This is a genomic window from Geodermatophilus sp. SYSU D00696, assembly GCF_054050235.1.
The window spans coordinates 1-49751 of record NZ_JBJGYY010000035.1; the positions used below are offsets into that span (position 1 = coordinate 1).

Here is a 49751-nt window from a genome sequence, read left to right on the forward strand (position 1 = left end):
CGTCCTCCCTCGTGGTGGGCCGTGAGGGAGGACGCGCCACGATCAGGTCACCTGATCCCGGACCGGGCCCACGCGATCAGGCGGCCAGCTTCGCGGTCACCTCCGCCAGGCGGCGCCCCTGGTAGCGGGCCGCCGCCCGCTCGGCGTCGGTCACCGTGGCCGACTTGCCGCCGGAGGCGTTGGAGACGCCGTAGGGGTTACCGCCGGCCTCGAACAGCAGCGGGTCGGTGTAGCCCGGCGGCACGATGACGGCGCCGAAGTGCGAGAAGACGTTGAACAGCGTGAGGATCGTCGTCTCGTTGCCGCCGTGGACGTTCTGCGCGCTGGTGAACGCCGTGGCGCCCTTGTTCGCCAGCTTGCCGGTGAACCACAGGCCGCCGAGGGTGTCGATGAACTGCTTCATCTGGCTGGCCGGCGTGCCGAAGCGCGTGGGGGTGCCCAGCGCGTACCCGTCGGCCCACTCGAGGTCGGCGGGCGTGGCCTCCTGCACCTCGCCGGCGGTGGCGTCGACGTGCGCGCGCCACAGCGGGTTGGAGTCGATGGCCTCCTCGGGGGCCAGCTCGGGCACCCGGCGCAGCCGGACCTCGGCCCCGGCCTCCTCGGCGCCCTCCGCGAGCGCGGACGCGAGCTGGTGCACGTTGCCGGTCGAGGAGTAGTAGACGACGGCGATCCTGGTCATGGGGTCCCTCTGTTCTGGTGTCCCGGACGGTCCGGTTCTGGTTGCGAGTTCAACCATCGATGCGGACCGTGCCCCCGCTTCTCGGCGTGTCAAACCTGCCGACTGATTCAGACCGAACGGGGGCGGAACACCCAGCGCAGGGCGATGAAGCGCAGCGTGCCGATGGTGGCCGTCACCGCGCCGATGACCAGGATCTCGGTGAGGATCGCCGGGTCCCGGACGACCGCGTTGAACCAGCTCAGCGCCAGGCTGGTGGCGACCACACCGAGGGCGGCGAGCGCGCCGCCCTCCCACTGGGCGGTCCAGAAGCGGACGTACTCGCCGGCGTGGAAGCTGATCCGCCGGTGCATCTCGTTGGCCAGCATCGACGAGAGGACCGAGCCGACCACGTTGGCGGGGACGTCGCCGAACCCGTTGAGCAGCCAGTACAGCAGCGCGTAGACGGCGCTGGAGACCCCGCCGACGAACACGAACCGCGAGAACTGGCCGACCACGCTGTCGGAGCGCACCAGGGCCGCGAGGTCACTGCTGGCCGCCGGGCGGTGCAGCAGTGACGGGCAGGTCACGGGCTCTCCTCCTCCGGGCGGCTGGTGCGGTCAGCATGCAGGGTGCCCCTGACAGTTGCCTGGGAGCCAGCGGTATACGCGCCGACACCCCCGCCGGACCGTGTCGATCACGTCACTCCGGGCGCGTCCAGCCTGCTCACAGGGTCTTCGGTCACCGTCGGCAGTCATGGACACCCGACCCGTGCTGACGACCGGGGCCGCCGTCGCGCTCGTGGCGGTGGCCGCCCTCACGCTGCTGCCCGCGGGCGCCGGCGGCTCCGAGTGGGGCTCGCCCGCCGTCGAGGTGCGCTGGTACCTCACCGGGCTGGACTCTCAGGCGACGGTGCTGCAGCTGCTGGGCAACCTGCTGCTGCTCGTGCCGCTGGCCGCCGTCGCCGTGCTGCGCTGGCCGGTGCTGCGCCGGCCCGCGGTGCTCGCGCTCGCCGCCGTCGCGGCCGGCGCCGCGATCGAGACGCTGCAGTGGGCGCTGCCGCTGGGCCGCGTGGTCTCCCCGCTGGACGCGCTGCTCAACGCCACCGGCGCCGTCGTCGCCGGACTGCTGGTCGCAGGCCTGCCCGGCGCCTGCACCCGGCATCACGGCCGGTCGGCGGGGGTAGGGAGCCGCGCATGAGCCTGATGGGTTTCCTCGACCGCCTCGCCGACGTGAGCACCTTCGACAAGGTCATCGAGTCGGCCCGCTCGGCCGTGCAGGCGGCGCTGAAGCCCGGAGCGCTCAAGGACGCCCTCCACGGCACCTGGCTGGGCCACCCGCTGCACCCGGTGCTCGTGCAGGTCCCCGTGGGCAGCTGGGCCTCCGCCGGGCTGCTCGACGCCATCCCGCCGCTGCGGCCCGCCGCCACCGTCCTCATCGGCACCGGCGTCGCCGTCTCGGTGCCCGCCGCGCTGTCGGGCGCGGCCGACTGGTCGGAGCAGGAGATCGGCGTCCGCCGGCTGGGGGCGCTGCACGCGGCGGCCAACACCGTCGCCCTCGGGCTCTACGTGGGCTCGCTGGTCGCCCGGTCCAGGGGCCGGGGGACGCTGGGCCGGGTGCTGTCCTACGCCGGGCTGGGCATCGCCACCGGCTCGGCGGCGGTCGGCGGGCACATGTCCTACGCGCAGTCCTCGGGCGCCTCGCACGCGGCCACCGCGGCCCGCGCGCTGACCTCCGACTGGATCGACCTCGGCCCGCTCGACGACCTGCCGGAGGGCCGGCCGGCGCTGCGGACCGGCACCGGCAGCGGCGTGGCCGTGCCGCTGGCCGCCGTCCGCCGGGGCGGGCGGGTCGACGTCTTCGTCGGGTCATGCTCCCACCTGGCCGGGCCGCTGTACGAGGGCAGCGTCGAGGAGGTGCGCGGGCACGCGTGCCTGGTCTGCCCGTGGCACGACTCCGCCTTCGACCTGGACGACGGCGAGCCCCGGCGCGGCCCGGCGGCCAACCCGCAGGAGAAGCTCGAGGTGCGGATGGACGCCGGGCACGTGTTGGCGCGGCTGCCCGCGCGGCACCAGTAGGGCCGCCGGCGCGCCTACCCTGCCCGGCATGAGGCGGACGGCGGCCGGGCTGGCGCTCCTGCTCTGCGCGGGGTGCGGTGCCGCCCCGGCGGTGTCGTCGGCCCCCTCCTCGACGGCGGCGTCGTCGTCCTCCACCGCGCTGTCCTCCGGCCCGCCGGTGCCGCCGGTCGCCGGCATCGAGGCGGTCGCCGTGCAGCTCCGCACCGACGAGGCCGTCGGCGGCCAGGTGCAGGTCCGGGTGACCGACACCGGCAGCGAGCCGTTCACGGTCACCTCCGTCGCGATCGACTCGCCCGGGTTCGCGCCGCTGCCCGACCGCGCGGTGACCGCGGCGTTCGTGCCGGGGCGCACCATCGACCTGCCGACGCCCTTCGGTGAGCCGGTGTGCGACCGCGCCGCCGAGCCCGCGGCCGCGCGACTGACCGTCGTCCGTCCCGACGGGCGCAGCGAGGTGCTGCGCGTGCCGCTCGCGGCCGAGGACCTCACCCGGATCCACGCCGAGACCTGCGCGGCGCGAGCGGTGCTCGCCGTCGCCGGGGTCACCGTGACCGGCCTGGCCCTCGAGGGCGAGACCGTCACCGGGTCGCTCCAACTGACCCGTGGGGGCGACGACGACCGCGCGGTCACCCTGACCCGCCTCGAGGGCAACGTGCTCTACGACGTCGACGCCGACCTGCCGGTGACGCTGACCGAGGGGGAGCCGGGCCGCGAGGTCGGGCTGACGTTCACGACGGCGCGCTGCGACGCTCACGCGCTGGCGGAGACCAAGCAGCCGCACCTGTTCCTGCTCGGCGTGCAGGTGGACGGCGAGGACGAGGTCACCGTGGACCTGCCGCTGGACCAGGCGCAGCGCGACGTGTTGTTCGCGCTGACGGAGAGCGCCTGCTGACCGACCCCTGACGTGGGACCGGTCCGGCCGGCCCGGGGGGAACGGGACGGCCGGACCGGGGTCTGGCGTGCCGGCGCCGTCCGGCGCCGCACTGGTGGTGACCGTAGGTAGTGGGCGACGGCGGCCACGATCCCCCGGACGGGTGCACCTCCCCGTCCGGGTGGTGACGGCGGGCACGGAGGGTTCCGACCGGGCTCCCAGGGGCACCCCCGCCGGGTGTTCCTCTTCTTCTCGAACCGGTTGGGCTGTCTCGGGTCCCTGCTCGTCTCGGCGGTGCTGACGATCGTCGTCCTGCTCGTCCTCGACGTGCTGTGACCGGCCGGTGACCGTCGTGCCCGTCTGGGAGACTCGACGGCAGCGGGCCTCGGGGGATTGTTGTTTCTATCCTGACCTGCCGCTTTGTTCTCCGTCTGCGCATTGACTCCCTGACCTGCTAAGACGCCCCGGCGCCGATCTTGGAACGTCGTTCGGCTGATCCTGGAATGTGCAAGAGCACGGCCGAGCCGACGTGATGCCTCACCAGACTTTCGATCGGGAGGTCGGTCCGGGATGTCGGGATTGGCCATCCCTGGAGCCGCCGGCCCGCGGCTCCATCTGGGGCACCGTCCGTACGGACGGTGCCCCAGGAGATGCTCGGACGCACCGGCGTCGGCTCTCAGGCGATAGGCCACGGGTCACCGCACCCCCCATGCTGGCCGCCTCGTCGACGTTCCGGCTGGCTGCCAAGCGGCACCTGCTGCTTCGCGCAAGAGGGGGCGTTGCCGCGCCGGCACGGCGTCGCCGGCGCGTGTCCGAGATGAGGAGGCGCTGATCGCTGTTTCCGACTCCACGGGTGGCCCTACGCTGCCGACCGTGACGCGCTGATTGGTCTCCTGCCCCGGTTTGGTCGGGTGCGGTCACGGCTGCCGGCTGGTCGCCGATGGCGCGGAGGGGGAACCGGCGATGACCGAGGACTTCGACGGCTCGGGTGGGGTCTTCCTGTCCTGGACGCGGGCCGACACGGAGCGGCGCGGCCCCCTGGGCGAACTCGTGGTTGCTCTGCGGGCGGCGGGGGTGCCGGTGTGGATCGACGACGTCGGGATCGAGCCGTTCGACTCCATCCCCGAGCGGGTGCGGTCCGGGCTGGCGCAGGCGAAGGTGCTGCTGGCCTGGTACTCGCAGGCGTATCCGACCCGGCGGGCGTGCCGGGAGGAGCTGACCCTGGCGCTGCTGGCCGCCGAGCGGTCCGGGCAGGGGGCCGGGCGGGTGCTGGTGGTCAACCCCGAGCCGGGGATGGGGCACGTGCTGGAGGCGCGGCTGCTGGACCGCCGCTTCGCCGGCCCGGACGACCTGGCCGACCTGCCGGGTCTGGCCGCCCGGATCGCCGAGCGCGTCGCCCAACACAGCACCCCGTTCGGTGACCTGCCCGCGCCGGGGCGGCCACGGTGGTACGGGGGTGCGGGTTGGGAGGGCGGCTCCACGCGGTTCGTCGGCCGGCTGGGGCAGCTGTGGGCGGTGCACGACCGGCTGCACCGCACGAGCGGGCTGGTCGGCCCCGGTGCCGCGGGCCGGTCGGTGGCGGTGGTCTCCGGCCTCGGCGGAATGGGCAAGTCGCTACTGGCCGTCGAGTACGCCCACCTGTTCAGCAGCCTCTACCCAGGTGGGGTGGTGTGGCTGTCGGCGGCCGGTAACGACCCCACCGGGACCCCACCCAGCCGCGATCAGACAACTGCGGCCGCGGACACCGCCTTCACCCAGCTGGCCACCGACCTGGGGCTGGACGTTGCGCACCTGGAGCCCGACCGGGTGCGGGAACGGGTCAAGACCGAACTGGACCGGCGAGGCGATGCGGTGCTGTGGATCGCCGACGACCTGCCCACCGGCCTCGATCCGGCCGGGCTGGACGCCTGGCGCTGCCCCGCCACCGTGGTGCACGAGATCCTCACCACCCGCGACCGCGCCCACACCCGCCTGGACGCCGTCGACCTCGACGTGCTCTCCCCCGCCGACGCCCTTGCCCTGCTCACCCAGAACCGCCCACTGCCGGCCGACGAACGCGAGCAGGCCCGGCTGCTCGCCGAGGATCTCGGCCATCACCCGCTGGCGTGCGACGTCGCCGGCCTCTACGTCGCCGGCGCCACGACCTTCACCGACTACCGGGAACTGATCAACGGCAGCCTGGCCGAGTTCGACGAGCTCGCCGACCTGGCCGACCAGCTGCCCGGTGGGCACGCCCGCCAGATCACCGCCACCCTCGCCACCAGCCTGCACCGGCTGGGCGAGGACGCCTGGACCCTGCTCCGCCTGGCCGGCCGGCTCGCCCCCACCGCCATCCCTCGCCACCTCGTCACCGACGTCCTCACCCGACTAACCGGCTCGAATCGGGAGGCTGAACGCGCAGTGGGTCGCGCCCTACGCGACCGGCATCGGGACGGGCTCTACAGCGCCGACCCGGACACCCAGACCGTCCTCGTGCACGTCCTGGTCCGCGCCGCCACAACCCTGCTCGACCCCCACCCCGACCATCAGGCAGCCATCCGCGCCGTCGCCGTCACCGCGCTACTCAACCGGTTCGCGGCCGCCGCGGACGACGTCCGCCGCCATCCGGCTCTGACCGACCTGGGCCCCCACGCCCGCCACCTCACGGCCGGACCTGACGCGCTGGTCGACGTCGATGCCGTGGAACTCCTCGGCTGGCTGGCCCGCTACGACTACGAAGCCGGCCGCCCCGCCGTCGCCGCCGAGGAATACGAACGCATGCTCACCGCCAACGAACGTCTCCTGGGCCCCGACCACCCCGACACCCTCACCAGCCGCGGCAACCTGGCCAGCGCCTACCAGGGCGCCGGACGGCTGGCTGAGGCCCTATCGCTGCACGAGCGCACACTGGCCGACAGCGAGCGGCTGCTGGGCCCCGACCACCCCGACACCCTGGGCAGCCGCAACAACCTCGCGGGCGCCTACCAGGACGCCGGACGGCTGACCGATGCCTTGACGCTGCTTGAGCGCACACTGGCCGACCGCGAACGCCTGCTCGGCCCCGACCACCCCGACACCTTGCGCAGCCGCGGCAATCTCGCTGGCGCCTACTGGGCCGCCGGCCGGACGGACCAGGCACTGCCACTGTTCGAGCGCACGCTGGCCGACCACGAGCGCCTACTCGGCCCCGACCACCCCGCCACCCTCACCGCCCGCAACAACCTTGCCCAGGGCTATCACGACGCCGGCCGGTTGGCCGAGGCCCTGCCGCTGTTTGAGCGCACCATGAACGACAGCGAGCGGCTGCTCGGCCCTCATCACCCCGACACCTTGCGCAGCCGCAACAACCTCGCTGTCGCCTACTCCGATGCCGGCCGCCTGGCCGAGGCGCTGCCGCTGTACGAGCGCACGCTGGCCGACCGCGAACGGCTGCTCGGCCCCGACCACCCCGCCACCCTGACCAGCCGCAACAATCTCGCCGAGGGCTACCGGGCCGCCGGACGACTCACCGAGGCGCTGCCGCTCCACAAGCGCACGCTGGCCGACCACGAGCGCCTCCTCGGCCCCGACCACCCCGCCACCCTCACCGCCCGCAACAACCTCGCCGTCGCCTACTCCGACGCCGGCCGCCTGGCCGAGGCGCTGCGACTGCACGAGCGCACGCTGGCCGACCGCGAGCGGCTGCTGGGCCCCGACCACCCCGCCACCCTCGCCAGCCGCAACAACCTCGCCGCCGCCCGCCACGCCGCCGGACGTCCAGTCAATGACCACTGACCCGCTGCAGGCGGCCTCGGATAGTGGCGTCGAGCAACGGTTCCGGGACCATCGTGACCGTCGATACCCGCGGTCCCGTGGAGAGGCCTATTCCAAGACCGCTAACATCCTCATCTCCGGGGTTTAGATGGCGCTGTCACGCCGACATCGCCACGGTGCCACAAGTCGTTGACCTGGGCAGTCACCTCAACGACTGAGATCTCCGCATACGGGCTGCCACACCGTCGAACCCGCCCCATCCGTAAGCTCATCCGTACGGACGCAGCGTTCGGATCCGCTCGGACACAGCCGATCTTGAGCACCGACGCGACAGACGTCAGGCCGACTTCCCCGCTGCACTGCGCCCTCGTCGGTGTCCCCATCCGTTGCCCTAACGGGGCCCGGTGTGGGTCGCAGCCTGGGCCCGGCTGGCGACCGCGGCCTGTCGTCGCCGCGGTGTCCGGCCGTGCGCTGGTCGCTGTTCCGGCTCAACTGGTGGCCCTACGCTGCCGGTCGTGACGCGGTGAGAGGCGATCCGTAGCCCACCAGGCTGGTGCGGTCACGTTCCTCGGCCTGCGTTCCTGGTCGCGCGGAGGGGGAACCGGCGATGACCGAGGCCACCGACGGGTCGGGCGGGGTGTTCGTGTCCTGGACCCGCCGGGACGAGCAGGAGGGCACCGACCGGCTGGCGGAGATGCGCCAGCTCGTGGAGCTGCTTGAGGAGTCCGGGGTGCCGGTGTGGATCGACGACGCCGGCATCGAGCCGTTTGACTCCATTCCCGACCGAGTGCGGTCCGGGCTGGCCGGCGCGAAGGTGTTGCTGGCTTGGTACTCGCAGGCGTATCCGACGCGCCGCCCGTGCCGGGAGGAGCTCACCCTGGCGCTGCTGGCCGCCGAGCGGGCCGGGCAGGGGCCGGGGCGGGTGCTGGTGGTCAACCCCGAACCCGGCCTCGACCACATCATCGAGCCGCGGCTGCTGGAGAGCCGGTTCGCCACCGCCGACGACCTGGCCGACCTGCCCGCGCTGGCGACACGCATCGCCCAGAAGGTCGCCGCCCAGCCCAGCCCGTTCGGCGCCCTGCCTGTACGTGGCCAGCCGCGCTGGCTGTACGGGGCGGCCGGCTGGAAGGACGGCTCCCGCCGGTTCGTCGGCCGCCTCGGCCAGCTGTGGACCATCCACGACCGCCTGCACCGCGACACCGACCTGGTCGGTGACGAGCCCGGCCGCGGCGTCGCGCTGGTCTCCGGGTTCGGCGGCATGGGCAAGTCCCTGCTGGCCGCCGAGTACGCCCACCTGTTCGCCGACCTCTACCCCGGCGGCGTCGTCTGGCTGTCCGCCGCCGGCAACGACGCCACCGGCGGCAGCCCCAGCCCCGAACAGGCTCGCGCCGACGCCGAGGCCCAGTACATCGAGCTGGCCACCACCCTCGGCCTCTCAGTGGCCAACCTCGAGCCCACGCTCGTGCGCCACCTGGTCGCCGCCGAACTCGACCGCCGCGGCGATCCCGTGCTGTGGATCGCCGACGACGTGCCCACGGGCCTCGACTCCGCCGGGCTGGGCGCCTGGCGCTGCTCGGCCACCGTCGTCCACGAGATTCTCACCACCCGGGACACAGCCCAGGGCTATCTACCCAGGGCGGTCGACCTCGACGTGCTGTCTCCCGCCGACGCCCTCGCCCTGCTCACCCAGGGCCGCGCCGTGCCCGAGGACGAGCGCGAACAGGCGGGGTTGCTGGCCGAGGACCTGGGCCATCACCCGCTGGCCTGCGACGTGGCCGGCCTCTACATCGCCGGCACCGGGTCTACCGTCACCGCCTACCGGGCGCGCCTGCGGGCCGACCTGGGCCGCTTCGACCAGCTCGCCGCCCGGCTGGCCGACCAGCTGCCCGGCGGACACGCCCGCCAGATCACCACCACCCTCGCCACCAGCCTCGACCGGCTCGGCGACGACGCCTGGACCCTGCTGCGCCTGGCCGGCCAACTCGCCCCCACCGCCATCCCACGCCAGCTCATCGCCGACGTGTTCGCCCGACGGGCGCCCTCCGACGACGAGCCTGACAGCACGGACATCGACGTCGAGGACGCCGTCGACGGGGCACTGCTTGACCCGCACCGCGACGGGCTTTACAGCGTCGACCCGGCCACCCAGACCGTCCTGGTGCACGTCCTCGTCCGCGCCGCCGCCACCCTCCTCGACCCCCACCCGGACCACCAGGCACCCATCCGCGCCGCCGCCGTCGCCGCCCTACTCGACCAGTTCGACGACGCCGCCACCGACGTCCGCCGCCATCCGGCCCTGACCGATTTGGCCGCCCACGTCCGCCACCTCACGGCCGGACCTGACGCGCTGGGCGACGAGGGCTCCGTGGATCTGCTCGGCTGGCTGGCCGGCTACGACCACGAAGCCGGCCGCCCGGCCCTCGCCGCCCAGGAGTGGGAGCGCACGCTGGCCGACTACGAGCGGATGCTCGGCCCCGACCACCCCACCACCCTGACCAACCGCGGGAACCTGGCCAACAGCTACCGGGCCGCAGGGCGACTGGCCGAGGCGCTGCCGCTGCTCGAGCGCACCCTGGCCGACTGCGAACGGATGCTGGGCACCAACCACCCCAACACCCTGACCAGCCGCAACAACCTCGCCGAGGGCTACCGGGACACCGGCCGGCTGGACCAGGCCCTGCCGCTGCTCGAGCGCACCCTCGCCGACAGCGAGCGGATCCTGGGCCCCAACCACCCCGACACCCTGACCAGCCGCAACAACCTCGCCCTCGCCTACCGGGCCGCCGGACGGCTGGACCAGGCGCTGCCGCTGCTCGAAGGCACGCTGGCCGACTGCGAGCGGATCCTCGGCCCCGACCACCCCACCACCCTGACCAGCCGCGGGAACCTCGCCGAGGGCTACCGGGATGCCGGGCGACTGGACCAGGCGCTGCCGCTGCTCGAACGCACACTGGCCGACAGCGAGCGGATCCTGGGCTCCGACCACCCCGACACTCTCACCAGCCGCAACAACCTCGCCACCGCCTGCCACGGCGCTGGGCGACTGAACGAGGCGCTGCCGCTGTACGAGCGGACGCTGGCCGATCAAGAAGGGCTGCTGGGCCCCGACCACCCGAACACCCTGGCCAGCCGCAACAACCTCGCCGAGGGCTACCGGGCCGCCGGCCGGCTGGATCAGGCGCTGCCGCTGCACGAGCGCACGGTGGCTGACTGCGAGCGGCTGCTCGGCCCCGACCACCCGAACACCCTGACCAGCCGTAACAACCTCGCCGCCGCCCACCACGCCGCCGGCCGGCCTGCCGAGGCACTCCCGCTGCTTGAGCGCACGTTGGCCGACCACGAGCGGGTGCTGGGCCCCGAGCATCGGCAACTGGCCGTGGTGCTCCACGGACTGGGCCAGGTCCGCGCCGCGCTCGGCGACCTCCCGGGGGCCGCAGCCACACTGGCCCGGGCTGTCCGCATCGACACTGCCGCCTACGGGCCGGACCATCCCGAGGTCGCCACCGATCTCGACGCCCTCGCCGCCGTCCAGGAGCGGCAAGGGGACGTCGCCGCGGCGGAAGCCACCCGGCGGGAGGCCGCGCGCATCCGTCATGCTCATCCGGAGCAGTGACCTGGGCAGGAGAACGACGCCCGCGGCCGGCTGCCAACCCCAAGAGAGCACCTCCGCGAACCTCCACCCGAGGGCCGTCTGGGAGCCTCCGTCCGGGCCACCCGGTCAGCAAGGGTCGGGAAAGCGGCACCCTCACTGTCGCCGCTGTCTGGGATGGTCCGGGAGTCCTACGCTGCCTCGCATGGCGCGGTGGGGGGCAGACAGCGTGCAGGTCGGCCTGCAGTTGGGCGTGGTCACGGTGGCCGGTACCTGGAAGCCGAAGGACGAGGAGCGCCGGGCGGCCTGGGAGCTCTACGTCGAGCTGGCCACGAGGATCGCGGTGGTGCCCCTGGCGCCGGGTGAGGGGCTGCTGCGCGAGGCACTGTCCAGCCTGTACTCGCTGTTCGGCATCACCCGCGACGTGCTGCGCCGCTACGGCCCCGGCGTGGCCCGGCCGCGGCCGGAGGGTGAGTACAGCTTGGGGGAACTGGCGGTGCTGGTGCTCAACTACGAGCTGCGGCCGCTGCTGGCCCGCTGGCATCCGCTGCTGGAGACCTGGGAGGCCGACCGCCCGGCCGAGCGGTCGCAGACCGCCCACGAGGACGCCTGGGAACACGCCGACCGGCTGCGCGGTGAGCTGGAGCAGACCCGGCAGCGGCTGGTCGGCTACGCCGACCTGCTCGCCGACGCCGCCCGCGTCCCGCCGCTGAGCGCCTACCCCACGCCCTGACCCGGCCGGTCGATCGCTTGACGGGAGACCCAGCGGTGAGGACGGACTTGGGCGACGCCGGTGGGGTGTTCGTGTCGTGGACCCGCCGGGACGAGCAGGAGGGCACCGACCGGCTGGCGGAGATGCGCGAGCTGGTGGAGCTGCTCTGGGAATGCAAAGTGCCGGTGTGGCTCGACGACGCCGAGATCGGCCCCTTCGACCCCATCCCCGAGCGGGTGCGGGCCGGGCTCAGTGACTCGCGGGTGATCCTGGCGTGGTACTCGGCGGCGTACCCCACGCGTCGAGCGTGCCGGGAGGAGCTGACCCTGGCACTGCTGGCCGCCGAGCGGGCCGGGCAGGGTTCGGGGCGGGTGCTGGTGGTCAACCCCGAACCGGGCATGGATCACGTGCTGGAGGCGCGGCTGCTGGACCGCCGCTTCGCCGGCCCCGACGACCTGGGCGACCTGCCGGCGCTGGCCGCCCGGATCGCCGAGCGCGTCGCCCAACACAGCACCCCGTTCGGTGACCTGCCCGCGCCGGGGCGGCCGCGCTGGTACGGCGGCGCCGGCTGGGAAGGCGGATCGCACCGGTTCGTCGGCCGGCTCGGGCAGCTGTGGGCCGTGCACGACCGGCTGCACCGCACCACCGGGCTGGTCGGCCCCGGCACCGCGGGGCGGGCCGTCGCCGTCGTCTCCGGGTTCGGCGGGATGGGCAAGTCGCTGCTGGCCGTCGAGTACGCCCATCTGTTCGCCGACTGCTACCCCGGCGGGGTGGTGTGGCTGTCCGCTGCCGGTAACGACCCCACCGGCACCCCACCCACGCCCGAGCAGACCCAGGCCGCCGCCGACAGCGCCTTCACCCAGCTGGCCACCGACCTAGACCTGGACGTCGCGCACCTGGAACCCGACCGTGTCCGCGAAAGGGTCAAGACCGCCCTCGACGAGCGCGGGCAGCCGGTGCTGTGGATCGCCGATGATCTGCCCACCGGCCTGGATGCGGCCGGGCTGGACGCCTGGCGCTGCCCGGCCGCGGTGGTGCACGAGATCGTCACCACCCGCGACCGCGCCCACACCCGCCGCGATGCCGTCGACCTCGACGTGCTTTCCGAGCCTGACGCCCTTGCCCTGCTCACCCAGGGCCGCCCGCTGCCCGACGACGAACGCGAGCAGGCCCGATTGCTGGCCGAAGACCTCGGCTGGCATCCGCTGGCCTGTGACGTCGCCGGCCTCTACATCGCCGGCGCCACCACCTTCACCGCCTACCGGGAGCTCATCAACGGCAGCCTCGCCGAGTTCGACGAGCTCGCCGCCGACCTGGCCGACCAGCTCCCCGGCGACCACGCCCGCCAGATCACCGCCACCCTGGCCACCAGCCTGCGCCGGCTCGGTGACGACGCATGGACCCTGCTACGCCTCGCTGGACAACTCGCCCCCACCGCCATTCCTCGCCAACTCGTTGTTGACGTCTTCCGCCAACGCACAGTCTCGAACGGCAAGGCCAACCGTTTGGTCAACCGCGCGCTGCATGACCCGCATCGAGACGGGCTCTACAGCGCCGTTCAGACCACGCAGACCGTCCTCGTGCACGTCCTCGTCCGAGCCGCCGCCACCTTCCTCGACCCACACTCCGATGACCAGGCGCGAATCCGCGCCGCCGCCGTCACCGCGCTGAACGACCGCTTCGGCGATGCCGCGGCCGACGTCCGCCGCCACTCGGCTCTGACGGACCTCGCCCCTCATGCTCGCCACCTCACGAGTGCCCCCAGACTTGACACCGGTCAGGATCTGGCACTCCTCGATTGCCTCGCCCGTTACGACGGCGCGGCCGGGCGCCCCGCCGTCGCGGCCGAGGAGTTGAAGCGTGCCCTCACCGACCGCGAACGGCTGCTGGGCTCCGGCCACCCGGACACCGTGAGTAGTCGCGGCAATCTCGCCTACGCCTATGCGGAGGCGGGCTGGGTGGACCGGGCTGTGCCGCTGCACGAGCTGACCCTCGCCGACTGTCTGCAGCTGTTGGGCCCCAACCACCCCAACACACTGACCAGCCGCAACAATCTCGCCAACGCCTACTGTTCAGCTGGTCGGTTTGACGAGGCGCTGGCGGAACACAGGCGCACGCTTACCGACCGCGAACAGGTCCTCGGCCCTGACCACCCCGACACCTTGAAGAGCCGCGGCAACCTAGCCAACGGCTATCTTCAGAGTGGCCATCCACACCAGGCATTACCGCTGTACGAGGGCATCAGGGCTGATCTCGAGCGCCTTCTCGGTCCTGAGCACCCTGACACTCTGAAACTCCACAACAACCTGGCCACTGCCTATAGCAGGGTCAGCCGCCTGGCGGAGGCTGTGACGCTGCATGAACGGACTCTTGCTGCCCGAGAACGCATCCTCGGCCCCGACCACCCCGACACCCTGGAAAGCCGCCACAACCTGGCCAACGCCTATCTTCAGGGTGACTGTCCACACCAGGCATTACCGCTGTACGAGGGCATCAGGGCTGATTTCGAGCGCCTTCTCGGTCCTGAGCACCCTGACACCCTGAAACTCCACAACAACCTGGCCACTGCCTATGACAGGGTCAGCCGCCTGGCGGAGGCTGTGACGCTGCATGAACGGACTCTTGCTGCCCGAGAACGCATCCTCGGCCCCGACCACCCCGACACCCTGAGCAGCCGTCACAACCTCGCGACAACGTATAGGAAGGCCGAACGATCAGGAGAAGCCGTGTCGCTACACGAGCAGACGCTCGCGGCCAGAGAGCGCTTGTCGGGGCCCGACCACCCCGACACCCTCACCAGCTGCAATAACCTCGCCAATGCCTACTTCTCAGCGGGCCGACCAGACGCAGCGATGACGCTGCACGAGCGGACTCTTGCCGCCCGAGAACGCGTCCTAGGTCCATACCATCCCGACACCTGGAGCAGCCGCGAGAACCTAGCCATCATTCGCCGGAGCAGTCCTTTCCAGGGGAAACGCCGTCCGAGGTGGATACCGTCTTGGTGGCGCAAGCGGTGATCGTTTGTGGGGTCGGCGTACCGGGTCGAGGAACACCGCGCTGATCGTGCAGAGGGGGAACCGGCGATGGCCGAGGACACAGCCACGACGGGCGGGGTGTTCGTGTCGTGGACGTGCTCGACCAGACCCTCCTTGACGACGACAACGAGGATGAACTCGACGAGGATCAGCCCACCGTCAAGGACACCGACGCCGTCCCGCTCACAGAGCAGGACCTTCAGGACATGCGCGAGTACGCCGACCGCATCGCACGGGTGCGAGACACCAAGTTCGCCGCTCTGGAGCTCGAACTGGACGAGGCCCGCGGAGCGGGCCACAGCACCATCGTTTTCACCCAGTTCACCGACACGCTCGACTCGCTGCGCGACCGTCTCCACCCGCGATACCGCAGCCAGCTCGGCACCTTCACCGGCGACGGCGGACGGGTCTATCGCGAGCACGAGGGCTGGGTCGACATCAGCAAGCGCGACCTCGTCGAGGCGATCCGCGCCCGAGCCGTGACCGTCCTGCTCGCGACCGACGCCGCCAGCGAGGGACTGAACCTCCAGACGTGCAGCTACCTCGTCAACTACGACATGCCCTGGAACCCGATGCGCGTCGAGCAGCGCATCGGCCGCATCGACCGGCTTGGACAGACCCGCAACACGATCGTCGTCCGCAACTTCTTCATCGAAGGAACCGTCGAGGAGGCGGTCTACCGCGCTCTCGCGAACCGCATCGACCTGTTCAGCGGGATCGTCGGTGGACTCCAGCCGATCCTGGGCGCTGTCGAAGGCGCCTTCCGTAGCGTCTTCCGCGCGCCGAAGAGCGAGCGCGCTCAAGAGCAGGCAGCGGGCATTCGCAGCCTCATCACGTTGGTGGACGACAACCCCGCGAGCAGCATCCCCCTGGATGCCGACGAGGACCCGCTGCCGATCCCGCCGCCCCAGCCGAGCCCCGTCTCCCTCGCCGACATCCGCGATGTCGTCATCGAACGCCTCGGGGAGGTGCTCGACCAGCCTGACCGCCCGATCACAACCAACCTGGCCCGCGCTAGCCGCGACCCGGAGAGCTGGGTGGCCCTTGCCACCTACGGGCACCCCATGCTCGCCGCCGCGCTCGCCAAGCACGCCGACGGCGGGTTTCAGGGCCCGCTCGTCGTTCTCGAGGACGGATCCGCCGGACCCGCCGTCGCGTACCGCGCCGACACCGTGCCTCCCCGTCCGGCGACTCGGCTCGCCGACGTCGACGAGCTTGGCCCCTCCGTCAGCCGTACGGAGGCGGAGGCGGCCGCAGCAGTCGAGCTCACGAGAGCTGTCTCAGCACGCCAGCAGCGCGAAGCAGCCGTCGCCCGCAACAGGCAAGACGACGCTCTCAGCCGCATCCGCGAGCGGTACGTCGCCCTGGTTCACGAGATCCTCCACGACGCCGCCGCCGCATCCCGCGCGCAGGGAGACACAGACGAGCCGGGCCTGCTGTGGCTCGACCTCAAGAACGAGAACAGCTCGCTGCGGTACCTCGACGCGCTCCGCCAGCGGCTCGGCGTCGGAAAGGGGCCCCTGCTGCGCAAGCCGCTCGACGACGAGTCCCTGCTAGACGAGACCGAGTGGGCGCGCCGGAGATACGGGTACAGCGAGCGCGTCAAGGCACTTGCCGCCGAAATCAACCAGCTCGCCGCATCGGAAGGCTGACCGACCTGCAATGCGAGCTTCCGAAGGTGCGGCTGCGCCGGCGGCGGCATGGGCAGAGTGAAGCCAGCGTCGGCGATGAGCTCCGGGTGGCGGGCCACTGAGCTGCCGTAGGCTCGCGGGGTAGGCGGGATCCGGCACCTGACCACGGAGATAACCCCGAGGGAAATCCCGAGGCCAACACCGATCGAAAGACGGATCCCCCCGGGCCTCTAGCTCAACTGGCAGAGCAGCGGACTTTTAATCCGCGGGTTGTGGGTTCGATCCCCACGGGGCCCACCCTGCTGACCTGCAAGGGTCCAGCACTACGCAGTTGTTGCCCGGAGGCCGGTGCCAGTGTGACGACGGGTTCGGGTGGCGCGCCGCGGTCACCTGGCGGCAGGTGCACCACTACGGCTGGGGCCGGCACCTGACCTCGGTACGGCCGGAGCACGTGCGCCTGCCGTGACCACCGGCGCCTGAAGCACCTGCGGCTACGGCGTCAGCGCCGCGCACGGGGTCTCGCCCTCCAGGTACGAGTGGCGGCCGTGGTAGTCGACGACGTTCTCGTGGCCACCGAAGGTGAAGATGATGCCCGCGTCATGTTGGACGACCCGGCCGTCCGGTCCTGTGACGTGCGCAAGCAGGCCGACCTTGCGGTGGCCGGTGTCGGCGTAGTCGAAGTCCGTCCAGTGGGCGGATTGGTGGATCGTGATCCCGTTGGCACTGAAGTCGGCGTCGTAGGTGATGTGCACCTGGGCGCGGACGAAGTCCCCGTCCGCGTCGAACACGACCGTGTAGGTGCCTCTCACGAACTCGTCCACGACCACGGGGAAGTCGCAGATTGCGGGCTCGACGAACGGCGGTGGGTCTTCGGTGAAGCTGCTGTGCTCGACGGTCACCGGGGCAGCCAGGGCCGGGCCGGCACTGGCCGCGAGTCCGCCGGCGGCGGCCGCTACTGCGATGAACACCCGGCGACCACGCATCTCGGCCTCGATCCATCAGCGGGCCCGTCAGTCGAGCCGACGAGGGGCCGGCCTCCTCGCGGCGCTCACGGAGGCACAGGGTCGTTGGCCCCTCCGGGCTGTGTGCGCCAGCAGAGACCTTCCCCACCTGGACAGGTCACCGCACCCCGGGCGTGAAACCCTCGGGCGGGGCCGTGTCTCGACCGGACAGCACGGGGCCCCGCCGTCATGCAGACAGTGGGGCCCCGCAGTGACCTGCCGATCAAGCCCACCTGTAGCCGCGCATCTGCTTACCTCCCCGCTCGCTGGTTGTTCCGTCACCGGTGAGTCCGGCTGACCGTGGGGCTGTTGACGGTACGGCGGTCGCCCTAGGGCCCGAGGACCCTTGCTCGCGTGTCTCCAGCGGCGTGTTGCACGATCCCGCCGGGTGGACCCGTCGACAGCAACCGTGGAACGTGGGTCCGCGTCCTCCTGCTCAGGGTGGGGAGGCCCCGGACGGTGTGGCTTCTCCTGGCGGGGCCGTTCTGTTGTGGTGCCGTTTGTGTGCCAGTGCAGACCGTTCATGGTCGTCCGGCATCGGTCGTTGTGGTCTCGTGACCGTGCTGACCTGCGACTCTGTACGGAGTGAACGACCCCGAACGGTGTCCCTCAGAGCTCCGATCCGCGGGTTGTGGGTTCGATCCCCACGGGCCCACCGGAGGCTGCGACGTCCGCTTCCGCGGCGCAACGCCCGATGAGTCCTGTGTCCGGTGTCGGTCGGAACCACATGAGCGTCGGGACCCAGTCGATCCGGCTGGACATGACCGTGTCCCTCGACGGCTTCGTCGTCGGGCCGGAGGACAGCCCGCAGGAGCCGATGGGCATCGGCGGCTTCCGGCTGTTCAACTGGCTGGACCACCGACTCGACCCGGGACCGAACGGGCAGGTGTTCGCCGAGTCGATGGCGACGAGGGCCGTCGTCTCGGGACGCCGCACCTACGAGCACGCCGGCCACTGGAACGGCGACCACCACGACGGCGTCCCGGTCTTCGTGCTCACCCACCAGGTGCCGGAGGAGCCTCCCCCGGGCAGCGTGCGCTTCGTCACCGACGTCCGCGCCTGCGCCGCGCAGGCCCGCGCCGCCGCCGGTGACGCCGACGTGCTGGTCCTCGGCGCCGGCGCCGCCCAGGCGCTGCTCCGGGCCGGTGAGCTCGACGAGATGGAACTGCACGTCGTCCCCGTCCTCCTCGGCGGCGGACGACGGCTGTTCGACCACCTGCCCGCCGAGCGGACCGAGCTGGAGCTGACCCGCGAGCTGAACGCCGCCGATGCCGATCCGGAACACCGGGTCCTGCACCTCCGCTATCGGATACGGCGACCGCTCCCGACGTCGGACGCGGGAGGGGACCGATGAGGACGTTGCACGTGGGCCTCCGGGTCGCCGATCCCGAGCGGGCGCTCGCCTTCTACACCGCCGTCGGCTACGAGGTGGTCGGCCGGGTGCCGGACACCCCGGTCGGACATCTGACGATGCTCAAGCTGCCCGACGACGACGTGGTGCGCATCGAGCTCGTCTTCGACCCCACCGGGGCTCCCGGGGACCGGGGGAGCGGCCTCAGCCACCTGGTCGTCTCGGTGGAGTCGATGCACGCCACGGTCGCCGACCTCAGGACGAAGGGCATCGAGGTCGCGGACCCCACGTCGCCCGACGACTCGGCGGACTTCCTGACCGCCTGGATCACCGACCCCGACGGCAACCGGATCGAGCTGGTCCAGTGGCCCGCCGGGCACCCCGACGGTCTCACGGCGGCCGACTGGGCGTGACCGCGCCGGAGGCGTCGCGCCGGAGCGCGAGCGCTCAGCCGAGGGCCGGCACCGCGGTGGACGGGTCGCCGTCGGCGGCAGCGGCCAGGGCCGGAACCACCTCGTCCAGCAGGTAGGGCAGCGACAGGGGGCTGCCGAAGCCGAGCGCGGCGGACACGTCGCCGGAGTAGCCGCCGAGCAGGACCGTGCGGCCCTGGGTCACCACGTCGAGGACCGAGAACAGCCGGTCCGCGTCGGCGTCCGCCTGGTCGTACCCGTTCACCGCCAGCACGTCGGCCTCGAGCAGGTCCAGCCGCTCCTGGCTGACGTCGGTGCTGGCGTCGGGGACGGTGAAGCCGAGGTCGCTGAAGAACTGGGTCCGCAGGTCGTCCCGGCCGAGCAGGTAGTGGCCCGAGCCGACACCGGTCAGGTCCACGGCGAGCGAGCGGTCGGCGAAGCCGGGGTTCTCGTCGACGGCCTCCTGGAACCGGCCCTCGACGTCGTCGACCAGCTGCTGCGCCTCGTCCTCGCGGCCGAGCGCCTGGCCGATGAGCAGCGTCTGCTCCTGCCACGGGGTGGCTCCGTCGGCGTACTCGTCGGTCTGCGCGAGCGTGGGCGCGATGCCGGACAGCTGGTCGTAGACCGTCTGGTCCATGAAGGAGTAGACGCCCACGATCAGGTCGGGCTCCAGGGCGGCGACGGCCTCGAGGTCGATCTCCTCACCGCCCACGGTCGGGACGTCCTCCGCCGGGAGCAGGTCCTCCGCCCAGGGGCGGGTCGTGGCGTCGTAGTCCCCCAGGAGTTCGCGTTCCCCGACCGGCGTCACGCCTAGGGCCAGCACGAAGTCCTGGTCGTTGAAGCCGACGGTGACCACGCGCTGCGGTTCCTCGGGGATCTCCGTGGTGCCGTACTTGGTCTCGATCGTGACCGGGAAGGCGCCCGACGAGGAGGATCCCGCGGCGGGTGCGGAGCCGTCCTCCGACCCGCCGCAGGCGGTCAGACCTGCTGACAGGGCCAGGACGGCGAGGGGAACCACGAGACGGGACGGCCGCAGCGGGGCCGGACGATGAGACACCAGGCGAGGTTAGCCTGGCCTAAGTAATGGCCGCGTGGTCGCCCCGGCGCGGGCCGGCGTCAGTACTCGGTGCACTCCCCGGCGGGCAGGTCGGGGTGGCCGTGGAGCACCAGGCTCGTGCCGCCAGCGTCCTGCACGTCGACGTACGGGTCGGCGATGCCGTGCCCCTGCAGCCAGGCGACCGTGCCCTCGCACACGGCGACCGCCTGCTGCGCCTCCGGGCTCCCGGCCCCGCTGCCGGGGTCGACGAGGCTGGTCCGGACCGCGACCCGGCCGGGCTCGGTCCGCTCGGCGGAGACGATCGCCGCGCCCCACACGGCGCCCCCGGCGGCGGTCCGCAGCTCCTCGGTGACGTCGCCGACCTCCGCGACCGGCGGTGCCTCACCCCCGGACGGCGCCGGCACCACGGACGGGCTCCCGCCGGGCGGCGTCGTCGTCGACGTGGCGGCGGGCTCGTCCGCGCCGTCCTGCCCGGTCGCGAGGATGCCGACGACCGCGAGGACGGCGACGAGGTCGGCCGCGACCAGCGCCCACCTGAGCCAGGGCCTGCGCTTCTGGCCTGCGCCCCCGTTCATCCCGCGGACCCTGGTGCGGACTCCCCGCCCCCGGGCCCCTCTCCGTCGTCGCGGTTCCCGGCCGTCCGGTCCGGTGGCACGACGATCACACCACCGGGGTGAACGCATCGCGACACGATGCCTATCGATTGACATTCGATAGATCATCCGTGACAGTCGGCGGCATGCAGACGGTGCGTCGGGCGGTCGGACCGCTCAGGGTCCTGCTCGCGGTGGTCTTCCTCGCCCTGGTGGGTGCCCAGGCGTGGGCGGTGCCCCGGATGGTCCCCGACCTGGCCGACCCCTCGCTGGAGCAGTCGGTCGTGCGGTGGGTGATGACGGCCGCCGCGGTGCTCGCGCTGCTGTGCGTGCAGGTCGTCATCGTGTGCACCTGGCAGCTGCTGACGCTGGTCACCACCGACCGCATCTTCAGCGACGGCGCCTTCCCCTGGGTCGACGCCATCGTCGGCGCGATGGCCGCGGGGTGGGCGATGCTCCTGGGCACCTGGGTCTGCGTCTACTACTTCATCGTCGACGGCGTCAGCGACGACGCGGCGCTGTTCGTGATCCTGCTGGTGCTGCTGCTCGTGGGCGCCGTCGTCGGGCTGCTCATGGTGGTGATGCGCGCCCTGCTGCGGCAGGCCACGGCACTGCGCACCGACATGGAAGCGGTCATCTGATGCCCATCGTCGTGCGCATCGACGTCGAGCTGGCCCGGCGGAAGATGAGCGTGGGGGAGTTCGCCGACCGGGTCGGCCTCACCCCGGCCAACGTGGCGGTCCTCAAGAACGGCCGCGCCAAGGCCGTCCGCTTCAGCACCCTCGAGGCGATGTGCCGGGTGCTCGACTGCCAGCCCGGCGACCTGCTCGAGTGGGTCCCCGACGGCCAGGACGCGCCGCAGGCCGCCCAGGAGGCCCACCGGTGATCACCGTCCGCGGGCTGACCAAGCGCTACGGCGCCGTCCTCGCCGTCGACGACCTCACCTTCGACGTCGAGCCGGGGAAGGTCACCGGCTTCCTCGGTCCCAACGGGGCCGGCAAGTCCACGACGATGCGCGCGGTGCTCGGCCTGGACCGGCCGACGGCGGGGACAGCCCTGGTCAACGGGCGCCCGTACGCGGCGCTGGCCGAACCGCTGCGCGAGGTCGGGGCGATGCTCGACCCCGGCGCGGTCCACCCCGGCCGCACCGGCCGCGCCCACCTGCGCGTGGCCGCGCGGACCAACGGCATCCCGCGGCGCCGCGTCGACGAGGTGGTCGAGCAGGCCGGGCTGGGCGCCGCGGCGCGCCGCCGGATCGCCGGCTACTCGCTGGGCATGCGCCAGCGCCTCGGCATCGCCGCGGCCCTGCTCGGCGACCCCGGCGTGCTCCTGTTCGACGAGCCGGTCAACGGCCTCGACCTCGACGGCGTCCGCTGGATCCGCGGGTTGCTGCGCCGGCTCGCCGACGAGGGCCGCACCGTGCTGGTGTCCAGCCACCTGCTGAGCGAGGTCGAGCAGACCGCCGACCGGCTGGTGGTCGTCGGCCGCGGCCGCCTGGTCGCCGACACGACCACCGCGGAGCTCCTGCGCGGCCTCGGTGGTCGCCGGGTCCGGGTCCGGTGTGCCCGGCCCGACCTGCTGCTCCCCGGGCTCCGGGCGCGTGGAGCCGCCGTCGAGCAGGTCGACGCGCACGAGCTGCAGGTCGAGGGGATCGGCGCCGAGGAGGTGGGCGAGGTCGCGGCCTCCGCGCAGGTCCCGCTGCACCACCTGTCGGAGGTCCGGCAGTCCCTCGAGGAGGCCTACCTGGCGCTGACCGCCGGCAGCGTGGAGTACGCCGGCCGCGACGAGGCGCCCGCGGGGGTGGCCCGGTGACGGCGGTCCTGGCGCGCGGAGCCGGTCGGGTGCCGGCCCGGCGCGTGCTCGCCCGCACCTGCGCCGCCGAGTGGACCCGGCTGTGGACCGTCCGCACCAGCTGGTGGTTCCTGCTGGCGGCCGCCGTCGTCCTGGTCGGCCTCGGGGTCGTCGCCGGGGTGGAGGCGGCCGCCGACCCCGTGTCGTCCGGGGGTGACCCGGTCTGGCCCGGGGTGACCGCCTTCGTCATGCCCGCCCAGTTCGCGCTGCTCGGCCTGGCCCTCACGGCGGTCACCGCCGACCACGCCACCGGCGGGATCGTGCCCACCCTGCAGTGGACGCCCCGCCGTGGCCTCCTGCTCCTCGCCCGCGCGGCGGTGGCGGTGGGCACGGCCACCGTCGCGGGTGTGCTGCTCGCCCTGGCCTCCGCCCTCGCCGCGCACGCGGCCCACCCCGACCTCACCCTGCCGGTCGACCAGGGGCTCGACGCGGTGGGCACCGTCGCGCTCGTCGTGGCCGCCGGTGCCGCGCTCGCGGTCGGGCTGGGTGCCCTGCTGCGCAGCACCGCCGGCGCACTCGTGGTGGTCTTCCTGCTGGTGCTGGTCCTGCCCCTGGTCCTGCCCCAGTTCGGCCAGGCGTGGGCCACCACGCTGGCCGAGGCGCTGCCCGGCTCCGGCGCGGCGTTCCTGCTCTTCGGCGGCGAGCCGGCGGGGATGACGTGGACGTCGTCGGTGACCGTCCTGCTCGCCTGGGCCGCCGGCGCCCTGCTGCTCGGCTGGCTGCGGTTCACCCGGGACGACGTCCGGTGAACGCCGACGTCCTGGTGGTCGGCGCCGGGCTGGCCGGGCTGCACACCGCGACGCAGCTCGCCCGCCGCGGGCACGACGTCCTGCTCGCCGACCGGCGGACCGTGCTCTCCGGCGCCGTCCGCACCACGGGGATCTTCGTCCGCAAGACGCTCGACGACTTCCCGCTGCCCACGGAGCACCTCGGCCCGCCCATCCGGCGGACGGTGCTCTACCCGCCCGCGCTGGACCGCCCGGTGGTCCTCGACAGCGACCGCGACGAGTACCGGGTGGGCGACATGGGCCCGCTGTACGACGCCGGCGCCCGCGCCGCCGCCGACGCCGGCGTGCGGATCGCCCTGGGCACCCGCTACACCGGCCGGGACGGCGGCACCTGCCTGCTCGCCGGCCCCGGTGGGCCGGTGCGCGTGCGGGCCCGCTTCGTCGTCGGCGCCGACGGGGCCCGCTCCCGGGTGGCCCGCGACCTGGGCCTGGACCGCAACACGCACCTGCTGGTGGGCGCGGAGGAGGTCTTCCCGGTCACCGGCAGCGCGGGGCCGCCGGCCTTCCACTGCGTCCTCGACCCCACGCTCGCGCCCGGCTACCTGGCCTGGGTGGTCGACGACGGCCGGCACGCCCACGTCGGCGTGGCCGGGTACGCCGACCGCTTCCCCGACGGCCTGCGCCGGGCCCTGGCGCGGTTCCGCGCGACGGCACCCGGGCTGGCCGGCGTGGCCGTAGCCGGCGACGTCGAGCGGCGCGGGGGCCCGATCCCGGTGGGCGGGCTGCTGCGGCGGATCGCCTGTGCCGACGGGCTGCTCGTCGGGGACGCCGCGGGCGCGGTCTCCCCGCTCACCGCCGGCGGCCTCGACCCCTGCCTGCGGCTGTCCGAGCACGCCGTCGACGTCCTCGACGACGCGCTGCGCGCCGGGCGGTCCGACGCGCTGGCGCACTACGACGGAGCCGCGCTGCGCCGGCGCTTCCGGGGCCGGCTCGCGCTGCGCCGGGGGCTGGCGCAGGTGCGCACGCCCGCGATGGCGACGGCGGCGTTCGCGCTGCTGCGCACGCCGCCGGGCCGCGCCGCGGCCTGCCGCGTCCTCTTCGGCGACCGCTCGTTCCCGACGGTCGCCCGGACCGTGCCCGCCGCGGCGGCGGTGTGAGGGATCAGAGCACGGTGGAGCCGTACATCTCGCCGAGCGGGTCGGCGATCAGCTCGATGCGGGCGCCGTCGGGGTCGCGGAAGTAGACCGAGACGCCGCTGTGGACCTCGTGCTCGACGCCGGCGTCGGTGAGCCGCTGCACCAGCTCCTGCCAGCGCTCGGGCTCGACGCTGATCGCCATGTGGTGCAGCCCGCCGAGCACCTCGGCGTACGGGCCGACGTCCAGGCCGGGGAAGTCGAAGAAGGCCAGCAGGTTGCCGTGGCCGATGTCGAAGAAGAAGTGCGAGGAGCCGGGGTAGTCGCGGTTCTCGATCAGCTCGGTGAGCGGGAAGCCGAGCACGTCCTGGAAGAACCGGATCGTCCGCTCGACGTCGCTGCTGATCAGCGCGGTGTGGTGCAGGCCGCGCGCGGTCGAGGCGGGGCGCTCGTCGGCGGGCCTGAGGTGCGCGGCGCGGATGCGGTCGCGCTCGGCGTCCAGGGCCGCCAGGTCGCGGGTCTGGGTCATCTCGGGGTCACCTCGGGTCGGGGGTCGGCGGGCAGCCTGAACTGGGCGCGGCGGTGGGCGGGGACGAGGTCGAGGTAGTCGGGGTGGTGCTCGATCCAGGCGCGGATGAACGGGCAGAACGGGAGCACCGCCCCGCCCTCCGCGCGGACGGCGTCCAGCGCCCGCCGGGCGAGCACGGACCCGAGCCCCCGGCCCTCGAAGGCCGGGTCGATCACGGTGTGGGTGAACGACACCGACGACGGCGTCCGCCGGTACTCGGCGAACCCGGCGACCTCGCCGTCCACCAGCACCTCGAAGCGGGAGGCATCGGGGCGGTCGACGACCTGCGCTGCGTTGTCGGTCACGGCTGTCCTCCGGTCGTCGGGGGCTCCGGTCGGCAGGGGCTCCGGTCGGCAGGGGCATCGTGGCGCAGGACGGCGGGGCGTGACCAGGGTGCGGCGGCGCGGCGGTCAGGCCGGGACGTGCGGGCGACCGGGCGCCGGGGCCGGCGCGGCGCGGCCCAGGACCACCGGCAGGGCCTCGTGGCCGCGCAGGACGATCGTGCCGCGGCGGCGGGACGGCCCCGCCGGTGCGAGGTCGGGGAACCGCTCGAACAGCGCCTGCAGCGCGACCTCCCCCTCCATCCGCGCGAGCGCGGCGCCGAGGCAGAAGTGGATGCCGCTGGAGAAGGCGACGTGGTCGCGGGCGTTGGCACGGGTGACGTCGAAGACGTGCGGGTCGGCGAAGACGAGCGGGTCGCGGTTCGCCGCGGCCAGCACCAGGATCACCAGGTCGCCCGCGCGGACCGGGACGCCGGCGACCGTGGTGTCGCGCAGCGCCCGCCGCCCGGTCCGCTGCACCGGTGACTCGACCCGCAGCACCTCGTCGACGGCGTTGGGCCACAGCGCGGGGTCCGCGGCGAGCAGGCGGCGCTGGTCGGGGTGGGCGAACAGCAGCGCGGCGCCGTTGCTGACCAGGTTGACCGTCGTCTCGAAGCCGGCGCCGAACACCAGTGCGGCGGTGGCCAGCAGCTCCCGCTCGGTGAGCGCGCTGCCGTCGTCGTCGGCCGCGGTGACGAGGGCCGACAGCAGGTCCTCGCCGGGGTCGCGGCGCAGCCGCCGCAGGTGCCCGCGGAACCAGGCGTCGAGCTCGGCGAGGTTGCGCTCCACCTCGCGGTGGGTGCGCCAGGACACGCCCATGTCGAGGCTCGGGGTGGCCCCGTCGGCCCAGGCGAGGAACTGCTCGCGCATGCCCACCGGCACCCCGAGCACCTCGGAGATGACCGTGACCGGCAGCAGGCTCGCGTAGCGCGCGACCAGGTCGACCGGCCCGCCGGGCGCGGCGGGGCCGTGCTCGAGGTCGTCGAGCAGCTCGTCGGCGATCGAGCGCGTGCGCTCGCGCAGCCGGGCGACGGCGCGGGCGCTGAAGGCGCGGCTGACCAGCCGGCGGTAGCGGGTGTGCTCGGGCGGGTCGACGGCCAGCATCGACGGCGCGTCGATCGGCCCCACGCTCGGCCGGGGGCCGGCCAGCCGCAGCGCGGCCCGCAGCACCGGCGGCAGGCCCTCGGTGCGCGACCCGCCGATCTGCCCGAAGTCGGGGCTGCGCAGCACCTCGGTGCACACGGCGTGGTGGACGCTGACCTTGGAGAACGCGCCGCCCACCAGCGGCGCGGGACGGCGCAGCCGCTCGTAGTGCGCGTACGGGTGCTCCCGGACGGCGGGGTCGCGGAGCACCTCGGCGTCGGGGTTGCCGGCGCGGGCGCGGGCCCGGATCGCCAGCCGCATCACCCCGTGCGTCGCGGCCCAGCGCACCGTGCCGCGTGCCGTCGACCCCGCCGTCATCCCGCCGCCTCCCGTGTGCCCGCGGGCCGGTACCGCTCGGTACGGCCGGGCACCGCCATCCTGCGCAGCGCGCCCGCCCGCCGTCCACCCGGCCGGTCCCCGGGGACGCGCCGGGGACTTGAGCCGAACCGGCGTCACCGCGCGGTTTCGGCACATCCCCACGCTCCGCGCAGCGTGACACGGTCGACATGTGGGCGGTTGGCGGGGCCGGTCACCGTCCCGGACCAGCGCGTTCGCAACGATCCGGGAACGCCGTGTCCCGCGGGTCCTCCGCGGCCGTGCGGCGGGCTCCGCGCGCCCTACGTTTCCACCACCCGCACCGCCCTTCCCCGGTGGTCGCGGTCGCCGTCGCACTTCCCCTCGACGGCCCCCATGGACGGGACGAACGGTGGACACGGTGGTTCTGCGCAGCAGTGAGGTCCGGCTCGACGGCGAGGCGCGTCTGGGCTGGTGGTTGGTGAGCGAGGACGAGTTCGGCTCCGGCCGGCTGGTGGACGGGCCCTTCCCCGACCGCTCGGGCGCGGCCTGGGCGGCGGCCGGGCACGCGGTGGACGAGGGCAGCAGCCTGCGCCCGGTGTACGGGCTGCGCCGGCCCGACGGCGGCCTGCACCGGCGGCCCTCGCCGCAGGAGCTGGCGTGGCTGGCCCATCTCGGCGACCAGCTCGAGCGGCTGCCGGAGGACTGGGACGCCGCCCTCGGCGAGGAGGACCGGCTGGCCACCCTGGTCGTGGAGGTCGCGGCGGCGCTGACCGAGGCCGGCCTGCCGCTGTGGGACGCCACCGGCGCCGGCAGCGCGCTCGGCGGGGCGTGCCTGGCCGCCGAGCCCGGCCTCGACGGCGTCGTCGTGGGCTGGCGGCAGCACGACCGGATGAGCGTCGAGCAGGTGCACGGCCTGGTCGCCGACATCTCCGTCCAGGCCGTCATGAACCGCGCGCTGGCCGACGTCCTCTGGCTGCGCGGTCTCGAGGTCACCCCGCTCGGCGGCGACGCCGGCGGCCACGTGGTCCGCTACGCCGACTGACGGGAGCGCCTCCCTGCGGGAGGCACGACCGCACGCACGTCCACAGGGACGCCGTCGACCGCGACGGCGTCCCTGTGGCGTTCCCGGGGTCCGTCGGTGCCGCGGGGCAGGCTGCCCCTCCGGCGGTCCCCGACGAAGGTGCCGGTGCCCCGGGCCGAGTCCACCGACGGCGTGCACGGGGAGCGGCACCGGGACGGTCGCCGCGGCCCGCGGCCCCGTCGTCGACGGGCAGCCCCACGGGTACCGGGAGTGGTTCCGGCTCGACGGGACCCGGCTGCGGTCGGGCTCCTCCGACCACGGCCGGCAGACCGGGGAGTGGACGACGTACGACCGCAGCGGCGCGCCGCACCGGACGACGCCCTCCGGCTGACCGGGCGGCGACACGCCGCGGCCGCGCCGCCCGTCCGGGGACGACCGCACGGCCCGCCCACCGCGCCACGCGGGGGAACCGACGGCGAGTCGACATGACGGCGGCCGCAACGGCCGGTGACCGGGCCTTGACCAGGGCGGACACAACGATCGCGTGACGCCGCGGCCGCGGGTGGCGCCGGCGGGCACCGTCGCGGGCCCGCAGGCCCGATGCTTCCGACGTCACCGGCACTTCCCCGGCCGGGACGTCAGTCCGGGAGGAACCCCACCGTGAGCGCGCCCGCACCACCGGCACCGTCGCTGCCCGCCCCGGTCGCAGCCGGCGACGGGCTGGGCATCGCCGACCTCGTCGCCCTGCTCGGCCTCGAGCCCGCCACCGATCCGTGCGACGACCTCCCCGGCCGGCTCGCCCCCGCGCGCCGGCCGGTCGACGTCGTCGCCACCGTCCGGGCCTGGGTCCGCCGGGCCGCCGCCTGGGGCTCCGGCCCCCAGCGTTCCTGGTGCGCGTGGTGAACGACCCGGTCCTCCTCTGGCCGGTGGTCGCCGTCCTGGGGTTCGTCGCGATGGCCGGGCTGGTCGTCGCGCTGGGCCGGGCCTCGACCGCCCAGTACGAGTTCGAGCGCAACCGCGTCCGCGCCCAGCAGCCGGCGCCGGCCCCGGCCGACGCCGGCGGTCCCGGCGGCGAGGCGGCCGCCGTCCGGGTCGACGTCCCGGTGCCCGGCCCGGTCCCCGTTCCCGCGGACGGTGCTCCCGGCGGCGCGCCGCAGGTCCGCGGCGCCGTCGGCCTGGCCCCGCACCCGGCGCCCGCCCCCACCGCGCACCCCGCCGGCCGCCGGCTCGCCGACGCCGGGGCGCCGACGGCGTGGTGGCTGACCGACGGCGAGGGCGACCCCTCGGCCCCGGCGGCGCTGGCCGGCCCCTACGCCGACCGGGTCGAGGCCGAGTGGGCGGCCGTGTCCTGCGGCCTCGACGGCGACGCCCGCGCCGTCCACGGCACCCTGCGCGACGACGGCACCGTCGCCCGGCGCCCCTCGCCGCAGGACCGGGCGTGGCTGACCGAGCTCGGGGAGCAGCTCGACCGGCTCGCCGACGACTGGGACGACCTGCTCACCGACGAGGACGCGCTGACCACGCTGGTCGTCGAGGTCACCGCGGCGCTGGTCGAGGCGGGCCTGCCGCTGCACGACTGCTCCGGCGCCGACCGGGACGACGTGCTGCCGGGCGGGGTGTGCCTGACCCCCGAGCCGCTGCGCGGCGGCATCCTGGTCAGCTGGCGGCAGCACGACCGGATGGCGGTCCTCCAGGTGCGCGGTGCCGCGCTGGACACCGCCGTGCAGCGGACGATGAACCAGACGCTGGCCACCCTGCTGGTGCAGTTCGGCTTCGTCGTCGAGGAGTTCGGGGACGCCGGCTGCTCTCTGGTCACGGCGATCCGGTCGTACCCCTCGGCGGCGTAGCGGGGTCCGCGGCGCGGGCGGGGACGACCCGGTTGACCCGGTGCCACCGGGCGGGGCAGCCTCCTGCCGCCCAGCCCGGACGCCGCCCGCGCCGTCCCCCGACCGGAGGTGGCCTGCCGTGCGCGTTGCCCGCCCCGCCGCCGGGCTGCTGCTCGCCGCGGGTCTGGCGCTGTCCGGCTGCACCGCCGTCGTGGCCGGCACGGCGACCGGGCCCGGCGGCGGGCCGCGCACCGACGCCACCGACGCCGACGTCCCGGTGCACCTGGCCGAGTCCGGCGACGAGACCGACCGGATCGCCCGCAACGCCGTCGCCGACGTGCTCACCTGGTGGGAGCAGACCTCCCCGCAGCTGTACGGCGCCGACTTCGACGGGGTCGACGGCGGCGTCTGGTCGATCGACCCGGACGAGACCGACCCCGCCGACCTGCCCGGCGGCGACTGCTTCTCCGACGACCTCGCCGACCTCGCGGAGAACGCCTACTACTGCGGCGACGACGACGCGGTGGTCTACGACCGGGCGTGGCTGGCCGGCCTCGCCCGCGACTACGGCCCGTTCATGGTCGCCGAGACCATGGCGCACGAGATCGCGCACGCCGTCCAGGCGCAGGCCGGCCTGGACGCCCCCTCGATCGTCGCCGAGACCCAGGCCGAGTGCTTCGCCGGGGCGTGGACGCGCTGGGTGGTCGACGGCAACGCCGCGCACGTCGCCGTCCGTCCGGACGAGCTCGACCCCTACCTGCTGAGCTACGTCTACTTCGGCGACCCCCCGGGCTCACCGCCCGACGCCGAGGACGCGCACGGTTCGCTGTTCGACCAGCTCTCGGCCTTCCAGGAGGGCTACGCCGACGGGGCGCGGGTCTGCACCGCCTTCGACGAGTCACGGCTCTACACCCAGCAGGAGTCCGACCCGGCCCGCGACGCCGGGGACCGGACCCACGGCGAGGTCGTGGCGGCGAGCGACGACGTCCTCGACGCGTTCTGGGAGCAGGCGACGGGCACCGGCTTCCCGGGCACCGAGGCGCTCGGCGGGCGCCTGGCCGAGCCCGACGTCCGGGCCGCCGACGGCGGGACCTGCACCGGCCGGGACGAGGACGCCGACCTGCTGTACTGCCCCGCGGACGGCTCGGTCCGCTACGACTCCGCCGGCCTGCTCGCACCGGCCCACGACGACGTCGGCGACTTCGCGGTGCCGGCGCTGCTGGCCCTGCCCTACGCGCTGGCGGTGCGGGACCAGCGCGGGCTGACCCTCGACGGCCCGGCCGCGGTGTCCGCCGCGGCGTGCGCGACCGGCTGGCTGACCCGCGAGACCTTCCTCGGCGAGGTCGACGGCGCGCGGCAGCTCGCACCCGGCGACGTCGACGAGGCCGCCCTGGCCCTGCTGCGCTACGCCGGCGACCCGGCCGTGGTCGCCTCCGCCGGGCTGTCGGACTTCGAGCTGCTCGACGCCTTCCGCCGCGGCTTCGTCGACGGCGGCGACCGCTGCGGCTTCTGACCGGTCGGTCCGTGGCGCACGGCGCGATGGTGTGCGCCGGGGCCGGGTTCCCGGCGGTCGAACCCGGCGTCAGCGCACAGGCTCCGGCTGTCCCCGGGACGACCGGTCAGCCGTCCCCGTCGAGGAACGCGTCGACCACCGGCGCCAGCTCGCGGGCCTCGGTGACCAGCGCCAGGTGCCCGCCCTCGTAGAGGTGCAGCCGCGCGCGCGGGATGCCGCGGGCCAGGATGCGGGCGTTGACCGTCGGGATGATCGGGTCGTCGTCCCCGCAGAGCACCAGCGTCGGCTGCCGGATCAGCGACAGGAACGGCAGGCTGCTCCACCCCGCGCTCGCGGCCAGCTGGAAGTAGTAGCCGCGCCGCGGGCCGAGCCGGCTGTGCGCGTGCAGCGCCCGCGCCGCCCGCGCCGGGTCGGTGCGCACGGTGCCGCCGTAGAGCTCGCCCGCGATGCGCTCGGCGTAGCCGGGGTCGCGGTGCCGCCGGGGCGTGAGCATGTGGGAGAGCACCCGCGGCGAGGCGGGCACCATCAGCGACCCGGTGCCGGTGGCGGCGAGCACCAGCCGGCGGCACCGGCGGCGGTGCTGGACGGCGAAGTGCTGCGCCAGGCCCCCGCCCCACGACAGCCCGAGCACGTCGACCTCGCCGTCGTGACCGAGCCGGCGCAGCAGCCCGGCCACCACGGGCGTCAGCGTGGCCAGCACGTAGGGGACCACCGGTGGCGGCGACCCGCCCACGCCGGGGACGTCGAAGCGGACGACGGTGCGGCGCGGGTCGAGCGCGTCGACGAAGGGCTGCAGCACCTCGAGGCTGGCGCCGATGCCGTTCATCAGCAGCAGCGGGGGACGGGAACCGTCGCCGCGGCGCTCGGCCACGCGCAGCGTGCGGCCCCCGACGACCAGCGTCCGGACCGTCTCCCCCCGGTCCGGCCGCGGCCGCGACTCACTTGTCGAAGACATACGTCCCCGGCGCGTCACCGAGGACCGGCAGGTCCGGCCCGCCCAGCGACTCCGGCGCCGGTACCTCCTCCCCGGCCCGCTCGGCCAGCCACCCGGTGAAGTCCGGCCACCACGAGCCCTTCTCCTTGCGGGCCGACGCCAGCCACTGCTCCGGGTCGGCCGGCGTCTCCGGCGCCACCTGGAAGGACGCCTTGGGGTTGGTGGGCGGGTTGACCAGCGAGGCGATGTGGCCGGCGGTGGACAGCACGAACCGGCTGCGCCCGCCGAGCAGCTGGGTGGTGCGGTAGCAGGACTGCCACGGGCAGAGGTGGTCGGCGATGCCGGCGGTGACGTAGGTGTCGACGTCGACGGTGGAGAGGTCGACCGGGGTGCCGAGCATGCTCGACCTCCCGGGCTCGGTGAGCTGGTTGCCCAGTGCCACCTCGATGAAGTCGCGGTGCAGCGCGGCGGTCATCCGCGTGGTGTCGGCGTTCCAGTAGAGGATGTCGAAGGCGGGCGGGGGCTGGCCCTGCAGGTAGTTGTTGACCCAGTAGTTCCACACCAGGTCGTTGGGCCGCAGCCAGGCGAAGACCTCGGCCAGCATCGCGCCGTCGAGGTAGCCCTTCCGCCGCGACTTCTCGGTGGCCTCCTGCACCGCCTGCTCGTCCATGAGCGCGCCGATCGTGCCGGCGCGCGACCAGTCGAGGACGGTGACGGCGAAGCTGGCGGCGGCCACCCGGTCGAGCCGGCCGGTGGCGGCCAGGTGGGCCAGCACCATCGCCAGGATGATGCCGCCGGAGCAGAAGCCCTGGAACGCGACGCGCTCGCTGCCGGTGATCCGCTCGGCGGCGTCGGCGGCGTCCAGGACGGCCTGCCCGTAGGTGTCCAGGCCCCACTCGGCGTGCCGGGCGTCCGGGTTGCGCCAGCTCATCATGAAGACCTGGTGGCCGGCGCCCACGTAGTGCTCGACGATGCTGCGGCCCGGCGCGAGGTCGGTGACGTAGTACTTGTTGATCGTCGGCGGCACGATGACCAGCGGCGTGCGGTACACCCGCTCGGTCGTCGGCCGGTACTGGATCAGCTCGAACACGTCGGTCCGCAGGACCACGGCGCCCGGAGTGACGGCGAGGTCCTCGCCGACGGTGAACGCGTCGGGCTCGACCATCGAGGGCACCCGCGGCGGGGACACGATGTCCGAGACCAGCCGGCGCAGCCCGGAGACGGCGTTGCGGCCGCCGGTGTCGATGACCGCCTTGAGCGCCAGCGGGTTGAGGAACGGGACGTTGCTGGGCGCGAGCGCGTCGACGACGTTGGTCAGGGTGAAGCGGATGCGCTCGTCGTCGCGCCAGTCGAGGTCGACGTCGTCGACCAGGCCGGCCGCGGCGCGGGCCGCGGCGATGTGCGCCTGCATCGTCCGCTTGAACAGGGGGTTGCCGGTCCATGCGGGGTCGGCGAAGCGGCGGTCCTTGGGGTTGGGCGCGATCTCCGAGCGGCCGACCGCGATCCGGCCGACCTCGCGGGCCAGTTCCCCGCCGCGGCGGGCCACCGCGTCGGGGTGGCGGACCAGGGCCGACCCGAGCGCGGCGAGCGTGCGGGCCGGCGGGACCATGCGCCGCAGCGGCCCGCGGGCGGCGTCGACGAGGACCATGTCCAGGCCCATGACGGCATCGCCCGCCTGCTCCTCCGCGCTGCCGTCGGCGGCTGCGGCCGGGCGCGGGCGGTCGGCGGGCCCGGCGGCCGGACGCTGTGCGGTGGTGGTCATCGCGGACTCCTGACGGGGTGCGGGGGACCTGGTGACCCGGCTCACTCAAGCACAGGTCCCCGGCTCCGGCAGGAGGACGGCGGCGGGCCGGCCGGCCCCCGTCAGGCGCTCTCCGGCACCAGTTCCGTGCGCGGTGCGGAGTTGGGCTCCCGCCGCCACGAGCGGTTGGTCCGCCAGAACACGTACGTCCCCACGCCCAGGGGGATCGGCAGCACGTAGGTGAGCGCGCGGAACACCAGGACCGCCGCGGCGACGAGCGCCCGGTCGCCGCCGGCCGCGGACAGGCCGGTGATCAGCGCCAGCTCGATGACCCCCAGGCCGCCGGGGGTGAACGGGACGGCGGTGAGCAGGCGGGCCCCGGCGAAGACCGCCAGGGCCTCCACGGCAGAGACCTGCTCGGCGTCGACACCCACCGCGCGGAGGGCCACGAGCAGCACGAGGAACAGCGAGAGCTGGCTGACGATCGTCGACAGGGTCAGCCAGTGCCAGCGGGCGCGCAGCAGCAGCGCCGTCCGGTCGCGGAACCTCGTCGTCGCCAGGTCCCAGCCCTGCACCGGCGGGCGGCCGAACGGCCGGATCAGGGCGGACACCACCCGGCCCAGGCCCCTGCCGATCCGGGCCGCGCTCTCCCGGCTGCGCAGCAGCAGGCCGAGCAGGACCACGGCCACGACCAGTCCCGCGACCCCGGCCAGCCCGGCGAGCACCCGGCCGGTGGTCGGGGTGGAGGAGAACGCCAGCAGCGTGACGGCGAACACCGGCAGACCGAGCTTGACGAAGTTGTTCCACAACCCCGACAGCAGCAGCATGACCGAGGTCCGCGAGCGGGAGAACCCCCACGAGGAGTTCATCGCGTAGGTCAGCCCGAGCGAGAGCGCCGCCCCGGCGACCACGGTGTTGGACACCGCGGTGGTGGTCAGCGACGAGACCGTCGCCTCCCGCAGCCGCAGCCCCGGCATGGTCGTGACCATGACGAACTGGTAGGTGAGCAGGTTCCACGCGGCGGCCAGCGCCAGCACGGCCGCCTGCGCCCAGGACATCGCCCGCACCGCCGCCCAGACGTCGGACAGGTCGGTGAACTGCGGCAGGAACCAGAAGAAGACCGCGCCGACCAGCGCCAGGGAGAGCAGCGGGGTCAGCACCCGGCGCCAGAGCGGGGTCCGCCGCGGCGGCCGGGCGGGCGGGGCCTGCGGGGCGACGGCGGTCACGGCGGGTCCCTCCCGTCATCGGCGGCGGCGTCCTCGTCGGCCTCGGGAGGGTCGAGGTGCAGCCGCCCGCCGCTCGCCTCGTACACCTGCGCGGCCAGTTGCTCCCGGCTCACCACGCCCAGGCTCTGGGTGGCGAGGGCCAGCGGCTCCCCGCGGTTGTCGCCGGACAGCGTGAAGACGATGGTCACGCAGCCCCCCGGGAAGACGTAGTGGCGCCGGCCGAGGTACTGGGGTGTCACCTGCGTCACCCGCTCGAACCGGCGCAGGCCGTCCCGCTCGCTGGGGATCTCGGTGGCGCCCCGGGTGTCGCACTCGGCGGTCAGCCGCACCTCGATGGCGCGCAAGCCGTCCCGGTCGGAGTTGAGCCAGAACCGGGCCGAGCCGGCGCGGGCGTCCACGCCGGCGTAGGTCCACCCGACCGGCACGCTCTCGACGCACGGCACCCAGGTCGCCGTCGGCACCGCCTGGGCCATGAGCACGACGGCGTTGGCCGCCCGCGCGTCGTCCCCGCTGACGCAGGCGGGCATGTCGACGCTGACGCTGGGCGCCCCGGTGCTGCATCCCGCGGCGAGCAGGGGCACGGCGAGCAGCCCGACGGCCGCCCGCCCGGCCCGGCTCACAGCGGCGCCCCGAGCAGGTCGACGCCGACGGCGATGGCCAGCACCACGGCCAGGACGGTGACCAGGGTCAGCCCGACCCTGCGGAAGGACCACCGCTGGATCCGCACCGGCGGCAGCCGGTAGGGCAGCAGCCGCAGGAAGTCCGCGTGCAGGTCGCGGCCCTGCGCCCGCAGCATCCGGCGCAGCTGGGAGGGCATGGTCAGGCCGCGGGTGGCGGCGAAGGCCTCGGCGATCTCCTCGTCGGAGAACTGCACGCGCGCCCGGGCGAGGACCCGCTCGGCGTCGGTGCGCAGCGCGAGGACCAGCATCATGTTGGACAGGTCGACCGCCTGCCGCCAGGGGCTGGGCCGGATCTCGGCGAACGCCGAGTCGATGAGGAACAGGGTGCCGTCGCGCACCAGCACGTTGGCCGGCTTGATGTCGCGGTGCGCCATGCCGATTTCCCACAGCCGGCGGATGACGGCCAGCCCCTGGTCGATCACGTCGTCGTCGACGGGGACGTCGGGGTCGCCGATCTCGCGCGCGCCCACGAGGAACTCGGCGACCAGCAGGTACTCGCGCTCCGGGGTGATCTCCACGATGCCCAGCGGGTGCGGCACCGGCAGCCCCGCGTCGGAGAGCAGGTGCAGCACGTAGTCCTCGTACTGAACCAGCCGGCGCACGCTGTGGTAGGGCTTCTCGTCCTCGAGCCGGCCGTAGAGCAGCGTGCGACCGAGCTTGAACCAGCGGTCGGACCGCAGGTGCGTGACGGCGTAGAGCTTGCCGAAGACGCAGCTGTCCTCCTCCGCGTCCTCCGCGTCGTCGGTGCCCTTGACGGTGATCCGCAGCGGCGTGGAGCCCCCCGAGCCGGCCAGGCCGAACGGCTTGACGGACGTGGCGACCAGGCCCAGCTGGTCCTGCAGCGCCCGGACGATCGCCTCGCCGCGCGCCCCGGTGACGTCGAGGTGGGCCGGGCTGCCGCGCCGGTAGACGACGGGGTAGACCTCGTTGGGCGTCAGCAGCCGGAAGGCGGCCAGCGGGGCGGCGACCCCGAGGACGACGCCGGCGAGGACGTCGGTGGGGTGGTCCTGGGCCAGGTACAGCCGGGAGGCGGCCGTGACCAGGAGCAGGCCGCACACCACCCACTTGCCGACGTCGCGGCGGCGGCCGGCGGGCACCAGCGAGTACAGGCTGCTGACCAGGAAGGTCGCCAACACCGTCATCGGCACCGAGGGCATCGAGAAGCCCGACCAGTACCCGAGCACCTCCACCTCGTAGGGCCGGTGCCGCTGCAGCACGGCCGCCATGGTGGTCGCGGTGTTGACCACCAGGAGGCCGACGCCGACCCAGACGAACAGGTGCCGCCACCGCCGGAAGACGACCAGGACGACGAGGTTGGTCAGCCACAGCAGGTGGACGGCCCGGCCGGTGGCGAGGACGCCGGCCACCTCGGCGACCCGGGTCAGCCCGGGGGAGCGGATGGTCGCGACGGCCTGCAGGATGCGCGTGTCGACCAGGTCGAACACGGCCACGCTGCCGGTGACGACCACGACGACCCAGGTGACGAGCACCAGGCCGCTGAGCGCCAGCCACCACTTGCCCGACGCGTTGAGGTGCCGCGGCAGCGGCGGGGCCTCGCCGGAGGGCCGGCGGCGCCGGTGGACCCGGTGGACCTGCGGCGGGTCCGGGCGGCGGAGCTGCCCGCCCGCCGGCGCCGGCACCCGCGGCACCGGTGTCTGCGGCGCGGAGGACCGCGTCGTGGCCGCCATGCCGCCCGATGCTGCACCCGATGCGCTCCCAGGACCATCGACCTTGGTCCCGTCCGCGACTAGCGTGGCTGCTCCCGCGCCCGAAGGCCGCGGGGCGCCGCCTCCTGCCCGGGAGGGCCCGCGATGCGCCGTCGCCCGTTCCCCGTGTCCGTCCTCGCCGTGGTCGCCGTCGTCGCGGCCCTGCTGAGCGCGTGCGGCGACACGGCCGCGGACGCCGGCCCGCCCCGGGACCCGGGGATCCGGATCGCCTCCTACGACTTCCCCGAGAACCAGACCCTGGCCGAGGTCTACGCCGAGGCGCTGCGGCGGGCGGGCTTCGCCGTGACGGTGCAGCACGGCATCGGCACCCGCGAGGTCGTCTTCCCGGCGCTGGAGCAGGGGGTGGTCGACCTCGTCGTCGACTACCTGGGCACCGCCGCGGAGTTCCTCCAGGCCGGTGCCGGGTCGGTGCACGACCACCCGGAGCCGCTGCGCGACGGGCTGGCGGAGATGCTCGACCGGCGGGGGCTGACCCCGCTCGCCGCCGCCGAGGCCGAGGACCAGAACGGGTTCGTCGTCCTCACCGACCTCGCCGAGCGGCACGGGATGACGACGCTGTCCCAGCTCGCCGCGGTGGCCCCCGGGCTGGTCTTCGGCGGCCCGCCCGAGTGCCGGGAACGGCGGTTCTGCCTGCCCGGGCTGCGCGAGGTCTACGGCGTGGAGTTCGCCGAGGTCCGCAGCATGCCCTCGCGGTCGGCCACGGCCGAGGCCCTGCTCACCGGGCAGATCGACGTCGGCATGCTGGAGACGACCGACGCCCGGCTGACGGATGCCTCGCTGCTGCTGCTCCGGGACGACCGGTCGCTGCAGCCGCCGGAGAACGTGGTACCCATCGTGCGGACCGCGGTCGCCGACGAGCGGCTGCGCGCGACGCTGGACGCGGTCAGCGCCCAGCTGACCACGCTCGACCTGGTCGGGCTCAACCGCGCCGTCGCCGTCGACGGCGCCACCCCGGAGGAGGCGGCCCTGCGCTGGTGGGACGGCCGGTGAGCGCCGCGGGCACCGCCCGCCCGCTCGCCGAGGCGTACCGGCGCTTCGCGGAGGTCGACGCCGCCGGGACCTCACCGCTGTACGAGCGCGTCGCCGTCGCCCTGAGCCGGTCCCCCGAGGCGCTGCGCGCCCTCGGGGCACTGCCCGCGCGCCGGCGGCACCCCACGGTCGTCCTCGCCGCGCTGCACGACCTCGCCCTCGCCGGCCGCGCCCCGGCGCTGGCCGCGGCCTACACCGCCGGGGACGGCGACGCCGCCGCGCGGGCGGCGGTCGACACGCTGCTCGGGACGACCGACGCGGTCGTGGCGCTCGCCGCGCGCCGGCTGCCGCGGACCGACGGGACCGGGCGCTGCGCCGTGCTGTACCCGGCCGTCGCCGAGGCCGCCCGCCGGGTGGGCGCGGACGCGGTCGGCCTCGTCGGCGTGGGCTGCTCGGCCTGGTCCGACCTGCTCGTCGACCGCGTCGGCACCACCTACGGCGACGGGCGGTTCCTCGGCGACCCGGCGTCACCGGTGCAGCTGTCGGCGGCGGTCGTGGGGGACCGGCCGGTCCCCGAGCGGGCGGTGCCCGAGGTCGTCGCCCGGGTCGGCGTCGGCCGCGACCCGCTCGACCCGACCGACGCGGACGACGCCCGGTGGCTGCGCGCCTGCGTGTGGCCGGGGCAGCCGGAGCGGGCCGAGATGGTGGCGGCGGAGCTCGCGCTGGCCGCGACGGCCCCGCCGCTGCTGCTGCGGGGGGACCCCGTCGAGCTGCTGCCCGACGCGGTCGCCCGGGTGCCCGCGCCCGCCCTGCCCGTCGTCACCACCGCGTGGGCGCTCGCGCAGGTCCCGCCCGCGGGCCGGCTGCGGTTCCTGCAACGCCTCGACGACGCCGCGGCCGGCCGGCCGGTGGCCTGGGTGTCGGCGGAGGGGGTCGGGGTGGCGCCGGCGGTCCCGACCCTCGGGGACCGCCGCGCCTCCGGTCACAGCACAATCGGGCTGACCGTGGCCGACCGGTCCTCCCTGCGCGCCGAGGCCGTGGGCCGCTGCTGGTCGCGGGGCCGCACGCTGGCGTGGCTGGCCGATCCCTGACGTCCGGCCTCAGGCGATCGCGCTGGTGCCGGTGATCGCCCGGCCGACGATCAGGCTGTTCACCTCGCGGGTGCCCTCGTAGGAGTAGATGGCCTCGGCGTCGGCCACGAACCGGCCCACGTGGTTCTCCAGCAGGATCCCGTTGCCGCCCATCAGCTCCCGCGCCCAGCCGACGGTCTCGCGCATGCGCATCGTCGAGTAGCCCTTGGCCATCGAGGCGTGCTCGTCGCGGAGCATGCCGCAGTCCTGCAGCTGCGAGGCCCGGGCGCACAGCGCGGCGGAGGCGGTGATGTTGCCGAGCATCCGGAACAGCAGGTCCTGCACGAGCTGGAAGGAGGTGATCGAGCGGCCGAACTGGTCACGCTCCATCGCGTAGCGCAGCGCGTGCTCGTAGGCGCCGCGCGAGCAGCCGACCGCCGACCACGCCACGCTGACCCGGGTCGCCCGCAGCACGTTGGCCGTGTCGCGGAACGAGTTCGCGTTCTGCAGCCGGTTCTCCTCCGGCACCCGGACGCCGTCGAGGGTGATCAGCGCGTTCTGCACCGCGCGCAGGGCGATCTTGTCCTCGAGGTCGACGGCGCTGAACCCGGGCGTCGGCGTCTCGACGACGAACCCGAGCACCCGGTCGGTCTCCACGTCCCGCGCCCAGATGATCACCAGATCCGCGAAGCTGCCGTTGCCGATCCACTTCTTCTGCCCGTCGAGGACCCACTCGTCGCCGTCCCGGCGGGCGGTGGTCTGGATGCCCCGGGCGACGTCGGAGCCGTGGTCGGGCTCGGTGAGCCCGAACGCGCCGATGAGCTCCATGCGGGCCATCGCCGGCAGCCAGCGCTCCTTCTGCTCGTCGGAGGCGCACAGGTGCATCGTGCCCATGGCCAGGCCGCCGTGGACGCCGATGAAGGTGGCCACCGACGGGTCGCCCCGGCCCAGTTCCATGGACACCATGCCGTCGAACAGCGAGGAGCGACCCGGGCAGCCGTACCCGGAGTACTGGGCGCCGGCGATGCCCAGCTCGGCCAGGCCGGGGATCAGCTGGCGGGGGAACTGCGCCCGCGTCCACCACTCGTTGATGACCGGTTCGACCTGCTCGTCCATGAAGGCCCGGACGCGGTGCAGCGTCGCGCGGTCCTGCTCGTCGAGCAGCGCCTCCAGGTCGTAGAAGTCCGACGTGACGGTGGGCCGGTCGGCCATGGCACTGCCCTCCTCGCGGATCGGGACCCCGCTGTCCCCGCGCCCGCACTACCCCGCGCCCCGCCGGACAACCCGGTGTGCCCGGCGCCGCCGCCGGGCAGGACCGGACCGTTCCGTCCCGTGCGCCCCGAGGAGGGCCCCGTGCCCCGTTCCACCGCCGACCAGACCGACGACGAGCTCGGGGGGCCCGGCAGCGTGCTGGTGCGCCAGCGCGCCGACCACGTCGAGCTCGACCGCCTGCTGCACGAGCTCGACGGCACCACCGGCCGGGCGCAGGAGGAGGTGCTCACCCGGATCGACCGGCTGGTGTTCAGCCACGCCTTCGCCGAGGAGACCGTGCTGTGGCCGGTGATCCGCCGGGTGCTGCCCGACGGCGACGCGCTGACCCGGCGGATCGAGACCGAGCACCAGGAGGTCAACGAGCTCGTCGCCGCGCTCGAGGAGGGCGGCCCCGACCACCCGCAGCGGGCCACGCGGCTCGCCCGGCTGGTGACGGTGCTGCGCGAGGACGTCCGCGACGAGGAGGACCTGCTGTTCCCGCGGCTGCAGGAGCGCCTGGACCCCGCCGAGCTGCGCCGGCTCGGCCGCCGGTGGGAGCTGGTCCGCCGGGTCTCGCCCACGCGGGCGCACCCCACCGTGTCGCGGCGTCCGCCGGGCAACGCGCTGTCGGGCCTGCCCCTGTCGCTGGTCGACCGGACCCGCGACACCGTCGACGCCGTCGTCCGCCGGGTGCCCGCCCCGCTGGCACCGGCCGGTGCCGCGGTCAGCCGCGGGCTGGCCGTGGTGGCAGGGGTCATCGAGCGGACCCCACCGGCCCGCCGCGGCGACGGCCCGCCCACCGCCCGCTGAGCACACACCGGAGGCCCCCTCCCCGGCCGGGGAGGGGGCCTCCGGTGTGTGTGCCGTGCGGCCCGCTAGTTGGTGTTGCGGGGCTTGGGCTCGGCGCGGGCGTCGAGCTGGATCTCCTTCTCCGCGCCCGGGATGCCGTCCTTGAGCTCCTTGGTCCGCTCCTTCTCGGCGTCGAACTCGATGCCGAACAGCAGGGCCAGGTTGATCAGCCAGAACCAGATCAGGAAGACGACGACACCGGCCAGCGCGCCGTAGGTCTTGTTGTAGCTGCCGAAGTTGGCCACGTAGAAGGCGAACGCGGCCGAGGCCACGACGGCCACGAGGATCGCCACGGCGGCACCGGGGCTGACGAACCGGAACCCGCGCAGCTTGACGTTCGGCGTCGAGTAGTAGAGGACGGCGATCATCAGGGCCAGGATCACCAGGATCACCGGCCACTTGACGACGTTCCACACGGTGAGGGCCGTCTCGCCCACCCCGACGGCCGAGGCGATGGCCTCCACGACCCCGCCGCTGAGCACCAGCATCGCCACGATGACGGCGGCGAACAGGATGCCGATCAGGGTGACCAGCAGCTGCAGCGGCTTGAGCTTCCAGAACTTGCGGCCCTCGGGCGTCTCGTAGACGACGTTGGACGCGCGGGTGAACGCGCCCACGTAGCCCGAGGCCGACCACACCGCGCCGGCCAGACCGAGGACCAGGCCGAAGCCGGCGGCGCTCTGGCTGCCGGCGACCTGCTGGATGACCGGCTCCAGCGTGCTGGCCGCCTGACCCGGGAGGACGGTGGTCAGCGCGTCGGTGAGCTGCTGCGGCGTGGTGAGCAGCCCCACGATGGAGGTCAGCGCGATGAGCGCCGGGAACAGCGCGAGGACGCCGTAGTAGGTGAGCGACGCCGCCCAGTCGGTGAGGTTGTCCTCGCTGAACTCCTTCACCGTGCGCTTGATCGTGGCGAAGAAGGTCGTCTTCGTGTCGGTGCCGCGGGGGGCGTTGTCGAACCGCGTCGAGTTGACCTTGTCGTCGTGCGGCGCGGGGTCACCGGTGGAGTTGCCCGAGAAACGCGTCGGCTTCGACGCCTCGGTGCTCGCGGCGCGGGAGCCGTGGGGGCGGGCCATCGTGGTCCTCCGGGGCAGGGAGCGGGTGGATCAGGGTGATCGGTTCCCCGGACGACCCCCTTCCATGCACCGGGTGATCACACCGGCGCCGTCGGGGAGCGGTTCAGCGCACCCCGGAGACCGGCGACCACTCGCCGGCGCAGGCCGTGGCCCGCTCGACGTCGGCCGCCCCGCCGGCGCCGGCGGGACCGCGCCGCCGCCCCTGCACCATGCCGCCGACGCTGACCAGCGCCACCACCAGGGCCGAGCCCGCGCCCAGCAGCGACACCGCGGTGAACGCCCCCGCCCGCGGGAAGCCGGTGGCGGGGTCGAGCGCGGCGCCGAGCAACGCGACGGTGACCGTGCTGCCGACCGCCTGGCCCACCGAGCGGGCGATCGAGTTCACCGCATTGGCCACCCCGGTCTCGCTGCGCCGCACCGCCGAGACGACCAGCGTCGGCAGCGCGGCGTAGACCACCGTCACCCACGCCTGGGTCAGCAGCCCGGCGACGACGACGGCGGCCGGCTCCGCCCGCGCGGCGGCGAGCACGAGGAAGCCGGCCACGCCGGCGAGCGACCCGGCGAGCAGGGTGAGCAGGGGACCGACCCGGTCGACCACCCGACCGGCGACCGGGGCGAGGGCGATGCCCAGCACGCCACCGGGCAGCAGGTAGACGACGGCGGCCTCGAGCACCGGCGCCCCGAACCCGTAGCCGGCGGCCGCGGGCGGCGTCTGCACGTACTGCATGACCGCGAGGAAGGAGACGAACAGGCCCACGCCCGTCGCCAGCCCGGCGAGATTGGGCACCAGCATCCGCGGGTCGGTCAGCAGCGCGGGGCGGACCAGCGGCGCGGTCCGGCGGCCCTGGAACAGCACCCACCCGGTCAGCACGACGAGCGCGCCGGCCGCGCAGCCGAGCGTGGCCGGGGAGGTCCACCCCCAGGCGTTGCCCTGCGAGACCGGCAGCAGCAGGAGCACCAGCCCGATGCCGAGCAGCACGGCTCCCGCCCAGTCGACCCCGCCGGTCGCCGTCCCCGGGCGGCGGGGCAGCGCCACGGCGGCCAGCGCGAGGGACACCAGGGTGACGCCGAGGCCGACCCAGAACGGGCGGTGGTAGTCCCCGCCGTCGCCGGTGAGCAGCCCGGCCGCCACCAGGCCGACCACACCGCCGACGCCCAGGGTGCTGCTGACGATCGACATCGCCACGCTCAGCCGCTCCGGCGGGAGCTCGCGGCGCAGCAGGCTGATCGACAGCGGGAAGAGCCCGTAGGAGGAGCCCTGCAGGACCCGGGCGACCAGCAGCAGGGGCAGTGACCGGGTGACGATCGCCAGCAGGGTGCCGGCCGCGACGGCGACCAGGATGCCGAGGACGACCGGGCGCTCGCCGTGCACGTCGCCGAGCCGGCCGAGGACCGGGGTGAGCACCGCGGCGGCCAGCAGGTTGGCGGTGAGCACCCAGCCCGCGGCGGCGGGGGAGACGCCGAGCTGCTCGCCGATCGGGCCGAGGACCGGCACGACCAGGCTCTGCAGCAGCGACAGCGTCGTCACCCCGAGTGACAGGGTCAGGACGAGGAGCGCCGGACGCGTCGGCCGGGTGGAGACGGCGGTGCCGGACGGCGGGGCCCCGGCGCCGGCGGACACCTCCCGATGACACCATGCGGCCACCCCCTGCACCGCACCGGGCCGCCGGCCTGCCCGGATGTGGCCGTGCTCACAGCCCGTCAGGTGAACACTACGTGACGACGATTGAGAGGCGTTGGAGCCGGGAACACAGAAGGCGGACGACGATTCCGCCGGGCACGGTCCGGTGGTGCGACACGAGACGAGCAAGGGGACGTTCGAGATGGTTCTGTGGCCGGCTGTCGCCCTCGTCGGGTTCCTGGTCCTCACCGGGCTGGTGATCGCGATGGGCACCTCGACGACGGCACGCTACGAGCGCGAGCAGCGGGCGGCCGCCTCCGCCGCCACCCGGCGGGAGAGCGCCGTGACCGGCGCCGCCGTCGAGCCGGTGGGGGTGGCCCAGGCGGCCTGACGCCCGGCCCGACCTCCGTGCGACCGCGCCCCGCCGCTCCCTCGAGGAGTCGCGGGGCGCGATCGCGTTCCGGAGCTGTTCCGGGCGCTAGAGCCAGGCGTCGGGGGTGTCGAGCACCGTCCGGTCCAGCGACTCCAGCAGGTCCAGCCAGGTGTGCACCTTCGGCAGCTCCCAGCGCTGGAAGTACCGCGCCGCGGCGCGCTTGCCCTCGTGGAAGTCGCTGGTCGCGTCCCGCGTGGCCAGTGCCTGCTCCAGCCACAGCCACCCGACGACGGTGTGGCCGGCGGCGTCGAGGTAGGCGCTGGCGTTGGCCAGGGCCAGCGCCGGGTCGCCGGTGCCCCACAGCGTGCCGGTGACCGACACCAGCCGGCCGACGGCGGCGTCGACGTCGGCGGCGAGGTCGGCGAACGGTGTCCCGGCCGCCCGCGCCGTCGTCGCCGAGATCGTCTCGGCCAGCAGTCGCAGCCCGGCGCCACCCTGCAGGGTGACCTTGCGGCCGAGCAGGTCCAGGGCCTGGATCCCGTTGGTGCCCTCGTGGATCGGGTTGAGCCGGTTGTCCCGGTAGAACTGCTCGACCGGGTAGTCGCGGGTGTAGCCGTAGCCGCCGTGCACCTGGATGGCGAGGTCGTCGGCGACGGGGCCCCACTGCGAGGGCCACGCCTTGGCGATCGGGGTCAGCGTGTCGAGCAGCAGGTGGGCGCGGGCACGCTCCTCCTCGGTCTCCGCGGTCCGCTCTTCGTCGACCAGGCGCGCGCAGTACAGGCCCAGCGCCAGCCCGCCCTGGGCGTAGCTCTTGGCGGCCAGCAGCATCCGGCGGACGTCGGCGTGGTCGACCAGCCGGACCATCGGCGAGGACGGGTCCTTGCTGCTGGCCGGGCGGCCCTGGGTGCGGGTGCGCGCGTACTCCAGCGCGTGCAGGTAGCCGGTGTAGCCGAGGACGGTCGCGCCCATCCCGACGCCGATCCGCGCCTCGTTCATCATGTGGAACATGTAGGAGAGCCCCTTGTGCGGCTCCCCGACCAGGTACCCGACGGCGCCGGCCCGCCCGCCCGGGGTGTGCACGCCCTCCCCGAAGTTGAGCAGCGTGTTCGTCGTCCCGCGGTAGCCCATCTTGTGGTTCAGGCCGGCCAGGACGACGTCGTTGCGCTCGCCGACCGACCCGTCGTCGGTGACCAGGAACTTGGGCACGACGAACAGCGATATGCCCTTCACCCCGGGGGGGCCGCCGGGGATCTTGGCCAGCACCAGGTGGACGATGTTCTCGGTCAGCTCGTGGTCGCCGGCCGAGATCCACATCTTGTTGCCGGAGAGCCGGAAGGTGCCGTCGTCCTGCGGCTCGGCGCGGGTGGTGATGTCGGCCAGCGACGAGCCGGCCTGGGGCTCCGACAGCGCCATCGTGCCGAACCAGCGGCCCTCGAGCATCGGCCGGACGAAGCGGTCCTTCTGCTCCGGCGAGCCGTGCGCGAGCAGCAGCCGGGCGTTGCCCATGGTCAGGAACGGGTAGCTCGACGTCCCGACGTTGGCCGCCTTGAACCACGCGAACGCCGCCTGCCCGACGGTCTGCGGCAGCTGCATGCCGCCGTACTCCTCGTCGAAGGTGCCGGCCATGATCCCGGACTCGACGAACACCGCGAGGGCCCTGGCGACCTCGGGGATCATCTCCACCCGGCCGTCGACGAACCGCGGCTCGTTCTCGTCGGCCTTCCGGTTGTGCGGCGCGAAGTGCTCGGTGGCGATCTGCTCGGCGAGGTCCATGACCGCGTCGAAGGTCTCCCGCGAGTGCTCGGCGAACCGCGGCCGCTTGGTGAGGGTCTCGACCTCCAGCCACTCGTGCAGGAGGAACTCCAGGTCGCGGCGGGACAGGATCAGCGAGGACACGGGAGCCTCCACGGGCGACGGCGGCGGGAGCGCGGGCACGCTGCCCGACCGGCCCACGATAGGCCGGGGGACGGGCCGGGTAGCAGCACGCCATGGACCTCGACCAGCTCGTCAGCCGGGCCACCGGTCTCGCGGGAGGAGCCGGCGCGGCGCTGCTCGGGCGGCTGCAGCACGTGCGGCTGCCCGGCGTCGGCACCGCATCGGCCAGAGACGACCCCGCCACCGCCGCCCGGCGGTGGCGCGCGGTCACGGTGCTCGCCGACCCGGACCGGCTCGCCGACCTGCCGCCCCCGCTGGCCGCCCTCGGGGACCGGGTCGAGACCCGGGTGACCCCGGCGCCCGGCGACAAGGGCACCGAGCTGGCGGCCCGCTTCCGCGGGCCGGCCACGGACGAGGAGATCGGGCGGCTGCGGCAGGCGCTGCGCGAGGCCAAGCAGCTGGTCGAGGTGGGCGAGGTGCTCAGGATGGACCCGCGCCCGCACGGCGAGCGCACCGGGACCCCCGGCGGCCGGCTGCTGGACGGCGCGGTGGCCGCGTCGCGGCGGGAGGGCGTGCTGTGAGGGCCCTGACCTGGACCGGCGTGAACCAGCTGTCGGTGGAGGACGTCCCGGAGCCGCAGGTCCTCAACGACCACGACGTCGTCCTGCGGGTCACCCGGACCACCACGTGCGGGTCGGACCTGCACCTGCTCTCGGGCTACATCCCGTTCATGCGCGCCGGCGACGTCATCGGCCACGAGTTCATGGGCGAGGTCGTCGAGGTCGGCGCGGGTGTCCGCCACCGCCGGGTGGGCGACCGGGTCGTCGTCGCCTCGTTCGTCTCCTGCGGCGCCTGCTGGTACTGCCGCCACGAGCTCTACTCGCTGTGCGACAACAGCAACCCGAACCCGGGCATCACCGAGGGGCTGTGGGGGCAGGCGGTCGGCGGCTGCCTGGGCTACTCGCACGCCGTGGGCGGCTACGCCGGCAGCCACGCGGAGTACGTGCGGGTGCCCTTCGCCGACGTCGGCACCTCCGTGGTCCCCGACGGCGTCTCCGACGACCGCGCGCTGTTCGCCTCCGACGCCGCCTCCACCGCGTTCACCGGCGTCGACCTCGGTGGGGTGCAGCCCGGCGACACCGTGGCGGTGTGGGGGGCGGGCGCCGTCGGGCAGATGGCCGCCCGCATCTCGGCGCTGGTCGGCGCCGAGCGGGTGTTCGTCGTCGACCGGCTGCCCGAGCGGCTCGAGCAGGCCCGCACGCACGCGGGCGCGGAGACGATCGACTACACGACCACCGACGTGGCCGCCGAGCTGCGCGAGGCCACCGGCGGCCGCGGCCCCGACGTATGCATCGAGGCGGTGGGCATGGAGGCGCACAGCCCCGGCCCGCAGGGGGTGTACGACCAGGTCAAGCAGCAGCTGCGGCTGCAGACCGACCGGACGGCGGCGGTCCGCGAGGCCATCCTGGCCTGCCGCAAGGGCGGCAGCGTGTTCCTGCTCGGCGTCTTCGCCGCGATGGCGGACAAGTTCCCGCTCGGCGCGGTGATGAACAAGGGGCTCACCCTCCGCGGCGCCCAGGTGCACGGGCCGCGCTACATCCCGCGCCTGCTGGAGTGGATGGAGCGCGGGGACCTGGTCACCGAGTACCTGGCCACGCACGTGATGCCGCTGGAGGACGCGCCGCGCGGCTACCGGCTCTTCAAGGAGAAGCAGGACGGCTGCGTCCGCGCGGTCTTCCTGCCCCACGGCTGAGGCGCGCCGTGTGTGCCGGCCCCGTCGACCATGCAGTTGTCGCCGCTCGCGCCGGCGTGTCCGCGCGTGTCGGCGGCGACAACTCGACTCTCGATCACGCGGCCTGCTGATCATCGGCTGCGTGCACGCGACATGGGCGACACGCCGTCCGGACGTGCACGCATCCGCAGGTCGACGCGCGAGCCGCCCGTGGACGACGAGAGGCCCCTCCCCGCAGGTCGCGGGGAGGGGCCTCTCGCAGTCGTGCGCCTCGTCAGCGGTGGCGGCCGACCGGCTCGGCGTCACCGGGACGCCCGGCCGGAGGCGCGGTCGACGTCGGCGCCGCCGCACCCGCCGCCTGGACCGCCTGCGCGCCGGCGTCCTCGCCCGTCGGCTCACCGGCGGTCTGGGCAGCCGCCTGGCGCGCCTCGATGCCGGACTTGGTGCTCAGCGCCAGCTGGGGCAGGAACAGGAAGACGAAGAACCCGACGGCCACCACGCACGCGGCGATGAGGAACACCAGGTCGATCGAGTTCGAGAACCCGGTCTTGAACGGCGCGGCGAGGAACGACGGCAGCGACTGGATGAACGAGGTGTCCGACAGGTCGCCGCCGGCCGGCAGCCGGCCGCTCTGCACCGCCTCGGCCACCCGCGGGTCGGTCGCCGCCGCGGAGGTCACCGCCTCCCCGATGTCGGTGGGCAGCCGGCTGAACAGCACCGACAGGAAGACCGCGGTGCCGATGGTGCCGCCCATCTGGCGGAAGAACGTGACCGAGGAGGTGGCCACGCCCATCTCCCGCGGCGAGACGGCGTTCTGCACGGCGAGGATCGCGGGCTGGAAGTTGAAGCCCAGGCCCAGGCCCAGCAGCACCATGAACGGGACCAGCGTCCAGATCGAGGTGTCGGCGCCGACGACGAACGACATCGACACCAGCGCGACGGTCATGGACACGATGCCCACCAGCGGGAACACCTTGTAGCGGCCGGTCCGCGAGATGGCGATGCCGGAGCCCATCGCGCCGGTCATGATGCCCGCGACCAGCGGGATCATCTGCAGGCCGGCGACCGTGGCGCTCGAGCCGTGCACGATCTGCAGGTACTGCGGGAGCAGCAGCAGCCCGCCGAACATGCCCGCACCCATCACCACGCTGCCGATCCCGACGACGGTGAAGCTGCGGTTGCCGAACAGCCGCAGCGGCAGCAGCGCCTCGTCGCGGTAGGCGCGCTCGGCGAGCAGGAAGGCTACGAAGCCGACGGCGCCGATGCAGTAGCAGGCCAGCGACCGGCCCGAGGTCCAGCCCCACAGGCGGCCCTGCTCGGCCACGATGAGCAGCGGCACGAGGAACGTGACGAGGGCGAGCGCGCCGGGCCAGTCGATGCGGTGGTCGCGCCGCTCGTGCGGCAGGTGCAGCACCCGGTACACGGCGGCGAAGGCGAGCAGGCCGAGCGGCACGTTGACGTAGAAGATCCAGCGCCAGCCGGTGATGCCCAGCAGCGAGGACTGGCCGGCGAGGAAGC

43 protein-coding genes and 1 tRNA gene are annotated in these 49751 nt (G+C 74.2%); 26 read left to right on the forward strand and 18 right to left on the reverse strand.

Annotation, left to right across the window (positions count from 1 at the left end):
- Positions 1 to 76: 76 nt before the first annotated feature.
- Complete coding sequence (gene wrbA, locus ACI79O_RS18990; RefSeq protein WP_456873816.1) at positions 77 to 679, reverse strand: NAD(P)H:quinone oxidoreductase; 603 nt, start codon at positions 677 to 679, stop codon at positions 77 to 79.
- A 107-nt stretch (positions 680 to 786) separates the two neighbouring features.
- Positions 787 to 1245, reverse strand: coding sequence for a GtrA family protein (locus tag ACI79O_RS18995; RefSeq protein ID WP_456892319.1), 459 nt, complete (start codon positions 1243 to 1245; stop codon positions 787 to 789).
- A gap of 166 nt (positions 1246 to 1411) precedes the next feature.
- Between ACI79O_RS18995 and ACI79O_RS19000 the strand changes: the two genes are divergently transcribed.
- From ACI79O_RS19000 to ACI79O_RS19040, 9 genes are all read left to right on the forward strand, one after another.
- Entirely contained in the window at positions 1412 to 1855 is a 444-nt protein-coding gene (locus ACI79O_RS19000; RefSeq protein WP_456892320.1) for a VanZ family protein, read from the forward strand.
- Positions 1852 to 2733 carry a Rieske 2Fe-2S domain-containing protein gene (locus ACI79O_RS19005; protein WP_456892322.1) on the forward strand — a complete coding sequence of 294 codons (882 nt, stop codon included), beginning with the start codon at positions 1852 to 1854 and terminating at the stop codon, positions 2731 to 2733. The genes ACI79O_RS19000 and ACI79O_RS19005 overlap by 4 nt, the downstream gene beginning before the upstream one ends.
- A 28-nt stretch (positions 2734 to 2761) precedes the next feature.
- Entirely contained in the window at positions 2762 to 3622 is an 861-nt protein-coding gene (locus ACI79O_RS19010) for a hypothetical protein (protein WP_456892324.1), read from the forward strand.
- A 942-nt stretch (positions 3623 to 4564) separates the two neighbouring features.
- Positions 4565 to 7354: a tetratricopeptide repeat protein gene (locus tag ACI79O_RS19015; RefSeq protein WP_456914921.1), complete on the forward strand. Its 2790-nt coding sequence runs from the start codon at positions 4565 to 4567 to the stop codon at positions 7352 to 7354.
- Positions 7355 to 7940: 586 nt separating this feature from the next.
- On the forward strand, positions 7941 to 10946 hold the full coding sequence (gene fxsT / locus ACI79O_RS19020; RefSeq protein ID WP_456914922.1) for an FxSxx-COOH system tetratricopeptide repeat protein: 3006 nt from the start codon (positions 7941 to 7943) through the stop codon (positions 10944 to 10946).
- Positions 10947 to 11127: 181 nt separating this feature from the next.
- The gene (locus ACI79O_RS19025) at positions 11128 to 11655 is read left to right on the forward strand and encodes a hypothetical protein (RefSeq protein ID WP_456914923.1); all 528 of its coding nucleotides are present in this window, start codon (positions 11128 to 11130) and stop codon (positions 11653 to 11655) included.
- Positions 11656 to 11702: 47 nt separating this feature from the next.
- The gene (locus ACI79O_RS19030; protein WP_456914924.1) at positions 11703 to 14651 is read left to right on the forward strand and encodes a tetratricopeptide repeat protein; all 2949 of its coding nucleotides are present in this window, start codon (positions 11703 to 11705) and stop codon (positions 14649 to 14651) included.
- 107 nt (positions 14652 to 14758) lie between these two features.
- On the forward strand, positions 14759 to 16321 hold the full coding sequence (locus ACI79O_RS19035) for a helicase-related protein (protein ID WP_456914925.1): 1563 nt from the start codon (positions 14759 to 14761) through the stop codon (positions 16319 to 16321).
- A gap of 203 nt (positions 16322 to 16524) precedes the next feature.
- Positions 16525 to 16597, forward strand: a tRNA-Lys gene (locus tag ACI79O_RS19040).
- Positions 16598 to 16791: 194 nt separating this feature from the next.
- Here the strand turns inward: ACI79O_RS19040 and ACI79O_RS19045 are convergent.
- On the reverse strand, positions 16792 to 17268 hold the full coding sequence (locus ACI79O_RS19045; RefSeq protein ID WP_456914926.1) for a hypothetical protein: 477 nt from the start codon (positions 17266 to 17268) through the stop codon (positions 16792 to 16794).
- Between the two features lie 760 nt (positions 17269 to 18028).
- Here ACI79O_RS19045 and ACI79O_RS19050 point away from each other — a divergent pair.
- The gene (locus ACI79O_RS19050; RefSeq protein WP_456892328.1) at positions 18029 to 18655 is read left to right on the forward strand and encodes a dihydrofolate reductase family protein; all 627 of its coding nucleotides are present in this window, start codon (positions 18029 to 18031) and stop codon (positions 18653 to 18655) included.
- Positions 18652 to 19065, forward strand: coding sequence for a VOC family protein (locus ACI79O_RS19055; protein WP_456892329.1), 414 nt, complete (start codon positions 18652 to 18654; stop codon positions 19063 to 19065). The genes ACI79O_RS19050 and ACI79O_RS19055 overlap by 4 nt, the downstream gene beginning before the upstream one ends.
- A gap of 34 nt (positions 19066 to 19099) precedes the next feature.
- Here ACI79O_RS19055 and ACI79O_RS19060 read toward each other — a convergent pair whose 3' ends face one another.
- Positions 19100 to 20119: an ABC transporter substrate-binding protein gene (locus tag ACI79O_RS19060; RefSeq protein WP_456892331.1), complete on the reverse strand. Its 1020-nt coding sequence runs from the start codon at positions 20117 to 20119 to the stop codon at positions 19100 to 19102.
- 59 nt (positions 20120 to 20178) lie between these two features.
- Positions 20179 to 20694: a hypothetical protein gene (locus tag ACI79O_RS19065; RefSeq protein WP_456914927.1), complete on the reverse strand. Its 516-nt coding sequence runs from the start codon at positions 20692 to 20694 to the stop codon at positions 20179 to 20181.
- Positions 20695 to 20858: 164 nt separating this feature from the next.
- On the opposite strand from ACI79O_RS19065, the gene ACI79O_RS19070 reads away from it, so the two are divergent.
- From ACI79O_RS19070 to ACI79O_RS19090, 5 genes are read left to right on the forward strand one after another with little or no spacing between them, the layout of a single operon-like run.
- Positions 20859 to 21353, forward strand: a complete 495-nt coding sequence (locus ACI79O_RS19070) for a DUF2975 domain-containing protein (protein WP_456873824.1) — start codon at positions 20859 to 20861, stop codon at positions 21351 to 21353.
- Positions 21353 to 21598: a helix-turn-helix domain-containing protein gene (locus ACI79O_RS19075; RefSeq protein WP_456873825.1), complete on the forward strand. Its 246-nt coding sequence runs from the start codon at positions 21353 to 21355 to the stop codon at positions 21596 to 21598. Before ACI79O_RS19070 ends, ACI79O_RS19075 begins: the two co-directional genes overlap by 1 nt.
- On the forward strand, positions 21595 to 22524 hold the full coding sequence (locus tag ACI79O_RS19080; RefSeq protein ID WP_456914928.1) for an ABC transporter ATP-binding protein: 930 nt from the start codon (positions 21595 to 21597) through the stop codon (positions 22522 to 22524). The genes ACI79O_RS19075 and ACI79O_RS19080 overlap by 4 nt, the downstream gene beginning before the upstream one ends.
- 29 nt (positions 22525 to 22553) lie before the next feature.
- A complete protein-coding gene (locus ACI79O_RS19085) occupies positions 22554 to 23312 on the forward strand; it encodes a hypothetical protein (RefSeq protein ID WP_456892337.1) in 759 nt (252 codons plus the stop codon).
- A complete protein-coding gene (locus ACI79O_RS19090) occupies positions 23309 to 24448 on the forward strand; it encodes an FAD-dependent oxidoreductase (RefSeq protein ID WP_456914929.1) in 1140 nt (379 codons plus the stop codon). The genes ACI79O_RS19085 and ACI79O_RS19090 overlap by 4 nt, the downstream gene beginning before the upstream one ends.
- A 4-nt stretch (positions 24449 to 24452) precedes the next feature.
- Here ACI79O_RS19090 and ACI79O_RS19095 read toward each other — a convergent pair whose 3' ends face one another.
- Genes ACI79O_RS19095 through ACI79O_RS19105 form a run of 3 tightly spaced genes read right to left on the reverse strand, consistent with a single transcriptional unit; the run spans position 24453 to position 26773 of the window.
- Positions 24453 to 24953 (reverse strand): VOC family protein, encoded by a 501-nt coding sequence (locus tag ACI79O_RS19095; protein ID WP_456892341.1) that lies wholly within the window; start codon positions 24951 to 24953, stop codon positions 24453 to 24455.
- A complete protein-coding gene (locus ACI79O_RS19100) occupies positions 24950 to 25384 on the reverse strand; it encodes a GNAT family N-acetyltransferase (protein ID WP_456914939.1) in 435 nt (144 codons plus the stop codon). Before ACI79O_RS19100 ends, ACI79O_RS19095 begins: the two co-directional genes overlap by 4 nt.
- Positions 25385 to 25402: 18 nt before the next feature.
- Positions 25403 to 26773: a cytochrome P450 gene (locus tag ACI79O_RS19105; RefSeq protein ID WP_456892343.1), complete on the reverse strand. Its 1371-nt coding sequence runs from the start codon at positions 26771 to 26773 to the stop codon at positions 25403 to 25405.
- A 388-nt stretch (positions 26774 to 27161) separates the two neighbouring features.
- Here ACI79O_RS19105 and ACI79O_RS19110 point away from each other — a divergent pair, with 388 nt between their 5' ends.
- The 4 genes from ACI79O_RS19110 (at position 27162) to ACI79O_RS19125 (ending at position 31112) form a co-directional block, all read left to right on the forward strand.
- Positions 27162 to 27794 carry a hypothetical protein gene (locus ACI79O_RS19110; protein WP_456873831.1) on the forward strand — a complete coding sequence of 211 codons (633 nt, stop codon included), beginning with the start codon at positions 27162 to 27164 and terminating at the stop codon, positions 27792 to 27794.
- 639 nt (positions 27795 to 28433) lie between these two features.
- Positions 28434 to 28676, forward strand: a complete 243-nt coding sequence (locus ACI79O_RS19115; RefSeq protein ID WP_456892347.1) for a hypothetical protein — start codon at positions 28434 to 28436, stop codon at positions 28674 to 28676.
- On the forward strand, positions 28673 to 29620 hold the full coding sequence (locus ACI79O_RS19120) for a hypothetical protein (protein ID WP_456914931.1): 948 nt from the start codon (positions 28673 to 28675) through the stop codon (positions 29618 to 29620). Before ACI79O_RS19115 ends, ACI79O_RS19120 begins: the two co-directional genes overlap by 4 nt.
- Before the next feature lie 118 nt (positions 29621 to 29738).
- On the forward strand, positions 29739 to 31112 hold the full coding sequence (locus ACI79O_RS19125; RefSeq protein WP_456914932.1) for a neutral zinc metallopeptidase: 1374 nt from the start codon (positions 29739 to 29741) through the stop codon (positions 31110 to 31112).
- A 106-nt stretch (positions 31113 to 31218) separates the two neighbouring features.
- Here ACI79O_RS19125 and phaZ read toward each other — a convergent pair whose 3' ends face one another.
- From phaZ to ACI79O_RS19150, 5 genes are all read right to left on the reverse strand, one after another.
- Positions 31219 to 32067, reverse strand: a complete 849-nt coding sequence (phaZ, locus tag ACI79O_RS19130) for a poly(3-hydroxyalkanoate) depolymerase (RefSeq protein WP_456892353.1) — start codon at positions 32065 to 32067, stop codon at positions 31219 to 31221.
- On the reverse strand, positions 32051 to 33808 hold the full coding sequence (locus tag ACI79O_RS19135; RefSeq protein ID WP_456892355.1) for a PHA/PHB synthase family protein: 1758 nt from the start codon (positions 33806 to 33808) through the stop codon (positions 32051 to 32053). Before ACI79O_RS19135 ends, phaZ begins: the two co-directional genes overlap by 17 nt.
- 101 nt (positions 33809 to 33909) lie before the next feature.
- The gene (locus tag ACI79O_RS19140) at positions 33910 to 35013 is read right to left on the reverse strand and encodes a lysylphosphatidylglycerol synthase transmembrane domain-containing protein (RefSeq protein ID WP_456892356.1); all 1104 of its coding nucleotides are present in this window, start codon (positions 35011 to 35013) and stop codon (positions 33910 to 33912) included.
- A complete protein-coding gene (locus ACI79O_RS19145) occupies positions 35010 to 35633 on the reverse strand; it encodes a hypothetical protein (protein ID WP_456892358.1) in 624 nt (207 codons plus the stop codon). The genes ACI79O_RS19140 and ACI79O_RS19145 overlap by 4 nt, the downstream gene beginning before the upstream one ends.
- Entirely contained in the window at positions 35630 to 37381 is a 1752-nt protein-coding gene (locus ACI79O_RS19150; RefSeq protein ID WP_456892360.1) for a phosphatase PAP2 family protein, read from the reverse strand. The genes ACI79O_RS19145 and ACI79O_RS19150 overlap by 4 nt, the downstream gene beginning before the upstream one ends.
- Positions 37382 to 37504: 123 nt before the next feature.
- On the opposite strand from ACI79O_RS19150, the gene ACI79O_RS19155 reads away from it, so the two are divergent.
- Positions 37505 to 38410: an ABC transporter substrate-binding protein gene (locus tag ACI79O_RS19155; RefSeq protein ID WP_456914933.1), complete on the forward strand. Its 906-nt coding sequence runs from the start codon at positions 37505 to 37507 to the stop codon at positions 38408 to 38410.
- The gene (locus ACI79O_RS19160; RefSeq protein ID WP_456914934.1) at positions 38407 to 39480 is read left to right on the forward strand and encodes a DUF2332 domain-containing protein; all 1074 of its coding nucleotides are present in this window, start codon (positions 38407 to 38409) and stop codon (positions 39478 to 39480) included. Before ACI79O_RS19155 ends, ACI79O_RS19160 begins: the two co-directional genes overlap by 4 nt.
- 9 nt (positions 39481 to 39489) lie before the next feature.
- Here the strand turns inward: ACI79O_RS19160 and ACI79O_RS19165 are convergent, their stop codons facing one another.
- Positions 39490 to 40671: an acyl-CoA dehydrogenase family protein gene (locus ACI79O_RS19165; RefSeq protein ID WP_456892366.1), complete on the reverse strand. Its 1182-nt coding sequence runs from the start codon at positions 40669 to 40671 to the stop codon at positions 39490 to 39492.
- A 141-nt stretch (positions 40672 to 40812) separates the two neighbouring features.
- On the opposite strand from ACI79O_RS19165, the gene ACI79O_RS19170 reads away from it, so the two are divergent.
- Complete coding sequence (locus ACI79O_RS19170; RefSeq protein WP_456892368.1) at positions 40813 to 41520, forward strand: hemerythrin domain-containing protein; 708 nt, start codon at positions 40813 to 40815, stop codon at positions 41518 to 41520.
- Between the two features lie 65 nt (positions 41521 to 41585).
- Here the strand turns inward: ACI79O_RS19170 and ACI79O_RS19175 are convergent, their stop codons facing one another.
- Both ACI79O_RS19175 and ACI79O_RS19180 read right to left on the reverse strand, forming a co-directional pair.
- Positions 41586 to 42632 carry a YihY/virulence factor BrkB family protein gene (locus ACI79O_RS19175; RefSeq protein ID WP_456892370.1) on the reverse strand — a complete coding sequence of 349 codons (1047 nt, stop codon included), beginning with the start codon at positions 42630 to 42632 and terminating at the stop codon, positions 41586 to 41588.
- A 103-nt stretch (positions 42633 to 42735) separates the two neighbouring features.
- Positions 42736 to 44253, reverse strand: a complete 1518-nt coding sequence (locus ACI79O_RS19180; RefSeq protein ID WP_456914935.1) for an MFS transporter — start codon at positions 44251 to 44253, stop codon at positions 42736 to 42738.
- 169 nt (positions 44254 to 44422) lie between these two features.
- On the opposite strand from ACI79O_RS19180, the gene ACI79O_RS19185 reads away from it, so the two are divergent.
- Positions 44423 to 44644, forward strand: coding sequence for a hypothetical protein (locus ACI79O_RS19185; protein WP_456873847.1), 222 nt, complete (start codon positions 44423 to 44425; stop codon positions 44642 to 44644).
- Between the two features lie 87 nt (positions 44645 to 44731).
- Here the strand turns inward: ACI79O_RS19185 and ACI79O_RS19190 are convergent, their stop codons facing one another.
- A complete protein-coding gene (locus ACI79O_RS19190; protein WP_456914936.1) occupies positions 44732 to 46522 on the reverse strand; it encodes an acyl-CoA dehydrogenase in 1791 nt (596 codons plus the stop codon).
- A gap of 92 nt (positions 46523 to 46614) precedes the next feature.
- On the opposite strand from ACI79O_RS19190, the gene ACI79O_RS19195 reads away from it, so the two are divergent.
- On the forward strand, positions 46615 to 47082 hold the full coding sequence (locus ACI79O_RS19195) for a hypothetical protein (protein ID WP_456914937.1): 468 nt from the start codon (positions 46615 to 46617) through the stop codon (positions 47080 to 47082).
- Positions 47079 to 48254, forward strand: coding sequence for a zinc-dependent alcohol dehydrogenase (locus ACI79O_RS19200; protein ID WP_456892377.1), 1176 nt, complete (start codon positions 47079 to 47081; stop codon positions 48252 to 48254). The genes ACI79O_RS19195 and ACI79O_RS19200 overlap by 4 nt, the downstream gene beginning before the upstream one ends.
- A 253-nt stretch (positions 48255 to 48507) precedes the next feature.
- Here the strand turns inward: ACI79O_RS19200 and ACI79O_RS19205 are convergent.
- A partial coding sequence (locus ACI79O_RS19205; RefSeq protein WP_456914938.1) for an MFS transporter occupies positions 48508 to 49751 on the reverse strand: 1244 nt, incomplete at its 5' end.

Coding starts and splice junctions, on each gene's coding strand:
- wrbA (WP_456873816.1), bottom strand. CDS start 679: ATGACCAGGATCGCCGTCGTCTACTACTCCTCGACCGGCAACGTGCAC.
- ACI79O_RS19015 (WP_456914921.1), top strand. CDS start 4,565: ATGACCGAGGACTTCGACGGCTCGGGTGGGGTCTTCCTGTCCTGGACG.
- ACI79O_RS19105 (WP_456892343.1), bottom strand. CDS start 26,773: ATGACGGCGGGGTCGACGGCACGCGGCACGGTGCGCTGGGCCGCGACG.
- ACI79O_RS19165 (WP_456892366.1), bottom strand. CDS start 40,671: ATGGCCGACCGGCCCACCGTCACGTCGGACTTCTACGACCTGGAGGCG.
- ACI79O_RS19050 (WP_456892328.1), top strand. CDS start 18,029: ATGAGCGTCGGGACCCAGTCGATCCGGCTGGACATGACCGTGTCCCTC.
- ACI79O_RS19175 (WP_456892370.1), bottom strand. CDS start 42,632: ATGGCCCGCCCCCACGGCTCCCGCGCCGCGAGCACCGAGGCGTCGAAG.
- fxsT (WP_456914922.1), top strand. CDS start 7,941: ATGACCGAGGCCACCGACGGGTCGGGCGGGGTGTTCGTGTCCTGGACC.
- ACI79O_RS19025 (WP_456914923.1), top strand. CDS start 11,128: ATGGCGCGGTGGGGGGCAGACAGCGTGCAGGTCGGCCTGCAGTTGGGC.
- phaZ (WP_456892353.1), bottom strand. CDS start 32,067: ATGTCTTCGACAAGTGAGTCGCGGCCGCGGCCGGACCGGGGGGAGACG.
- ACI79O_RS19070 (WP_456873824.1), top strand. CDS start 20,859: ATGCAGACGGTGCGTCGGGCGGTCGGACCGCTCAGGGTCCTGCTCGCG.
- ACI79O_RS19055 (WP_456892329.1), top strand. CDS start 18,652: ATGAGGACGTTGCACGTGGGCCTCCGGGTCGCCGATCCCGAGCGGGCG.
- ACI79O_RS19075 (WP_456873825.1), top strand. CDS start 21,353: ATGCCCATCGTCGTGCGCATCGACGTCGAGCTGGCCCGGCGGAAGATG.
- ACI79O_RS19150 (WP_456892360.1), bottom strand. CDS start 37,381: ATGGCGGCCACGACGCGGTCCTCCGCGCCGCAGACACCGGTGCCGCGG.
- ACI79O_RS19095 (WP_456892341.1), bottom strand. CDS start 24,953: ATGACCCAGACCCGCGACCTGGCGGCCCTGGACGCCGAGCGCGACCGC.
- ACI79O_RS19135 (WP_456892355.1), bottom strand. CDS start 33,808: ATGACCACCACCGCACAGCGTCCGGCCGCCGGGCCCGCCGACCGCCCG.
- ACI79O_RS19005 (WP_456892322.1), top strand. CDS start 1,852: ATGAGCCTGATGGGTTTCCTCGACCGCCTCGCCGACGTGAGCACCTTC.
- ACI79O_RS19000 (WP_456892320.1), top strand. CDS start 1,412: ATGGACACCCGACCCGTGCTGACGACCGGGGCCGCCGTCGCGCTCGTG.
- ACI79O_RS19155 (WP_456914933.1), top strand. CDS start 37,505: ATGCGCCGTCGCCCGTTCCCCGTGTCCGTCCTCGCCGTGGTCGCCGTC.
- ACI79O_RS19195 (WP_456914937.1), top strand. CDS start 46,615: ATGGACCTCGACCAGCTCGTCAGCCGGGCCACCGGTCTCGCGGGAGGA.
- ACI79O_RS19065 (WP_456914927.1), bottom strand. CDS start 20,694: ATGAACGGGGGCGCAGGCCAGAAGCGCAGGCCCTGGCTCAGGTGGGCG.
- ACI79O_RS19010 (WP_456892324.1), top strand. CDS start 2,762: ATGAGGCGGACGGCGGCCGGGCTGGCGCTCCTGCTCTGCGCGGGGTGC.